The organism is Pseudomonas sp. RC10-4-2 (genome assembly GCF_050433085.1).
Classification (GTDB): domain Bacteria; phylum Pseudomonadota; class Gammaproteobacteria; order Pseudomonadales; family Pseudomonadaceae; genus Pseudomonas; species Pseudomonas aeruginosa.
This window is the reverse complement of the sequence record NZ_JBNPXX010000004.1, coordinates 168,440-224,735: the sequence shown is the minus strand read 5'-3', so window position 1 is coordinate 224,735 and position 56,296 is coordinate 168,440. Positions and strand designations below refer to the sequence as shown.

Genomic DNA, 56,296 nt, shown 5'->3' with positions numbered 1-56,296 from the left:
CCGAGCGGCATTCGCCGAGGCGGCGGGCGATCAGGTTGGGGTCGAGCTGGTTGGCGATGCGCAGGGCCAGGTCGATGCGCTCCTCCACCAGGTTGACCACCTGGCTGTTGACCTGCAGGTCGATGGCGGTGCCCGGGTAGCGCTCGACGAAGGCGGCGGCGGCACGGGTCAGCCAGGCCTGGGCGAAGGACAGGCTGCTGGTGATGCGCAGAGTGCCGCGCGGGCTGTCGCGGCGGGTCTGGCCGGTGGCCTGCATGGCGTCGGCCACGGCGAGCATCTCGCGGCACTGTGGCAACAGCTCCGCGCCGGCGTCGGTCAGGCTCAGGCGGCGGGTGCTGCGGTGCAGCAGGCGTGCGCCGACCCACTCCTCCAACTCGGCGAGGTAGCGCGAGACCATCGCCCGGGACATGTCCAGACGCTCGGCGGCGGCGGTCTGGCTGCCGCTGTCGATGACTTCGACGAAGACGCGAGTGGCGGTCAGGCGGTCCATGATTCGCTCGATCCATGCAACAAAGCTGTGATTATTGCGGGGCTTTTTGCGCGCTTTCAAGCAACTAACATGGCAAGCCTCTGATCCCACTGCCTGGAGAACCGCTCATGTCGCGCCATGGATTGCTTCGTTCCCTGTTCGCCGCCGCCGCCCTGCTGGGGGCCGCCGGCGTCTTCGCCGCCAGCGCCGAACCGCTGCGGCTGGAGGTCTACAACCCCGGCGAGAAGGCGATCTTCGCCGTGTCCTCGGAACTGCTGGTGGGCCAGCGCGAGGCGATGCTGATCGACGCGCAGTTCTCCCGCGCCGACGCCGAGCAACTGGTCAAGCGTATCCAGGCCAGCGGCAAGACCCTCAGCACTATCTACATCAGCCACGGCGACCCGGACTTCTACTTCGGCCTCGACGTGCTGAAGGCCGCCTTCCCCGAGGCGAAGATCCTCGCGACGGCGCAGACCGTCGCACACATCCAGGCGACCAAGGACGCCAAGCTGGCCTACTGGGGGCCGATCCTCAAGGACAACGCGCCGACGTCGCTGGTGGTGCCGGAGCCGCTGAAGGGCGACCAGTTGAAGCTGGAAGGCCATGCCCTGAAGGTGGTCGACCTGAAGGGGCCGAGCCCGGACCGCACGGTGCTGTGGATTCCGTCGCTGAAGACGGTGGTTGGTGGCGTGCTGGTGGAATCCGGTTCGCACGTCTGGACCGCCGATACCCAGACCCAGGCCTCGCGCCAGGCCTGGGTGGCGATGCTCGACCGGATCGAGGCGCTGCAACCGCGGCGCGTGGTGCCCGGCCATTTCACCGGCGAGGAGCCGAAGGGCCTGGACGGCGTGCGCTTCACCCGTGACTACCTGAAGGCCCTGGAAGCCGAACTGCCCAAGGCCAGGGATTCCGCCGCGCTGGTCGAGGCGATGAAGCGCCGCTACCCGAACCTGCCGGGCGAGGAAGGCCTGGAGCTGAGCGCCAAGGTGCTCAAGGGCGAGATGCAGTGGCCCTGAGCCGCGCCCGCCGATAGCCGCTGATCGAGGCGTCCCCTGCGGGGCGTCTCGTGGAGACCGAGATGAACGACCTCACCCTGCATTACCTCTACGATCCGCTCTGCGGCTGGTGCTACGGCGCCTCGCCGCTGCTCGCCGCCGCCTGCGAGGTGACGGGTCTGGACGTACGCCTGCATGGCGGCGGCATGATGACCGATGCCAACCGCCAGCCGGTCGGCGCCGGTCTGCGCCACTACGTGATGCCCCATGACCTGCGGATCGCCCAACTGACCGGCCAGCCGTTCGGCAAGGACTACTTCGACGGCCTGCTGCGCGACACCAGCGCGGTATTCGACTCGGCCCCGCCGACCGCCGCCGTGCTTGCCGCCGAAGCGCTCGACGGCCTCGGCGCGGCGATGCTGGCGCGGATCCAGCGTGCCCACTACGTCGAGGGCCGGCGTATCGCCGAGCGTCCGGTGCTGCTCGAGCTGGGTGCCGAACTGGGGCTTGGCGAGGGCTTCGCCGAGGCGTTCGACGCCTGCTCCGGCGAGCCGCTGCGCGCGCACTTCGCCGACAGTCGGCGGCTGATGAACCGTCTCGGCGCCGCTGGCTTCCCGACCTTCGCCCTGGAGCGCGACGGCCGCCTGCAGGTGCTCGACACCGGGCGCTACCTCGGCCAGCCGGACGACTGGCGGGCTTTCCTCGAAACGCAGCTGCGCCTTGCCGGCGGCAGCGGTGCCGTGGGCGGGGCCGCGGCGCCGCTCTGCCGCATCGACGGTTGCGCCTGAATCCCGCCGCCGCGCAGGCGGACTGAACTTGTCCGGCTGCGTCGTCCTCCCATGTAGACATGCCCGCTCGCCGACGCGAGCGGATATCCATCCACAGCTCCGGAGGAGTCGACATGAAGAAGACGGCATCGGCGGTCTGGCAAGGCGGCCTGAAAGACGGCAAGGGCACCCTTTCCACCGAAAGCGGCGCGCTCAAAGACAACCCCTATGGCTTCAATACCCGCTTCGAGGGCGCACCGGGAACCAACCCGGAAGAGCTGATCGGCGCGGCCCACGCCGGCTGCTTCAGCATGGCCCTGTCGATGATGCTCGGTGAGGCCGGCCTGACCGCCGAACGTATCGAGACCCGCGCCGAGGTCACCCTCGACAAGCAGTCCGACGGTTTCGCCATCACTGCCGTGCACCTGGTGCTCAGGGCGCGCGTGCCGGGGGCGGACGCGCAGACCTTCGAGCAGATCGCCAACAAGGCCAAGGCCGGTTGCCCGGTATCCAAGGTGCTCAACGCGAAGATCAGCCTGGACGCCAGCCTCGACGGCTGAGCGGAACGCTTCCCCAGCCCGGCGAACTGGCCCTGGCCTGCCGCAGTCGAATGCGGCAGGATGCGCTGCGCAGCACTCGGCTGCCAGGCATCGACGAGGAGTGACGGGTCATGAAAACCATCGGGCTGGGGATTGCCGCCTTGCTGTTCAGCGCCACGGCGCTGGCCGCGCCGAAGCCGTGCGAGGAACTCAAGGCGGAGATCGAGACCAAGATCCAGTCGGCCGGGGTGACCTCCTACACCCTGGAGATCGTGCGCAACGACGAAGTCAGCGACCCGAACATGGTGGTCGGCAGTTGCGAGAACGGCACCAAGAAGATCATCTACCAGAAGAACGACGGCTGAGCCGCTGCGTTTCAGTACGGCGGGCAGCGGCTGGTCTGGAAGTTCGAACGGGCGACCACCTCGCCACGCTCGTCGCTCAGTAGCGCCAGCGCCCTGCGCAATTGCGGGCGCACCTCCAGGCGATAGCGCCGGCCCGCCTCGAAGCCGTCATAGACCACCTGCTGGTAGCAGTTGATCTGCACCGGCTCGCCGAAGCCGCCGCCCCCGCCGCCGGAACCGCCATAGAGTTCGTACTGGAAGCGCACCTCCAGCACATGGCGTCCCGGAGTGACCTGGAAGTAGCGCCCGTCGCTCAACCGCTCGCCGTCCAGGCGCTCGGCCAGCAGGGTGTTGGCCGGCGCGCTGCGCAGCTCGACCCAGGCCATCTGCGGGTCCGGCTGCGGCAGCGGTCCGGCGCAGCCGGCGAGGAGCAGCAGCGCGAGCGGGACGAGACGGGTGAGTGGACGCATGGGGCGGGCTCCGGAGGGCGTTCAGCTCCTAGCATAGCGCCCTCGCCTTGCGCCGTTCAGACCTTCGCGCAGCGTCCCTCGCGGCCGCGCGCCAGTTCCCTGTTGTCCTGGTCGTAGAGCTTCGCCCAGGGACGGAAGCCGATGTGCCCGGCCTCCAGGCGGTAGCGCTGGCCGGCGCTGAAGTCCTTGAACTTGAGGTTGAGCTGGCAATCGCGCCAGAGCGGGCTGTCCACGGGGCCGATGTTGGTCGGGTCGACGGTGAACTGGTAGCGCACCGTGAGTTCGCGGGTGCCGGGATCGACCTCGAAGTAGCGCGTGCGGTCCCAGCTCTTGTCGTCGACTTCCACGGCGGCGAGATCGGCGTCGGGCTGGGTATCGAGGTCGACCCAGGCGCGGTTCGGGTCGGGGGTGGGCATCATCAGTGAGCAGCCGCTCAGGACGAGCAGGCCACCGGCAAGCAGCAGCGTACGCATAGAAGACTCCGAAGCTCCTTTAACCCGGCCGCCATCCGTTGCGCCTTGGAAAAACGCCTTGCGTTCCTCCGCCTCGCCGGATCGCGGACCGGTGCTGGTAGGGCGGCGGGCGGTCCGCGTGCTGTGCTATGTTCCGCCCATGCCACGCCGCCTTCGCCATCCGCTTGCTGACCTTCGACTGCCCCGTTGGGTTCCCTGCCTGGCGCTGTTGGCGCTGAGCGGTTGCTCGACCGTCTCCTACTACGGGCAACTGGCCAGCGGCCAGTTCGCCCTGCTGCGCGCCCGCGAGCCGGCCGCCGCGGTGATCGCCGACCCGCAGCGCGACGCGCGCTTGCGCGAACGCCTGGCGAAGGCGGAAAAGGCCCGGCAATTCGCCAGCGAACGCCTCGGCCTGCCGGACAACCGCAGCTATCGCCTGTACGCCGATATCGGCCGGCCCTACGTGGTATGGAACGTGTTCGCCACCCCGGAGCTGTCGCTGCAGCCGGTCACCCATTGCTTCCCCATCGCCGGCTGCGTGGCCTACCGCGGCTACTACAGCGAGGCCGCCGCGCGCGCCGAGGCGGCGCGCCAGCGGGCGCTCGGCGACGACGTCTACGTCGGCGGGGTGCAGGCCTACTCGACCCTCGGCTGGTTCGACGATCCGATCCTCAGCAGCATGCTGCGCTGGGACGACGAACGGCTGGCGACCTTGATCTTCCACGAACTGGCGCACCAGAAGTTCTACCTGCGCGACGACACCGCCTTCAACGAATCCTTCGCCACCTTCGTCGAACAGGAAGGTACCCGCCAGTGGCGCGAATATCGTGGACTGCCGCCGGCGGACGGCCGCGAGGAGAAGCGCCGCGAGCAGTTCACCGCGCTGGTCCTGGCCAGTCGTGCGCGCCTCGAAGCACTTTATGCCGGGCCGTTGGACGATGCCGCCAAGCGTGCCGGCAAGGCTGCCGAATTCCAGCGCCTGCGCCGCGAGTACGCGGCGCTGAGCCAGCGCGAATGGGGTGGCGAGTCGCCGTTCAAGGCCTGGATCGACGCGCCGTTCAACAATGCCAAGCTGCTTCCCTTCGGCCTCTACGACCAATGGGTGGCGGCGTTCGCCGTGCTGTTCCGCCAGGTCGGCGGCAACTGGCCGGCGTTCTATGCGCGGGTCCGTGCCCTTGGCCAGCTCCCCCTGGCGGAGCGCCAGGCGTCGTTGCAGCGGCTGGCCGCCGCAGCGCCCTGACGCCTGCTCAGGCGGCGAGCTGGTCGGCGTAGCACCAGCGCGTGGCCAGCCGGCCGATCGGCCAGAGCAGCGCCAACAGGCCGACGCCGAGCAGCGCCACCAGCAGCGTATAGCCGATGCCAGCGGGCGCCAGGCCGAGGATCATCAGCAGCGCCAGCCCCCCGCCGACCGCCAGCAGCGCGACGCTCCAGAGCAGCATGGCGACCACCGCGAGCAGCAGCGCGCGGCCGGCGGCGAAGCGTTGCAGGCGCGCCGGCAGGCGCGTGCAGACGGCGCCGAAGAGCAGCGCCGCGGGCAGCGCCACGCCGCTCAGGTACAGGCCGTATAGCCAAGGCTCGTCGTAGCGCAGCAGGGCGTAGGGAAGGAACTGCATCAGCTTGAAACACAGCGTGGCGAAACACAGCGCGGCGCCCAGGGCGACCTGCCAGGCAGCGACGCGGGCTTCTTCCCCTTCGGCCAGGCGCGGCGAGTTCACCCGGCTGCCGAGCAGCACCAGCCCCAACGGCAGCAGGCTGCCCAGGAGCAGGTAGACCCAGCTCATCGCTTCGTTGAACGCCATCAGCCAGACGCCGTAGCTGGATTGCGCCGTCACCCACTGGTAGAACGGCAGCGTCAGCGGTGCCAGGCCGATCCCGGCGAGCATGCCGCAGACCAGGTTGAGCAGACCGTAGCCGATCAGCAGCAGCGCCAGCGGGCGGAACTCGATGAGCTGCCGCTTCTCGCGGTAGGCATGCAGCACCAGCAGGTTGGCCGCCGCGTAGAACACCAGGCCGGTGAACCAGTGCGGCGCCATCAGTTGCAGGTGCTCGGAGAAACGCTGGCGGATCTCGCCGATGTCGTTGTACCACTGGATGCCCAGGCTTACGGCGAAGGACAGGCAGGTGACCAGCGCCAGCACCGCGATGAACGCATAGGGCTGGGTGGTGGCGGGCACCTCTCTGGCCGGCGGCTGCACCGGGGCGGTGGGGGTGGCGAAGGGATTGTCGGTCATGTCAGGCGTCCTTGTCTGAAACGGAGCATGGGTCAGTGGGATTCCAACACCTGCCGCAGGGCGGCGAGGTCGGCGCAGTAATGGGTCGGCTGGTGCGCGCGCAGTTCGTCTTCGCTGCCGAAGCCGTAGCCGACGCCGATGCAGGCGACACCGTTGCGGCTGGCGCCGAGCAGGTCGTGCATGCGGTCGCCGATCATCAGGCAATGCTCCGCTGCCAGGCCTTCGCTGTCGAGCAGATGGCGGATCAGTTCGTCCTTGTGCGTGCGCGTGCCGTCCAGCTCGCTGCCGTAGATCGCCTTGAAGTGACGGTCGAAGGCGAAGTGGCGGGCGATCTCGCGGGCGAACACGCCGGGCTTGCTGGTCGCGACGTAGAGCGTGTGGCCGCGTCCGACCAGGGCTTCGAGCAGCTCGGGAATGCCGTCGAACACGCGGTTCTCGTAGAGACCGGTGACCCTGAAGCGCTCGCGGTAGTGGTTCACCGCCTCCCAGGCGCGCGCTTCGTCGAAGCCGTAGGTCTGCATGAAGCACTGCAACAGCGGGGGGCCGATGAAGTGTTCCAGGCGCGCCAGGTCCGGCTCGTCGATGCCCAGGCGGGCGAGGGCGAACTGCACCGAGCGGGTGATGCCCTCGCGTGGGTCGGTGAGGGTGCCGTCGAGATCGAAGAGGATGTTCGGGTAGCGCAGCGTGGCGTCACGCATGGTAGTCCTCGGCGATGTGCAGGTCCTTGAGCTTCACGTAGTTGCCGGCGGTGTAGGTGAAGAAGCCGCGCTCCCTGTCGCTCAGCGGACGGGCCTTCTTCGCCGGGCTGCCGACGTAGAGGAAGCCGCTCTCCAGCACCTTGCCCGGCGGCACCAGGCTGCCGGCGCCGAGGATCACTTGGTCCTCGATCACCGCGCCGTCCATGACGATCGAGCCCATCCCCACCAGCACCCGGTTGCCGATGCTGCAACCGTGCAGCAGGACCTTGTGCCCGACGGTCACTTCGTCGCCGATGCTCAGCGGAAAACCGTCCGGGTTGAAGGGGCCGGCGTGGGTGATGTGCAGCACGCTGCCGTCCTGGATGCTGCTGCGCTGGCCGATGCGGATGCGGTGCATGTCGCCGCGGATCACCACCAGCGGCCAGACCGAGCTGTCGGCGCCGATCTCGATGTCGCCGACGAGCACGGCCGAGGGATCGACGAAGACCCGCTCGCCGAGCAGTGGCGTTTTGCCCTGGTAGGAACGAATGGTCACGATAGTTTTCCTCAGGCTGCGGATGCCGCCGATTGTATTTAAGATGGTCGGGTATTTCCTTAGCCAAGGTTGCCAACGTGAGCGCGAATCCCCTTCTGCAGGCCTACGACCTGCCGCCTTTCTCCTCCATTCGCCCGGAACACGTGAAGCCGGCCATCGAGCGGATCCTCGCCGATAACCGCGCCGCCATCGCCCGCCTGCTGGAAACCCAGCGCGAGCAGCCGACCTGGAAGGGCCTGGTGCTGGCGATGGACGAACTCAACGACCGTCTGGGCGCCGCCTGGAGTCCGGTCAGCCACCTCAACGCGGTGTGCAACAGCGCCGAGCTGCGCGAGGCCTACGAGGCCTGCCTGCCGGAGCTGTCGGCCTACTCCACCGAGCTGGGGCAGAACCGCGCCCTGTTCGAGGCCTACGAGGCGCTGGCGAAGAGCCCCGAGGCGGCCGGCTTCGACGTGGCCCAGAAAACCATCCTCGAACACGCCCTGCGCGACTTCCGCCTGTCCGGCATCGACTTGCCGGCGGACAAGCAGAAGCGCTATGCCGAGGTGCAGTCGCGCCTGTCCGAGCTGGGTAGCCGTTTCTCCAACCAGCTGCTCGACGCCACCCAGGCCTGGACCAAGCATGTCACCGACGAAGCCGCGCTGGCCGGCCTGACCGATTCGGCCAAGGCCCAGATGAAGCAGGCCGCCGAGGCCAAGGGCCTGGACGGCTGGCTGATCAGCCTGGAGTTCCCCAGCTACTACGCGGTGATGACCTATGCCGATGACCGCGCCCTGCGCGAAGAGGTATACGCCGCCTATTGCACCCGCGCCTCCGACCAGGGCCCGAACGCCGGGCAGAACGACAACGGTCCGGTGATGGAAGAGATCCTCGACCTGCGCCAGGAGCTGGCCGGCCTGCTCGGCTTCGCCAACTACGCCGAGCTGTCGCTGGCGACCAAGATGGCCGAGTCCAGCGACCAGGTGCTCAGCTTCCTCCGCGACCTGGCGGTGCGCAGCAAGCCGTTCGCCGCCCGCGACCTGGAGCAGCTGCGCGCCTATGCCGCCGAGCAGGGCTGCGCCGAATTGCAGAGCTGGGACGCCGGCTACTACGCCGAGAAACTCCGCGAGGCGCGCTACAGCGTGTCCCAGGAGGCGCTGCGTGCCTACTTCCCGGTGGACAAGGTGCTTTCCGGCCTGTTCGCCATCGTCGAGCGCCTCTACGGCATCCAGATCCGCGAACTGCACGATTTCGAACGCTGGCACGCCGACGTACGCCTGTTCGAGATCCTCGAGAACGGCGAGCACGTCGGCCGCTTCTACTTCGACCTCTATGCCCGCGCCAACAAGCGCGGCGGTGCCTGGATGGACGGCGCCCGCGACCGCCGGCGCGACGCCCAGGGCCGGCTGATCGACCCGGTGGCCTACCTGGTGTGCAACTTCACCCCGGCGGTGAACGGCAAGCCGGCGCTGCTGACCCACGACGAGGTCACTACCCTGTTCCACGAGTTCGGCCATGGCCTGCACCACCTGCTGACCCGCGTCGAGCATGCCGCCGCCTCGGGGATCAACGGGGTGGCCTGGGACGCCGTCGAGCTGCCCAGCCAGTTCATGGAGAACTGGTGCTGGGAACCGGAAGGCCTGGCGCTGATCTCCGCCCACTACGAGACCGGCGAGGCGCTGCCGCAGGACCTGCTGGAGAAGATGCTGGCGGCGAAGAACTTCCAGTCCGGGATGATGATGGTCCGCCAGCTGGAGTTCTCCCTCTTCGACTTCGAGCTGCACGCCACCCACGGCGACGGCCGCAGCGTGCTGCAGGTGCTCGAGGGCATCCGCGACGAAGTGGCGGTGATGCGTCCGCCGGCGTACAATCGCTTCGCCAACAGCTTCGCGCACATCTTCGCCGGCGGCTACGCGGCCGGTTACTACAGCTACAAGTGGGCCGAGGTGCTGTCCGCCGATGCCTTCTCGCGTTTCGAGGAAGAAGGCGTGTTCAACCCCGATACCGGGCGTGCCTTCCGCGAGGCGATCCTGGCCCGCGGCGGCTCCCGCGAGCCGATGCTGTTGTTCGTCGATTTCCGCGGTCGCGAGCCCTCCATCGACGCCCTGCTGCGTCACTCCGGGCTGGTCGGGGAGGCCGCATGAGCCCGGCGATCACCAGGAAGCGCTTCATCGCCGGGGCGGTCTGCCCGGCGTGCAGCGAACAGGACAAGATCCAGATGTGGGAAGAGGACGGCGTGCCGCACCGCGAATGCGTGGCCTGCGGCTACGCCGACACGCTCAACGCCCAGGGCCAGTCGATCCCAAAGGAGCTGGGTACGCGGGTCAACCAGAACGCGCCGAAGCCGGCCAACCCGAAGGTGCAGTCGGTGCAGTTCTTCCCCAATCCCAAGCTGAAGAAGAAGCCCGACGCCTGACCGCTCGCCGCCGACCGGCGGCGATGGCTGTGGGCCGGGGCCCGGTGCGATACTGTATCCATATACAGTATTTCGCCGGGTTCCCCTCATGAGCGCTCCCCTGCCCCCGCGCGGTCGCGGTACCGCCAGCAACCCCCTCAACCGCTTCGCCCCGACCCACAGCGAGGCCTTCGACGATGGCTGGGAGCAGGACGTGCCGCCGATCCAGCTCACCGAGGTGCGCGAGGAGATCGCCCGCACGGTGATCTCCCGCAACCAGTCGCCGGACCTCCCTTTCGATCGTTCGATCAATCCCTACCGTGGTTGCGAGCATGGCTGCATCTACTGCTATGCGCGGCCCAGCCATGCCTATTGGGACCTCTCGCCGGGGATCGATTTCGAGACCCGGCTGATCGCCAAGAGCAACGTCGCCAGCGCGCTGGAGCAGGAACTGAGCAAGCCCGGCTATCGCTGCGCGCCGATCAACCTGGGCGCCAATACCGACCCCTACCAGCCGCTGGAGCGCGAACGCCGCCTGACCCGCCAGGTGCTGGAGGTGCTGCTGCGCTTCCGTCACCCGCTGACCATCGTCACCAAGGGCTCGCTGATCCTTCGCGACCTCGACCTGCTGCGCGAACTGGCGGAGCAGAACCTGGTGGCGGTGATGATCAGCCTGACCACCCTCGACGACGAGCTCAAGCGCATTCTCGAACCGCGCGCGGCGGCGCCCTCGGCGCGACTGCGGGCGATCCGCACGCTCAGCGGCAACGGCATCCCGGTGGGCGTGCTCTGCTCGCCGATGATCCCGATGGTCAACGACATGGAGCTGGAGCGCCTGCTCCAGGCGGCGCGGGACGCCGGCGCGCGCAGCGCCGCGTACATGCTCCTGCGCCTGCCGCGCGAAGTCGCCCCGCTGTTCGAGGAATGGCTGGCGGCGCACTACCCGCAACGCGCCGAGCATGTGATGAGCCTGGTCCGCCAATGCCGTGGCGGCGAGGTCTACGACAGCCGCTTCGGCCACCGCTTTCGTGGCCAGGGACCGTTCGCCGACCTGCTGGCGCAGCGTTTCGCGGTGGCGATGAAGCGCCTCGGGCTGGACCGCCGCGAGGGCTTCGGGCTGGATTGCAGCCGGTTCGCCGTGCCGGGGGCGCAGATGGCGTTGTTCTAGCGTTTTCCCCGCGGTGCAGCATTTCGTATAGGGCGGAGTAGCGGCGGAGCGTGCCGGTGGCGATATCCGCCCTGCGGGAAGAATCGCTGCCGCCGGGAAGCCGGAAACGTCGGAAGCAGCCGTCCCGGCGAACGCTCGACCTTCAGGCCGGTCGGGTCAGCGCGCCAGCCCCCTCAACGAAACGGCGACCCGAAGGTCGCCGTCGCGTTCGTGCCGGTAACGAGGCCGATCAGGCCTTGGCGCAGCTCGGCGGCGCCCAGTCGCCCATGTCCGGGCTGTTGCAGACTTCCCGGATCATGCCCTGGCCCTGGGAGGCCACCTTGTTGCCTTCGCTTTGCGCGTCCTGGGCCTTGCGGATGGTCTGCTCGGTGGCGACCGCTTCCTTCGGCACCTTGGGATTGCTGCCGGTCTTGGGCTTGCTGCCGCCTTTCGTAGTGCTGGCGCGGTTCTCGGCCTCGGCGACCTTGGTCACCTCGGCGCGCGGTACGCCGACCTGCTGCAGGTCTTTCTCGTAGGCCTGGGTGTAGTTGCTGATGTTCTCGCCGGCACGGCCGTTGGCGGCGACCAGCAAGGCGTTGGTCTCCTGCAGGCCGCTGACGATCTCGGCCAGGCGCTTGCGCCCTTCGGCTTCGTTGATCGACTTGTTCTTGCGACCGTCGAGCAGAGCCTTGAACTGGCTCTGGTAGCAGCTTTGCGCCGACTTGGCGTAGGCCACGCTACGGTTGATCTCGACGGTGCTGCGGTCGACGTCGGTACCGTAGGAGCCGATGCGCGCGCGGTCATCGCTGATCTGCTTCTGCTTCTCCATGTAGTAGCCCGCCGCGCCGCCGGCCAGGGCGCCGCCTGCGGCAGCGAGGGCGGCATTGCGGCCGCGGTTCTCGTCGCTGGCCAGGCCGCCGGCCAGGCCGCCCAGGAGGCCGCCGGTAATGGCGCCGGTGATGGCCGAATTGCGCACTGCGTTATCGGTGCTGCGCAGGTGCGACACCGGCTCGTAGCAGGACGGGTAGTATTCCGCGCGGGTAGTCTGGGCGACCGAGCCGACGCCGCTGCTGGCGCAGCCGCTGAGCAGCACGCCGCTGGCGGTCAACAGGCAGAGCGCGTAGCGCGCCGAGGTGATCAAACGGTTTTCGCTGGGTTGGCTCATTGCATCTCACTCCTGGTTTGATGAACCGCCCGGCTGCCGAGAGGGGCCGGACGGAACTCCTTCAACGCCCGCTGGACGCGAGCAATTCCTTCAATACCGCCTCCGGCTCGGCCCGGTGCTGCTGGCGATAATCTCCGACGTGTTTGACGAACAGGGTCGCGCGCTTGACCAGGCTCTTGCCCAGAACCGGGTTGCGATTGAGTTCTTCCTGGATGCGCTGGAACTGCGCCTGGATCACCGCGTCGGTGTAACGGGTGCCGGTGGCGAGGTTGTCGATGTAGATGGCCAATGCGCCATCGAGGGCGCTGCGCCCGTTGGCGATGGCGCCGGCATAGAGCTGGGCGGTCGCCTGATCCCTGGCTGCCACGGCTTTCTCCCTGTCCTTCTTGAGGTTGGTCAGGCGTATGTTGTAGTTGTTGATCGTCTCGGCGACCAGTGCCGCCGACTGTATCAGGTTTCCGGCGGCCTCTTCGCGCTGCCGGGCGATCAACGAAACGTTACGCTTGAGTTCCTCGTTTATCTGGGCCAACTGCGCCTGCATCTGCGGGTCGCGGGTGGCGGCAATGATTCCGTCCAATTGCTTGGTGGGATCTTGAGCGTCATCGATGGCATCGGTCAATGCCGCTAGTCGGCCTTCCTTCTGCCATTGGGCGAACAGCTCGGGATAGCGCGAGCGCGGCGCGGACAGCGCGCCGATGGCGACACGGAAACCGGTGGTCTCGTTGCGCTGTTCGCTGCCGTCGGCGGCGAACAGCGGGTATTCGCGGCGCATCCCGGTGAATAGAGTCATCTCGCCTTCGAGATAGTTCCCGCCCTTCACCACGAAACCGCCATATGTGCCCTGCCGGCGACCGGCGTGGACCAGTTGGAAGGACTCCTGGACCATCTCCGCGGCATTGCCGATCACGTCGAACAGGCCCAGCGGGTTCGGCCGCTTCATCCCTACCGGCAACAGTCGCGCGGCCTGCCCGGTGCCGCCGGCGACCTGGTTGTACACCGCCCAGTCGCCCAGCGGGCCTTCCTGGTCGCTGCCCTCGACCTTGCGCGGGAACAGCCGGCCTTCCAGTTCCTGGCGGCTGACCGCCTGGCCGCCGCGCGCGGCGAACTCCCACTCGACCTCGGTGGGCAGGCGGACGAAGCCGATGCCGCCGTCCTCGGGATTCTTGCCGCGGCCGCTGACCGGCAGCAGTTCCGGGTGGTTCTTCAGCAGCCAGGCGCTGTACACCGCGCCGAAGCGTTCGGCGTCGAAGCGCGAGAGGTTGACCTTGGGCAGCCGCGCGGCCATCCCGTCCGGCACGTCGCAGGCCGGCGCCTCGCCCTGGCCGGAGAGCGCGGCCGCCTGGCTCATCACCGCGGCGTACTGGCGGGCGGTCACCTCGTACTTGCCGATGAAGTACAGCATCGGCTTCAGCGGGGTGCCGGCGGCAGGCTTCGGCAGGCTGGCGGAGAGCTTCTGCTGCCAGGCCGGTGCCAGGTCGGCGAGGCTGAACTGGCCGTTCACGTAGTCGCGCCGGTAGCCGGAGATGAACGACTGCTGGTAGCCCGCCTCGCCTTCGTTGAAGGCGTAGCCGAGGTTGACCTCGCGATCGTCGAGGGCGCCTTCGGCGAGTACGTAGACATGCCGGAAGACCATCTCGCCGCCACACGGCAGCGGCAGGGCGACGTCGTCGGCCAGCGGCTTGGGATTGTCCGGCGAGTCGCCTTCGGCCCAGGCCGGCGCGGCAAATGCCAGGCAGGCGCCGAGGGCGAGCGGAAGAATGGCTTTCTCAAACATCGCGTAATCCCTCTGCGGCTTCGATCCGCGCCGCGCGCCAGCCGCCGCTGGCGGCGGCCAGGACGCTGCACAGCAGCGTGGCGAGCAGCGCCGTCAGGTAGTGGCTGGGCAGCAGGCGGCAGACGAACTCGCCGCTCTGGTTGTCGAACAGGTGGTTCAGCGCGCCGGCCGTGGCGGCGTACAGCAGCCCGGCGAGGAACAGGCCGAAGACGGCGCTGAACAGCGCCAGGAGCATGACGAAGCCGACCAGCGCGGCGGTCGGGAAGCCCAGCAGACGTAGCACCGCCAGGGCGCGGCGCTTGCGTTCGACGGCGGCCAGGCTGCTGGCGGCGATGGCGGCGAAGGCACCGCCGATGGCCAGCGCGGCGACGATCCAGAACACCAGGCCGAGGTTGCGGCTGAGGCTGCGCACCTGGGCGATGGCCTCGGCCTGGGTGGCGACTTCCACGCCACTCGCGACGAAGTGCCGGCGCAGCCCTTCCACCGCATCGAGGTCTCGGGCGTACAGGCGGAAGCCCGGGTAGATGCGTGCGCGCGGGGTCTCGCCGGCCTTCCCCGGCCAGCCGTAGGCGGCCACCGCGCGACCGTCGCGATAGTCCTCGGCGGCTTCCAGCAGGGCCAGCGGGGCGAACAGCGCGTCGCGGGCGAAACGCTCCTGCGGCAGCACCGCGAGCACTTCCAGCTCCAGGCGCTGGCTCTGTGCCTGGCCATCCATGCGCCGGCCGATGCGCGCGACGATGCGCTCGCCAGGCTGGGCGCCGAGTTTTTCCGCGGCGCCGTGGCTGAGCACCACGCGGGTCGGCCGGTCGGGTTGCGGCAGGCCGGCCAGCAGCGGGTCGCCGGCGGCGCTGGGAATCATCTCGACGCTCAGGGCGGTCTCGCCGCCGCCGCTGAGGTCGGCGGTGGCGGCGATCTGCCGGGTGCGCGGCACGGCGAAGGCGACGTCCGCGCGTGCGGCCAGGGCGGCGATGTCCTCGGCACGGTAGCGGGCGCCGCCGACCGGAATGATCTCGCGCACCGAAGGCGCGCGCTCCAGCCGCTCGGTGAGGGTGCTGACCAGGCCGTACTTGAGGCCGAACAGCACCAGCAGCGGGGTGATCACCGCCGCCAGGGCGAAGATCGCGCAGAGCGACAGGCGCGCCTCGCCGCGGTAGTCGGCCCAGGCCAGCGAGAGCAGCAGGCCGGCGCGCATCAGCCAACTTCCTCGAGGCAGGCGCCGACGCTGTCGTCGGCCTCGCGTTGCCAGCGGATGGCCAGGACTTCCAGGCCGGCGGCGCGAGCCAGGCGTTCGTCGTGGGTGGCGACCACGGTGCAGGCACCGCGCTCGCGGGCCTGCTCCACCAGCAGGCGCATCACCCGTTCGGCGTTCAGCGGGTCGAGCGCCGCGGTCGGCTCGTCGGCCAGCAACAGGCGTGGCGCATGCGCCAGGGCGCGGGCGATGGCGACCCGCTGGCGCTGGCCGACCGACAGCGCCGCCGGTTTCTTGTCCAGCTGGTCGCCGATTTCCAGCCGCTCGGCCAGCGCCTGCACGCGCTCGGCGGACGGGGCGCCGAGCAACGCGCAGGGCAGGCCGATGTTGCGCCGCACATCGAGGAACTCGAGCAACCCGCCGCTTTGCAGCACGTAGCCGCAGTGCTGCCGGCGCAGCGCCGCCAAGCGGTCCTGGCGGCCGTCGCGCCAGAGCGCGGCGATGTCCTGCGGGCGTTCCCCGGCGAGGAATTCGAAGCGCCCGCCCGGGTCCGGCGCCAGGGCCAGCGCCAGCAGGTCGAGCAGGGTGCTCTTGCCGCAGCCGCTGGGGCCGACGATGGCCAGCTGGCGACCCGCGCGCAATTCCAGCGCCGGCACCCGCAGGTGGTAGCGCTGGCGACCGGCGCCGTGGCTGCGGGCGACCTCGTGCAGGCGCAGGATCATGGCAGCGTCGACAGCGGCACGCGGTACAGCGCGTCGCCGGCGTCGGCGTCGCCGAACCGGACCCAGTTGGCGACGTCGTTGTGGAAGGTTTCGTAGAGGTGGATCTTCGACTCCAGTTCGTCGATGAAGTCCTGCTGTTCGGCGACGCTCAGCGACAGCCAGAGGTCCTGGGTCATGTTCAGCGACTTGCTGCGGTACGGCAGGCCTTCCAGGTATTCGCCGAGCACGCCGCTCTGCGCCAGGTTGCTGCCCTTCACCAGTTGCGCCGGGTCGCGGCTCATGTAGGCGCTGGCGCTGGCGATTTCCTGGAAGAAGTCCTTGGGCGAGGTCTGGGTGCGCTTGGCCGCGTCGACGATCAGTTTCAGCGACTGTTGCAGTTCGTTGAGTTGCAGCTTGCTCAGCAGCACGCAGACCTGGAACGCCGGCAGCGCCGGGTTGGTCAGGTCACGGTCGGCGGTCCAGGCGGTGACGACCTGCGGCGCGCGCACCGGGTCGCGGCGACCGAGGAATTCCATCTGCATGGCGTAGCCGATGGCCGCCGACTTGCTCGCCACGCTTGGCGCGGCGTCGAAGCGCGGCGCCTGCGGCTTGCGGTTGCCGGCGTCGTGGACCAGGTCGGCGAACACCGTGCCGATCTCCTTCACCGTGTTGCCGAAGGCGTTCACCTCGCCGCCGGCCACCGGGATGTAGAGGTCGGCGATCTTCGGGTTGGCGTCGGCGGTGAGGCTGCGGTACTGCTGCTCGGCGTAGCCGTGGTTGTTCTTCCCGGCCGGGGTGCGCAGGTGCAGGGCATAGATCTTCACGCCCTTGCGCAGCGCCGCCTGGCGGACCTCGGCCTCGTTCATCTGGGTGCGCCCGAGCGGGTCGTTCTTGCGCAGCGCGCCGGCGTCGGTGACCAGCAGCACCACGCGCCCGGCGTAGGGCGACCAGTCCATTTCGTCGACCGCCTTCATGATCCCGGCGAAGGCGTCTTCGTTGAACGAGTGGCTGGAGACGTCGGTGGCGCGCACCTGGCTACTCAACTCGGCGAAGCGCTGCGCGTCGTTGCCCGGTTGCAGCGGCACCAGGGTCTTGCTGACGTATTCCAGGCCGGGGGTCTTGTCGGTGTTGTTGCGGAAACCGACCAGGCCGAAGCTGACCTTGTCCAGGTCGCCGCGCTCGCCGATCTGCCGCTGCAGGCCGTCGATCACCTCGCGCACGCGGTCGATGTAGGGCTGCATCGACACCGAGGTGTCCACCACCAGGACGATGCCGGTGCGGAAGGTGTCGCTCGCCGCGCCGCTGGCGCCGCCCTGCCCGGCCTGGCCCGGCGCCTGGGGTGCCGCGGCGCTGCCGCCGGGGTCGATCGAGGCGACCTCCAGCAACTGCGCCGGCTGGCCGTCGGCGTCGAAGCTTTCCTTCGAGTCGAAGATCGGCAGCAGGTAGAACTGGTCCTGGGGGATCGCCCGGTCGTTGGGCTCGACCGCGACCACCTGCGGATCGCCCTTGTGATCCACCGCCTGGGTCAGGGTGTCGCGCGCTGCGCGGGTATCGCCGAGCAGGCGCTCGACCTGCTCGGCGCTGTTGAGGAACATCACCGGCGCGCGGCCGGAGCGTTCGGTGAACTTCAGCACCAGGCTCTGCTTCCAGTCGCTCACCGCGCTGGCCGGCAGCCAGCCGTCGCCCTCGCCGTTGCTGGAGGCGCCGACGCGCAGCCAGGGGCTGCCGCCGACCTGCTTGCGGGCGTATACGTAGAGCACCGAGAAGGCCGGCACCGCGCCGGCCCGGGGCGGGCCACCGGCCTCGGCGGAGATGGCCGCGCCGGGCTTGGTCAGGACGCGCTGGAACAGCGTCTTCTTGCCCGGCATCAGCAGCGGACGGTCGCCGCCGTCCTGTTCGGCATCGGCCACCGGGGTCTGCTGCTGCGGCTTGTCCGTCGGCGTCTGTCCCAGCGGCGCTGGATCGACAGGGCTCGGTGCGTCGTCCGAGCCCAGCAGCCACCAGGCGCCGCCGCCGATCGCCAGGAGCACGGCGGCCGCGGCGGCGGCGATCAACGGCGTGCGGCTGCCGCCGGCACGTGGCTTCGCCGGCGGCAACGGAGGCGGCGGGGGCGATGGCGGTTTCGCCGCTTGCGACGGCGGAGGCGGAGGCGGCGTGGCGCCGCCGGCGCTGGGCGTGACCGGCGGCAACTGGATCGACACCGGTTGCAGGCCGCCGAGGTCGGCGGGCGGCAGGGGCGCGGGTTCGGCCGGCGGCGGGTTGCTCGCTCGCGGCGAGTCCTGCGGCGTCGCCAGCGGACGGATCTGGGTGGCTTCCAGGGCGCTCGGCGCCAGGCGGTCGAGGGCGGCGATCAGCGCGCCGGCAGTGGGGAAGCGCTCGGCCGGGTCCTTGGCCAGCAACTGGCGCAGGATGTCCTGGTAGCGGCCCTGCTCGATCGGCAGTTCCGGCAGCGGCTCGGTGAGGTGGGCCAGGGCGGTGGAGAGCGAGTCCTTGCCGTTGTAGGGCAGCTTGCCGGTGAGGATCTCGTAGAGCACCACGCCCAGCGCGTAGAGGTCGGCGCGGCCGTCGATCTCCTGCCCGCGGGCCTGCTCCGGGCTCATGTAGCTGGGGGTGCCGACGGCGAAGCCGACCTGGGTGAACTGGGTATTGTCCTCGATCGACTTGGCGATGCCGAAGTCCGAGAGCACCGCGGTGCCGTCGGCGCGGAACAGGATGTTGGCCGGCTTCACGTCGCGATGCACCAGGCCCTGGGAGTGCGCGTAGCCGAGCGCGGCGGCCACCTGCCGTACGTAGGCCAGGCCCTGCTCGGGATCGAGGCCCTGCTGGATGCGCTCCTTGAGCGTGCCGTTGGGCAGGTATTCCATGGCCATGTAGTAGCAACTGCCGACGTTGCCGATGTCGTGGATGGTCACCGTGTTCGGGTGCGACAGCCGCGCCAGGGTCCGACCTTCGCGCAGGAAGCGTTCGGCGAAGCTCGGGTCGGCGGCCAGCGCCGCGGCCATCACCTTCAGCGCCACCTTGCGCTGCAGCGAGCGCTGGGTGGCCAGGTAGACCGTGGCCATGGCGCCTTCGCCCAGCTCGCGTTCGATGTCGAATCCCGGAAGTTCTATGTCCATGTCCGTCTCAGAAGGCCCTGACCACCAGGGCCGTGATGTTGTCCGGGGCGCCGCGGGTCAGGCCCAGGTGGACCAGGCTGCGGACCACCGCATAGGGATCGCTGTGGCTGAGCACGTCGCGCAGTTCGCTGTCGTCGGCGGTCTTGTTGAGGCCGTCGCTGCAGAGCAGGAAGCTGTCGCCGGGCAGCACGTGCAGCGCGGCTTCCGACAGTTCCAGTTGCTCGTGCACGCCGACCGCGCGGGTGACCACGTTGGCGCGCGGATGGTGGCGCGCCTCTTCCTCGCTGATCAATGCGTTGTCGAGCAGCTCCTGGACGTAGCTGTGGTCCCGCGAGATGGCTTCCAGCACGCCGCCGCGCAGGCGGTACAGGCGGCTGTCGCCGGCCCACAGGCAGCTCGCCTGGTTGCCGCGCGCGGCGAGCAGTACCAGGGTGCTGCCCATCACGCTGACGCCACGCAGGCCGGCCTCCTGGCGAACCCGCTCGTTGACCTGGGCGAGGCCGGTGCGCAACGCGCCGACGTAGGCCGGTAGCGAGGAGGCCGCCGGGATGCGCCGCAGGGTATCGACGATCAGGCTGCTGACGAAGTCGCCGGCGGCGTGGCCGCCCATGCCGTCGGCGACCACCCAGAGTCCCGACTCGGGGGCGTCGAGACTGGCGTCTTCGTTGACCTTGCGGACCATGCCGACGTGGCTGTAGCTGGCCGACCTGTAGTAGCTGACTGAGTTGGGCACCATCAGTTGTCCTTAACCGGGTATGCCGGGAAAGAGCGGGATCACCTCGCCCTCTCCGGTGAGGAATCGTCCGAACGCCGGCGCCGGCGGCAGGCCCTGGTAGCGCATCAGGCCGGCGGAGATCCGTGCCGAGCCGCGTCCCCACCAGTGGCTGGCGCCGTCGCAGGCATGCTGGGCCAGCGCGGCGAGGCGCTGCGCCGGGGTCACCGCTTCGCTGCGCAGCAGGTTGCCGCTGATCAGCGATTGTTCGATGCGTGGTCCGCAGGGAGGGGCCGGGAGCTGCGCCACCGCCTGCTCGAAGGCCTCGACCTCGGCCTCCGGTTCGAGGGTGGAGAGCAGCAGGCTCTCGACCTGCTCGAACCAGCCGTCGTCGCCGCCGACCAGCCCGCCGAGGTCGGCGTTCGCCGGCAGCAGGCAGGCGACGGTCAGCGGGAAATAGCGACCGACCCGGTCGATGCTCGGCATCACCACCCCGGCCACCGCTTCGCCGCCGAGCAGGCCGGGGGCGATGGCGAAGCGCCACAGCGGGCTGGTCAGGTAGGCGTCGAGCCAGGCCGCGCCGAGTTCGTCTTGGCTGGCGCGCATGCCGCTGGCCAGCCAGGCGTCCCAGGGTTCGACGAAGGTGTTCGGCAGGCCGCGGCTGACGAAATCGCCGCGGCCTGCCAGCTTGCCGTAGAAACCGACGCTGTTCAAAGGCGCTCCGGGAGGCTGAAGCCGGACACGACCCGGCTCTTGAAGGGGTTGAAGGCGCTGCTGGCGCGCAGCTCGCAGGCGATGCTGGAGCCGTCGATGCGCAGCCGCAGGGTGAAGCGGTCCGGCGAGTTGCCGCGTTCCAGGTCCGACTGGTCGAGCAGGCGGAACCAGGCCCAGGGGCCTTCCAGGGTCAGGCCGGAACGGCCGCTGCTGGGCGGCGGCGTCACCGTCAGGCGGACCACGCCGAGGCCGTTGGCGCTCGGCCACTGCATCGCCACCGGGCGGCTGGGGCCGTGGTCGTAGGTCAGCTGCTGGCCGTCGAGGTCGAGGATGAACTGGCTGATCGCCGCGTCCATGGTCACCGGCTTGAGCTCGAAGCGCACCGTCGGTTGCATGCCGCCGGAGCGGAAGAAGGCGTCGCGGATCGCCGCTGCGCGCTGGAAGGTGTGCAGCACGCCGGGGTTGATGCCGAGCTTCTGCGCCGCGCCGGGCTGCCAGCGCCAGGTGCTGGCGGAGGTGTCGACGTAGGGTTGCAGGTACTGGCGGAAGTAGCTGTCCATCACCCCGCCGGCACCGAAGAAGTGGCCGAAGTCCTCCAGGGTGGCGTCGCGCGAACTGCCGGCGGCGATCGGGTAGCGCCCGGCCAGGGACTGCCGGTAGACGCTGACCACGTCGCTGATCCAGGCCGCGTTGAGCTGGTTGCGCACGCTGCCCATCATGCTGCTGGTGGTGGAGTTGACCACGTTCTTCACCAGGCCCTGGACCACCGGCGGCTGGCGCTCGGCACTGAGGGCCACGCGCGAGGCGGCGGCGGCCACCTGGTTCTTGGCGTCGCCGAGCAGCGAGTCGCCGCTGGCTCCGGCCATGGCGCTGACCTGTACGTAGAGCGCGTTCATGTCCTCCAGCAGGCTGTCGATCGGCGCCGGCTCGTTGCCGCCCTCGCCCTTGCTGACCAGGCTGTTGAGTTCGGCGAAGTGGGCGCTGATCGGGTCGCTGTCGACCTGCCGCGGCTGTTCGCGGGCGCCCTCTTCCTCCTGGCCGACCAGCGAGCCGAGGCGCTGCTTGAGCTTGTCCACGGTGCCGTCGGCGGCCTTCTTCACTTGCGCGGCGACCAGCCGGTCGCCCTTCTGCAGGTCGGTCTCGCGGGCCACTGCCTCGAGCAGCTTGCGGAACGGCGAGGTCGGCCCGGAGAGAATGCGCAGCACGTCGGCGGCCTGGGTGACATTGGTGATCGGCACCACGGTGAGGTCGGCGAGCAGGTCGTCCCACTGCCGCAGGTAGTCCTGGAAATACAGGCGACGCACGTCGAGGGCCAGGTTGGCGGCGTCGCCGGCATCGTTCAGGTCGCGCCCGAGCACCCACTGTTCCTCGGCGATGGTGCCGGCCTGGCTGAGGCTGGCGGTGAGGAACACCTCGCGATAGCCGCGGTAGGTGAAGAAGCCGCTGAGCGGGTCGGTGAGCGGCTTGCCGCTCTTGCGCGCGAACACCAGCGGCGCGTCGCGGCCGGCGGCGTCGCTGATGCGGAAGTCGGGCACGTCCTTGGGCAGCCTCTGCCGCTTGACCCGGTCGTAGACCCGCTGCGCCACCGGCAGTTGCTGCAACTGGCGGCGCAGGTCCTCGACCAGGTCCTGGTCCAGGCGCGCCGACGGCGGCCGTCGTTCGAGCAACGCGTCGAGGTGCGCGTGCAGCGCCTGGCGCTGTTCCGGCGAGAGGTCGCGCGGCAGGTTGCGTTCCCAGTCGAGGCTGATCCAGGCCTTGATGAAGTCGGCGTCGTAATGGTCCGGGCTGCCGAGCATCAGGTAGGCCTTCAGGCCCTCGTAGAGGAAATCGCTGCTGCCGCCGGAGCGCAACTGTTCCTCGATGCGGGTCACCAGGCGCGGGGCGAACACCGCGATCAGCAGCTTGCGGTAGACGCTGGCGGACTCCTCGCCGAGCATGTCGCCCTGGTACAGCCCGTAGCCTTCGGCCCAGCTCGGCGCGTCGCCGGCGAGATTCTGCACCGCGTTGAGCTGTGGCAGTACGGCCAGGACGTCGCGCTGGGCCGGGCTCAGCGACTCGATGCCGCGCGCCAGCGGGTCGACGCGCTGGTCGACCGCGGCGATGTAGCTCTGGTTGGCGCGGTAGCTGGCGATCCATACCGCCGTCACCGCCAGCACCACCAGCGCGGTGGCGCTCAGCGCGCCGATGGTCAGCCACTTGCGGCGGCGCTCGACCTTCGGGTTGGTGCCGACCAGGCCGCGTTCGCCGAACGCCACTTCGCGGAACAGCCGCTCGATGAAGTAGCTGCGCCCGGTTCCGGTCTGCCGCGCCAGGTGCTGGCGGTCGAGGTTCATCGACTGCGCCATGCTGCCGATCAGACGGTCGATCGGACTGCCTTCCTGGGTTCCGCTGGTGAAGTACAGGCCGCGCAACAGCGGGCGTTCCTCGTAGGGGTTGGGCTTGAACACGCCGTTGAGGAACTCGCCGAGGCATTCGCGCAGGGCGGCGAATTGCTGCGGGAAGCCGTAGACCAGGTCGCGCCGCGCCGGGTCGCGCTCCTGCTGCAGGCGTTCCACCAGGCGCGCGGTGAGACGCTGTTCGAGCAGGGCGAATTCGCTGTCGAACACCGCCAGCGGGCCTTCCGCGCTCTTGCCGTCGTCGAGGGCGAAGGTCATCCCCCAGACCTGCGCGCGTTCCTCGCGGTTCAGGCTGTCGAAGAACTCCATGAAGCCCGGCACCAGGTCGAACTTGGTCAGCATCACGTAGATCGGGAAGCGCACCCCGAGCTGCTGGTACAGCTCCTGGATGCGTGCGCGGATCGCCTGGGCATGGGCGGCGCGCTCGGCGTCGCTGCCCAGCAGCAGGTCGGAAAGGCTGATGGCGATGAACGCGCCATCGATGGGGCGGCGCTTGCGCTGGGTCTTGAGCAGGTCGAGGAAGCCCAGCCAGGCGGCCTTGTCCACCTGGGCGTGGCTGTCCTGGGTGGTATAGCGGCCGGCGGTGTCCAGCAGCACCGCTTCGTCGGTGAACCACCAGTCGCAGTTGCGCGTGCCGCCGACCCCGCGGATCGCCCCGGCGCCCATCTGTGCGGCGAGCGGGAAGTCCAGGCCGGAATTCATCAGCGCGGTGGTCTTGCCCGAACCGGGCGGGCCGATGATCACGTACCAGGGCAACTCGTACAGGTTGCGCCGCTCGCTGCCGCCCAGCTTGGCCCGCTTGAGCAGGGCCAGGGCCTCGTCCATGCGTTGCTTGAGGGTCGCCAGCTCTTCGGCGGTGGCGACGCTGGCGGCGTCCGGCGCGCTGACCTCGGCGAGACTCTGCATGACCTTCGCCGCGTTGCGCTGGGCCTGCACGATGCGCAGCACGCGGAAGCCGATCCAGACCAGGAACAGCAGGACGATCAGCACCCAGCGGCTGGTCGCCGAGGCCAACGGTTCGTAGTTGCCCAGGCGCAGCAGCGGGCCGAGGAACCAGATGATCAGGCTCAGGGCGAGCAGGCCGAGCACCGGCACCACCCAGCGCGCGAAGAAGTTGAGGAAGCCTTTCATTGCGCGCCCTCCGCGAATACGGTGATTTCCACCCGGCGGTTGCGTGCGCGGCCTTCGGCGCTGGCATTGGTCGCCACCGGCTCGGTGTCGCTGCGCCCTTCGGCGGTGAAGCGGCCGGCGTCGCCGGTGGTCGCGCCGAGCAGGTCGGCGACCTCCTGGGCGCGGGCCTGGGACAGTTTCCAGTTGGACGGGTAGCGCAGCGTGGCGATCGGCCGGTTGTCGCTATGGCCGGTGACCAGCACCTGGCCCTTGACCTTGCGCAGGGCGTCGGCGATGCGCAGCAGCAGCGGCTGGAACTCGTCGCGCACGCTGGCGCTGGCGCTGGCGAACAGCTCGTCGCCGCGGATGGTCACCACCGAGCGGTCGACGGCGTCCTCCACCGCCACTCGCTGGGCCTTGATGTCGTCGGCGAGGAAGCGCGCCAGGCGTGGCCGCTCGATCACCCGCGGCTGCACCGCCGGGCGGTCGATGGCCTGCACCGGGATCTCGCCGATGGCGTGGATGCGCTTGAACACCGGCTCGGCGTCGGCGGCCAGCTTCATCCGCAGGCCGAACAGCAAGGCCAGCAGCAAGGCCAGGCCGATGGCGATACCGACCCACGGCGGCAGGTATTGCGAAAGGCGGTCGCGCATCACGCTGAGGCCGCGCCAGTGCGGCGACAGTTCGTGCTCGTACTCGCCGCGGGTGCTGCGGATCACCGCCGCGGTGCGCTCGCGCAGCGCCTCCAGTTGGCTGCGGCCGTCGTGCATGACCCGGTAGCGGCCTTCGAAGCCGAGGCTGGTGCACAGGTACAGCAGCTCCAGCAGGTGCAGGCGCTGGTGCGGGTTCTGCAGGCAGTGTTCGAGCAACTGGAAGACCTTCTCGCCACCCCAGGCCTCGTTGTGCAGGGTGATCAGCAGGCTCTGCTTGCCCCAGTCGCTGGTGCTGCCCCACGGCGTGCTGAGCACCGCTTCGTCGAGGGCGGTGCAGAGCACGTAGCGCGCCAGCATCACCTCGTCCGGCGCCACGCCGGCCTGGCGTGCCTTCTCCTCGAACTGGCGCAGGTAGCCGAGCAGTTGCGCGCGCAGGCTGGCCGGCGCCGGATGGGCGATGGTGTTGCGCAGGCGGGTGAGCATCGCCAGCAGTGGGCCGGCGGCCTGCTCCAGCGGGTTGAGGCCGTCGCCGCGGCCGCTCAGCGGCGCCAGGCTGGCCATCGGCGGCGGCGTGTAGGGATCGCCGCCGCGGGGGCCGCCGGCCGGTTCCGGGGCGCGGCCGCCGGGACGCGGCATGATCATGGTGCGGTCGTCGGGCGGGCTTCCGTTGCCGCCGCCGGCCGGGGTGCCGAAGGGATCGTCGATGGGAGGCATCGTTGCTTATCCTCGAATGGCCCAGAAGGCCAGGTTCAGCCCGGGGAACTGGCCGGCGATGTGGAAGGCGAAGCCGCCGGAGTGCGTCAGCTGCTTCCAATGCGCGCTGCCGCGGTCCAGTTCGAAATAGGTGGAGCCGGCGTGGTAGGGGATCTGCCGCGGCGCCACCGGCATCGGCAGCAGGCCGATACCCGGCAGTTGCAGGTTGACCAGGTCGCGGATGTGCTCCACCGAGCCGACCTTGGCCTGCTGCGGGAAGTGCCCGCGCAGGCTCTCGCCGGGGACGTCGGCGCGCACCACCAGGACGAAGCTGGCGTTGTCGATCAGGCTGCGGTCGCTGAGCATCGCGACGTGCACGCCGTAGGCCTTCTCGACGATCGGGATGGCGATCGCCTTGGCGTCGATCACCGTCGCCAGCGCCTGGCGCAGGGCGAGCATCACCGGGGCGAAGCTGGCGGCCAGGTCGTCGTGGTTGTACACCGGGTACTCCTCGGGACGCCGCTGGCTGGCGGTGAAGGTGCAGAACTCGCCGGCCAGGGCCACCAGTTCGCGGTACAGCTCCTGCGGGTGCAGCGGGCGCACGCGGGACAGGTGACCGGTGAGGGCCTCGGCGCGGTTGACCAGTTGCAGCAGCAGGAAGTCGGCGATTTCCGAGGCGCCCCCGGCGCTGGAGGCCACCACCCGCCCGGCGAGGGCTTCGCCGCGCTGGTGGAGCAGGCCCAGCAGCTCCTTGGCGAAGGACGCCAGGGGCGGCGCGGCGGCAATGTCGAGTACCGGCGGCAGGTAGTCCTCGTCCAGGCTCAGGGCCTGGTCCGCGCGCTTCTCGCGGACCCGCGCGACGCCCACCGCGGCGTATTCGCCGAGGCCGTCGCGCTCGGTCAGCAGGCGGAACGCCTGGCTGCCCAGGGCCACTGGCGCGCGGCTCTCGAAGGCGGCATTGTCGTCGCGCACTTCCTGCACCTGGCTGACGTAGCGGGCGCCGCCGAGGGCCTCGCCCTCCTCTACCGTGTCGCGGGTGCCGACCCGCTTCAGCGGCAGGCCGAGGTAGACGATGCCATCACGCAGGCTTTCCTCGACATTCAGCGGCGCCGGCGCCGGATCGTCGGCGGGGATGTTGAACGGCGTACCATCCGGCAGCACGCCGCGGGCGCTGACGATGGCCAGCTTGCCCTGGGTCAGCAGGGCATCGTCCAGCTTCAGCTCGGAAAAGCCCCAGCCGCCCGCCAGGAGCGAGCGGCAGCGGCCATCCACCAGGGTTTCCAGGTAGCGGTCGTGCTGCTGGAAATGCTGTGGCCGCAGGAACATGCCTTCGGACCACACCACGCGGTTATTCCAGGACATAGGGACTCCGAAGGTTCAGGGCGCGGGACGCGCGACGATGCCGATGGCCTGCGCGCCGAGCGTGATGTCGAGATGGCTGGTGCGTTGCCCCGGCACGTCGAGGACCTGGCGCCAGGTGGCGCGGTCGAGGTCGCGGTAGGCGGCGACGAAACCGAGCTGGCGGGTCTGCTCGTCGAGCGTGCGTTCGATGCGCCGTTCCTCGCCCGGACGCAGGAGGAACTCGTCCTGCTCCACCAGGTCGCCACCGAGGGTCGACTGGGCGTTGTCGGTGAGGGCGAAGTAGTCGGCGCGGCCGAACGCGGTGTCTTTCTTCAGCTCGTACAGCCGCAGGCGCAGCGGCGCCGCCTGGCCGGCGGCGGACGGGTTGAGGTTCGGTGCGGCGTGGAGCCAGATCACCACCCGGGTCGGCGGGGTTTCCGGCGGGCTGGACGAACAGGCGGCGAGCAGCAGCCCGAACAGCGCGACGATCAGTTTCTGCATGGTGTCGTCCTCATTGACGTTGTTTCTCCTGGTGTTCGTTGGCGTCAGGAACGCCGTAGTCGAGCGCTGTGTTCCTCGTAGGCGCGGCTGAATTCGCGGCCGAAAAGCTCCTGGAAGTCGTCCTCCGCCTCGCGCAGGATCTTCGCGTACAGCTCGGTGAAACTGTCCCAGTTCTGTGCCTGGCGGGCCCCCGGCAGCAGGCCGGAAAGCCCGGCCGGCTTGCCGAAGCGGGCTTCCAGCGCGGCCGGTTCGAAGCGCGCCAGCAGGTGGCGGATGGCGGCCTGCACGCCGGCCATCACCGCCAGCTGGTGCGCCTTGAGGTCTTCGAAGCTGTCGGCCACCGCGCGATCCGGCGCCATGAACGCCTGGTTGTCGCGGCGCAGCAGGAGCAGCATGGCCTCGTCGACGTTCGGCGCGAACTTCAGCGGGTTGTTCTGCACCGGCTGGATCATGGTCTGCGCCATGCGGAACTCGCCCTTCAGGCTGGCCCGCGCGCGCAGCACGTCCACCAGTCCTTCCACCAGGCCGCGATAGCTGCGGCCGATGGCTTCCATCTGCGCTTCGGCGCCGGCCGGGTCGACCTTCAACTGGGTCATGCCGGCGCCGCGCAGGAACGCTTGCAGCAGGTCGCCGCCGGCCGACGCGGCGGCGCTTGCCGGCGGCGTCGGCGCCGCCACGCTCGCTGGCTGTGGCTGTGGCTGTGGCTGTGGCTGTGGCTGTGGCTGTGGCTGTGGCTGTGGCTGTGGCTGTGGCTGTGGGGTGATCCCTGGGTCGGCGAAGGGCATCGCCAGCGGCGTCGGTTCGGCCGTCGGCAGCGGCTGGGCGACGGGCGTGGCGCTTGGCGCGGGCGTGTTGCCGAGCAGTTCGGCGAACGGGTCCCAGTCGGCCGGAATCAGCGGTGCGCCGCCAGCGGGCGGTGGCGCCGGGGTGGTCGCGGGGGGCGGCGGGATCACCGGTTCCGGCGGGCGGAAGTCGTGCTGTTCGGCCGGTACATGGTCCGGACGCGGCGCCGCGCCGGGCGGCGGCGGGGTGAGGAAGTCGAACAGGTCGGGCTTGGTGTCCAGCGGCGAGCCGCCCTGGAAATGCGCCGTCACCGCGGGGTGCGGGGTGGGCGCCGGTTCGGCGAAGGCAGGCGCCGATCCGGCGGCCTGCCGGCTCATCAGGGCGTCGAAGCTGGTGAACGGATCGGTCTGCGGATTGCCGCTGCCGGGCAGGGCGATGTCATGGCCGAGCTGGACGAGGATGTCGTATTCGCCGAGGCGGACGGTCTCGCCGTCCTGCAGCGGCTCGCTGTTGCCGCGGCGCAGGCGGTGCCCGGCATTGACCAGCAGCACGCCGTTGGTGCTGGTGTCGGTGAGGTAGTACACCCCGTCGCGGTTGAGGATGGTGCAGTGGCGGCTGGAGACCAGGCGCTCCGGGTCCGGCAGGACCCAGTCGTTGTCCGGGCCCCGACCGATGGTCAGCTGTCCCTGGTCCAGTACCTTTTCCGAACACTGACCGGGGGTCAGCTTGTGGTAGCTGGTGATGGTCAATCGCAGCGGCATTGCTACTCCTTGCATTGCCAGCGCCCGGCTCTTCCAGGCGCTCACCCCCGTGCCCGAGGGATTTCGGTTCGCATCCAGGCTGGCCCGACGGCTTTCCGGCGTTTCGTCGCCTCGGGAAGACACATCGGGTGGTACCGGATTATAAAAGACTAATCCTACGTCTTTTAAAGATTTGTCCGATCTGCGGTGTCATGCAACTAGTGGCGTTGTGCCTTCCTTGACAAGCCTTGCGGCATGCCACAAGAATTTTGCCAACCTTTCGAGTCATCCGATATTCATCAATGGCTCCTACAAGATCCGACGGAGTGGATCTTACAAGCGAAGGTGAGGGCCGCGCAGCGGCTTCGATGATAGGGAGATCGTCACCGTGCTGGATGTACCCGTTTTGCTGGCTGCCGTATCCCCGGACTCGCCCTGTGGCGACGATCTGGAGTACGACGCCGCGTTCCTCGAACTCGAACGCATCGCCCAGGGCCAACCCGAGCGCCAGATGGGCGATGCCGTGCTGCCCGCCGAACCGCCGGAGTGGCCGCGCGTACGCGCGCTGGCCAGTGAACTGTTCGGCCGTAGCAAGGACCTGCGGGTAGCCAACCTGCTGCTGCAGAGCAACGTCGCCCTCGACGGCCTGGACGGGCTCGCCGACGGCCTGCTGCTGGTCCGCGAGCTGCTCGGCCAGTACTGGGACGGCGTCTATCCGCTGCTCGACGCCGATGACGACAACGACCCCACCTTCCGTATCAACGCCCTCACCGGCCTGGTCGCCGAACCGCTGCTGCAACTGGTCTGGGCGATCCCGCTGGTGCGCTCGCGGGCGTTCGGCCCGGTCAACCTGCGCGCCGCGCTGAACGCCGCCGGGCTGCAACGCTTCGCCAGCGAGACCCTGAGTCCCGAGCAGATCGCCGGCGCCTTCGCCGATGCCGACGCCGATGCGCTGGCCGCCACCCGGCGCGCCCTGGAAGGCGCCCAGGAACATGCCCTGGCCATCGAGAGCGGCGTCGCCGAACGGGTCGGCTCGGCCCAGGGACTCGACCTCGGTCCCCTTCGTCAACTGCTGCGCCAGGCCCTCCAGGTGTTCGACCTGTACGGCCCGCAGGGCGCCGGCGAGCCCTTGGCGCCGGGCGCCGAAGCGGCCGCCGACGAGCAGGGGGGCGCCGCGCCTGTCGCAGCCGTCGCCGCGCCGGCACCGCGAGCCAGCGGCGAGATCGCCAACCGCGAAGACGTCCTGCGCCAGCTCGACCGCCTGCTCGAGTATTACGTTCGCCACGAGCCGTCGAGCCCGGTGCCGGTGCTGCTCAAGCGCGCCAAGACACTGGTGACGGCCGACTTCGCCGAAATCGTGAGGAATCTCATCCCCGATGGGATTTCCCAGTTCGAAACCCTGCGAGGCCCGGAAAGCGAGTAACGTCTAGCGGCCGTCCGGGCCAACGCTGCAAGCCGCCGGGGCGATTCCGACGGCGCTAACAACCGCCGTCGCGCGAGGGAGAAACAAGATGGGAAGCACTACCAGCAGTCAGAAGTTCATCGCCAGGAACCGGGCGCCACGCGTGCAGATCGAGTACGACGTGGAGTTGTACGGTGCCGAGAAGAAGGTCCAGCTGCCCTTCGTCATGGGCGTCATGGCCGACCTCGCCGGCAAGCCCGCCGAACCCCAGGCGGCGGTCGCCGACCGCAAGTTCCTGGAGATCGACGTGGACAACTTCGATGCCCGGCTGAAGGCGATGAAGCCGCGGGTGGCCTTCAACGTACCGAACGTGCTGACCGGCGAAGGCAACCTGAGCCTGGACATCACCTTCGAGAGCATGGACGACTTCAGCCCCGCCGCGGTGGCGCGCAAGGTCGATTCGCTGAACAAGCTGCTCGAGGCGCGTACCCAGCTGGCCAACCTGCTGACCTACATGGACGGCAAGACCGGCGCCGAGGAAATGATCATGAAGGCGATCAAGGACCCGGCCCTGCTTCAGGCCCTGGCCAGCGCGCCGAAGCCCAAAGACGACGAGCCGCAGGCGTAAGAGGATTCCAGCATGGCCGAATTGAGCACCGAGAACCTGGCCCAGGGCCAGACCACCACCGAGCAGACCAGTGAGTTCGCCAGCCTGCTGCTGCAGGAGTTCAAGCCCAAGACCGAGCGCGCCCGCGAAGCGGTGGAGACCGCCGTGCGGACCCTCGCCGAGCATGCCCTGGAGCAGACCAGCCTGATCTCCAACGACGCGATCAAGTCGATCGAGTCGATCATCGCGGCGATCGACGCCAAGCTCACCGCGCAGGTCAACCTGATCATGCACCACGCCGACTTCCAGCAACTGGAAAGCGCCTGGCGCGGCCTGCACTACCTGGTCAACAACACCGAGACCGACGAGCAACTGAAGATCCGCGTGCTGAACATCTCCAAGCCGGAGCTGCACAAGACCCTGAAGAAATTCAAGGGCACCACCTGGGACCAGAGCCCGATCTTCAAGAAGCTCTACGAAGAGGAATACGGCCAGTTCGGCGGCGAGCCCTATGGCTGCCTGGTCGGCGACTACTACTTCGACCAGTCGCCGCCGGACGTCGAGCTGCTCGGCGAGATGGCGAAGATCTCCGCCGCCATGCACGCGCCGTTCATTTCCGCCGCCTCGCCGACGGTGATGGGCATGGGTTCCTGGCAGGAACTGTCCAACCCGCGCGACCTGACCAAGATCTTCACCACCCCGGAATACGCCGGCTGGCGTTCGCTGCGCGAGTCCGAGGACTCCCGCTACATCGGCCTGACCATGCCGCGCTTCCTGGCGCGCCTGCCCTACGGGGCGAAGACCGATCCGGTGGAAGAGTTCGCCTTCGAGGAAGAAACCGACGGCGCCGACAGCAGCAAGTACGCCTGGGCCAACTCGGCCTACGCGATGGCGGTCAACATCAACCGCTCCTTCAAGCTCTACGGCTGGTGCTCGCGGATCCGCGGCGTCGAGTCCGGCGGCGAGGTGCAGGGCCTGCCGGCGCACACCTTCCCCACCGACGACGGCGGCGTGGACATGAAGTGCCCGACCGAGATCGCCATTTCCGACCGCCGCGAGGCGGAGCTGGCGAAGAACGGCTTCATGCCGCTGCTGCACAAGAAGAACACCGACTTCGCCGCCTTCATCGGCGCGCAGTCGCTGCAGAAACCCGCCGAGTACGACGATCCGGACGCCACCGCCAACGCCAACCTGGCGGCGCGCCTGCCCTACCTGTTCGCCACCTGCCGCTTCGCCCATTACCTGAAGTGCATCGTTCGCGACAAGATCGGTTCCTTCAAGGAGAAGGACGAGATGCAGCGCTGGCTGCAGGACTGGATCCTCAACTACGTCGACGGCGACCCGGCCCACTCCACCGAGACCACCAAGGCCCAGCACCCGCTGGCGGCGGCCGAAGTGGTGGTGGAGGAAGTCGAAGGCAATCCGGGTTACTACAACTCGAAGTTCTTCCTTCGCCCGCACTACCAGCTCGAGGGACTGACGGTATCGCTACGCCTGGTATCCAAGCTGCCTTCGGCCAAAGAGGCCTGAGGCATTCAACGACAGCGCCTGCCATGGTGGCGGGCGCTTGCATAGCGTAGTGGCGCGAGCCACACGGGAGGAAAGATGGCTGTTGATATGTTCATCAAGATCGGCGACGTCAAGGGTGAGTCCAAGGACAAGACTCACGCCGAGGAAATCGACGTGCTGGCATGGAGCTGGGGCATGTCCCAGTCCGGGTCGATGCACATGGGCGGTGGCGGCGGCGCCGGCAAGGTCAACGTGCAGGACCTGTCGTTCACCAAGTACATCGACAAGTCCACGCCCAACCTGATGATGGCCTGCTCCAGCGGCAAGCACTATCCGCAGGCGAAGCTGACCATCCGCAAGGCCGGCGGCGAGAACCAGGTCGAGTACCTGATCATCACCCTGAAGGAAGTCCTGGTGTCCTCGGTGAGCACCGGCGGCAGCGGTGGCGAGGATCGCCTGACCGAGAACGTGACCCTGAACTTCGCCCAGGTCCAGGTCGACTACCAGCCGCAGAAGGCGGATGGCGCGAAGGACGGCGGTCCGGTCAAGTACGGCTGGAACATCCGCCAGAACGTGCAGGCCTGATGAGCCGGCTGCCGGTCATGGCGTGGCCAGGCCATGCCGTGGCCGGTGCGAGCGCCCGCCATGCCGGGTGCCGAAGGCGCGCGCGGCGCGCCGCGGACCTCGTCCGCCCGACCTCCTGCCGGAGGTACTGAATTCCACCGGGTCGTCCGTCGCGTCCGCCGGGCGCCATGGCCGACCCTTCATTCGCATCCGGGCGCCTGGGCTCCCGGCTACAGGGAAGTATCGCGATGATCGCCGAAGAACTGTTGCGCGCCGGGCGCCTGGACGATGCCTTGAAAGCCTTGCAGGAACAGGTGCGCAGCCAGCCGTCGAACGCTACCCTGCGGATCTTCCTGTTCCAGCTGCTGGCCGTGATGGGCCAGTGGGCGCGGGCGCAGAACCAGCTCAAGGTGGTCGGCGAACTGGATGCCTCGGCGCTGCCGATGGTACAGACCTACTCCACCGCCATCGACTGCGAGGCGCTGCGCCGCGAGGTGTTCGCCGGGCGCCTGACGCCGGTGATCCTCGGCCAGCCGGCGGAATGGATCGCGCCGCTGTTGCAGGCCCTGAGCCTGGACGCCGAAGGCCATGGCGAGGCCGCCCAGGCCCTGCGCGAACAGGCCTTCGACGCCGCGCCGGCGGTGCCCGGGCGGATCGGCGAAGCGCCGTTCGCCTGGCTGGCGGATGCCGACACGCGCCTCGGCCCGGTGCTCGAGGTAATCGTCAACGGTCGCTATGCCTGGTTGCCGATGAGCAACCTGCGCAGCCTCAAGGTCGAGGCGCCGAGCGACCTGCGCGATCTGGTCTGGCTGCCGGCCGAACTGACCCTGGCCAACGGTGGCGCCACCGTCGCGCTGCTGCCGGCGCGCTACGCGGAAACCGTCGAGCACGGCGACGACGCCGCGCGCCTGGGGCGCAAGACCGAATGGCTGGACAGCGGCCTGCCGGTCGGCCAGCGGCTGTTCGTCACCGATGCCGGCGAGACCGCGCTGTTCGACCTGCGTGAACTGGACTTCGAGCCGACGGACGCCTGACATGGCCGAACTGACCCTCCAGGAGCGCCTGCAGCCGTCGCTGCTCGACCGCCTCACCGACGACGAGCCGGGCAACCTCAAGGAAGCCGCGGAGCGCCGGGTGCTGACCCTGAACCAGCTGAAGGCCTCGGTGCTGCGCGACCTGGCGTGGCTGTTCAACACCACTTCGCTGTTCGACCACGGCCCCGCCGCACGGATGCCGGCCGGCAACTCGGTGCTCAACTACGGGCTGCCGGCGCTGGCCGGGCACACCGCGTCGAGCGTCGACGTGCATGCCATCGAGGCGCTGCTCACCGAGACCATCGCCACCTTCGAGCCGCGCATCATCCGTTCTTCGTTGCGGGTGCGCGCGCAACTGCTGCCCGGCGAGATGGACCACAACGCCCTGAGCTTCGAGATCGAGGGCGACCTCTGGGCCGAACCGGCGCCGCTGCGCCTGCTGCTGACCACCAACCTGGACCTGGAGACCGGCCACGTGCGCGTCGCCCAGGGCGAGCGGAGGCGTACATGAACCCGCGCCTGCTCGAGTACTACAACCAGGAATTGCAACACATCCGCGAAAGCGCCGCGGAGTTCGCCGAGGAATTCCCGAAGATCGCCGGGCGCCTGTCGCTGTCCGGCTTCGAGTGCGCCGACCCCTACGTCGAGCGCCTGCTGGAAGGCTTCGCCTATCTCACCGCGCGGGTCCAGCTGAAGCTCGACGCGGAGTACCCGACCTTCACCCACAACCTGTTGGAAATCGCCTACCCGCACTACCTGGCGCCGACCCCGTCGATGACCGTGGTGCAGTTGCGCCCGGACCCCAACGAAGGCGCCCTGAGCAGCGGCTTCAGCGTCGAGCGCGGGGCCTCCCTGCGCGGCCAGCTCGGCCCCGATGACCAGACCGCCTGCGAATACCGCACCGCCCACCCGGTGACCCTGTGGCCGCTGGAAGTGGCCCAGGCCGACTACTTCGGCAATCCCGCCGCGGTGCTCGGCCGCCTCGCCGCCAGCGAGCCGCGGGCCAAGGCCGGCCTGCGCATCCGCCTGCGCAGCGGCGCCGGCATCCCGTTCGACAGCCTGTCGCTGGACGCCCTGCCGCTCTACCTGCACGGCGCCGACGAACAACCCTACCGCCTCTACGAACAATTGCTCGGCAACGCCTGCGCGGTGTTCGTCCGCGCCCCGGACAATGCCTGGGTCGAACGCCTGCCGACGAGCAGCCTGCGTGCGCGCGGCTTCGACGACGAGGACGCGCTGCTGCCGGTGGTGCCGCGGGCGTTCCAGGGCTACCGCCTGCTGCAGGAATACTTCGCCCTGCCGGCGCGCTTCCTGTTCGTCGAGTTCTCCGGCCTGAACCGCGCCCTGCGTCGATGCCACGGCGAGGAGCTGGAACTGGTCGTGCTGTTCGGCAAGCACGACCAGCGCCTGGAGGGCACGGTGGACGCGGAGCAACTGGTGCCGTTCTGCACCCCGGCGATCAACCTGTTCCCGCGCCGCTGCGACCGCATCCACCTGTCCGACCGGGTCAACGAGCATCACGTGATCGTCGACCGCACCCGTCCGCTGGATTTCGAGGTGCATTCGCTGCAACAGGTGAGCGGCCACGGCAGCGGTCCGGAGCAACCCTTCCAACCGTTCTACGCGGTGCGCGACCCGGCGCGCTACGGCCGCGAGCAGGCCTACTTCAGCGTGCGCCGCGAACCGCGCGTGCTGTCCAGCAAGCAGCGGCGCAAGGGCCCGCGCTCGACCTACGTCGGCAGCGAGACCTTCGTCGCCCTGGTCGACGCCAACCAGGCGCCCTATCGCCACGACCTGCGCCAGCTCGGCATCGCCGCGCTGTGCACCAACCGCGACCTGCCGCTGTTCATGCCGATCGGCGCGCACAAGAGCGACTTCACCCTGGAGGACAGCGCGCCGGTCATGCAGGTGCGCTGCCTCGCCGGACCGAGCCGGCCGCGCGCCAGCCGTGCCCACGATGCCAGCGCCTGGCGGCTGATCAGCCAGCTGTCGCTGAACTACCTGTCGCTGGCCGAGCGCGGCCAGGGCGCCGCCGCCCTGCGCGAGCTGCTGCGGCTCTACGGCGACAGCGGCGATCCGGCGCTGCAATTGCAGATCGAGGGCCTGCGCGAGGTCAGCAGCAAGCCTTGCACGCGGCGCCTGCCGATGCCCGGGCCGATCGTCTTCGGCCGTGGCCTGGAGATCACCCTGGACTTCGACGAGAACGCGTTCCGCGGCACCGGGGTGTTCCTTCTCGGCGCTGTGTTCGAGCGCTTCCTGGCACGCTACGTGTCGATCAACAGCTTTACCGAGACGGTGCTGCGCACCGGCGAACGGGGCGAGGTGATGAGATGGCAGGCGAAGCCGGGCAGCCGTCCGAACCTCTGAACCTGCTCGCCGGGATGGCGGCGGCGCCCTGGGACTATGACTTCTTCCAGGCGCTGCGGCGCATCGAGTGCGAGTCGCCGCAACTGCCGCGACTCGGTCATTCGGTGCGGCTGGCGGACGACCCGCTGCGTCTCGGGCAGAAGCCCGACTGCACCTTCGCGCCCTCGACCCTGGCCTCGGTGAGCCAGGCCGGCACCGCTGCGGTGCCGCGCCTGGACCAGTTCTTCTTCGGCCTCACCGGCCCCAACGGGCCGCTGCCGCTGCACCTCACCGAATACGCCCGGGAACGCCAGCGCAACGTCAACGACGCGACCTTCAAGCGCTTCATGGACGTCTTCCACCACCGCCTGCTGACCCTGTTCTACCGGGCCTGGGCCGAGGCGCGGCCGGAGATCAGCCACGACCGGATCGACGACGACTACTGGTCGGCGCGCCTCGCCGCGCTCTCCGGGCGCGGCATGCCGAGCCTGCGGGGGCGCGAGCCGCTGGCGGATACCGCACGCTACTACTACACCGGCCACCTCGCCGCGCAGACCCGCTACCCGGACGGCCTGCGGGTGATCCTCGCGGAGTATTTCGAGGTCCCGGTGGCGGTCGAGGAATACGTCGGCCAATGGCTGGAGCTGCCCGAGCGCAGCCGCCTCGGCGTCGACTCGACGAGCCTGGGCATGGACGTCTGCCTGGGCACCCACGTCTGGGACCGCCAGCACAAGTTCCGCCTGCGCCTGGGGCCGCTGGACCTCGATCAATACCAGCGCTTCCTGCCCGACGGCGACCACTTCGTCGAGCTGGCCGCCTGGGTCGCCGAATACCTGGGCGAGGAGCTGGACTGGGACGTCAACCTGGTCCTGCAACGCCACGAAGTACCCCCGCTGGGCCTGCAGGGCGGCGGGCGGCTCGGTTTCAACACCTGGCTGGGCGATCCCGGCCAGGACGCCAGGGATCTACTGCTGGCCCGCCAGTACGCCACTGCGCGGCCGCACGAGCACAAGGAGAAGGAACATGAGTGAGATCAGTCGCGTTGCGCTGTTCGGCAAGCTGAACAGCCTGGCCTACAAGGCCATCGAGGCCGCCACGGTATTCTGCAAGCTGCGCGGCAATCCCTATGTCGAGCTGGTGCACTGGTTCCACCAGATCCTCCAGTTGCCGGACTCGGACCTGCACCAGATCGTCCGCCAGTCCGGGATCGACCCGGCGCGCCTGGCCAAGGACCTGACCGAGGCCCTCGACCGCCTGCCGCGCGGCTCGACCTCGATCACCGACCTGTCCTCCCATGTCGAGGAAGCGGTGGAGCGCGGCTGGGTCTACGGCAGCCTGATGTTCGGCGAGAGCCAGGTGCGCACCGGCTACCTGGTGATCGGCATCCTCAAGACGCCGAGCCTGCGCCATGCCCTCACCGGGCTGTCGGCGGAATTCGCCAAGCTCAAGGTCGAGGCGCTCACCGAGCGCTTCGACGAGTACGTCGGCGCCTCGCCGGAGAACGGCCTGTCGGCCAGCGACGGCTTCAACGCCGGCGCCGCCCCGGGCGAGGCCAGCGGCGCCCTGGCGCCGAGCGCGATGGGCAAGCAGGAGGCGCTCAAGCGCTTTACCGTGGACCTCACCGAGCAGGCCCGTAGCGGCAAGCTCGACCCCATCGTCGGGCGTGACGAGGAGATCCGCCAGTTGGTGGACATCCTCATGCGCCGCCGGCAGAACAACCCGATCCTCACCGGCGAGGCCGGCGTCGGCAAGACCGCGGTGGTGGAAGGCTTCGCCCTGCGCATCGTCGCCGGCGACGTCCCGCCGGCGCTGAAGGACGTCGAACTGCGCGCCCTCGACGTCGGCCTGCTGCAGGCCGGGGCGAGCATGAAGGGCGAGTTCGAGCAGCGCCTGCGCCAGGTGATCGAAGACGTGCAGAGTTCCGAGAAGCCGATCATCCTGTTCATCGACGAAGCCCACACCCTGGTCGGCGCCGGTGGCGCGGCCGGCACCGGCGACGCCGCCAACCTGCTCAAGCCGGCCCTGGCGCGCGGCACCTTGCGCACCGTGGCGGCGACCACCTGGGCCGAGTACAAGAAGCACATCGAGAAGGACCCGGCGCTGACCCGGCGTTTCCAGGTGGTGCAGGTGGACGAGCCGTCCGAGCACAAGGCCATCCTGATGATGCGCGGCGTCGCGTCGACCATGGAGAAGCACCACCAGGTGCAGATCCTCGACGAGGCGCTGGAGGCGGCGGTCCGGCTGTCGCACCGCTACATCCCGGCGCGCCAGCTGCCGGACAAGTCGGTGAGCCTGCTGGATACCGCCTGCGCGCGCACCGCCATCAGCCTGCACGCGGTGCCGGCCGAGGTCGACGATAGCCGCCGGCGCATCGAGGCGCTGGAAACCGAGCTGGCGATCATCCGCCGCGAGAGCGCCATCGGCGTCGCCACCGCCGAACGCCAGCGCAACGCCGAGACCCTGCTGGCCGAGGAGCGCGAGCGCCTGTCCGCCCTGGAGCAGCGCTGGGCCGAGGAAAAACGCCTGGTCGACGAACTGCTGGAGACCCGCGCCCGTCTGCGTGCCGCCGCCGAAGCGGTGGACGCCGGCGGCGTGCCGCTGGGCGAAGGCGAGGCGCGTCTCGACGAGGAACAGCGCCAGGCGCTGCATGCGCGGCTGGCGGAGCTGCAGGCGCAACTGAGCGCGTTGCAGGGCGAAGAGCCGCTGATCCTGCCGACCGTGGACTACCAGGCGGTGGCCTCGGTGGTCGCCGACTGGACCGGCATCCCGGTCGGCCGCATGGCGCGCAACGAGATCGAGACCGTGCTCAACCTCGACCAGCACCTGAAGAAGCGCATCATCGGCCAGGACCACGCGCTGGAGATGATCGCCAAGCGCATCCAGACTTCCCGCGCCGGCCTCGACAACCCGAGCAAGCCGATCGGCGTGTTCATGCTCGCCGGCACCTCCGGGGTGGGCAAGACCGAGACCGCGCTGGCCTTGGCCGAGGCCATGTACGGCGGCGAGCAGAATGTCATCACCATCAACATGAGCGAGTTCCAGGAAGCCCACACCGTCTCCACCCTCAAGGGCGCCCCGCCCGGCTACATCGGCTACGGCGAGGGTGGCGTGCTGACCGAGGCGGTGCGTCGCAAGCCCTACAGCGTGGTGCTGCTGGATGAAGTGGAGAAGGCCCACCCGGATGTCCACGAGATCTTCTTCCAGGTCTTCGACAAGGGCGTGATGGAGGACGGCGAAGGCCGGGTGATCGACTTCAAGAACACCCTGATCCTGCTCACCACCAACGCCGGCACCGAGATGATCGCCAGCCTCTGCGCCGATCCGGAACTGATGCCCGAGCCGGAAGCCATCGCCAAGTCGCTGCGCGAACCGCTGCTGAAGATCTTCCCGCCGGCGCTGCTCGGCCGCCTGGTGACCATCCCCTACTACCCGCTCAGCGACGACATGCTCAAGGCCATTTCGCGCCTGCAACTGGGGCGGATCAAGAAGCGCGTGGAGGCGACCCACAAGGTGCCGTTCGAGTTCGACGAGGGCGTCGTCGACCTGATCGTCTCGCGCTGCACCGAGACCGAGAGCGGCGGCCGGATGATCGACGCGATCCTCACCAACACGCTGTTGCCGGACATGAGCCGCGAGTTCCTCACCCGCATGCTCGAAGGCAAGCCGTTGGCCGGGGTACGTATCAGTAGCCGCGACAACCAGTTCCACTACGACTTCGCCGAGGCCGAGTGACAACCGGCGACACGCAGAGCAGTAGAAGGAACCGTCGATGGGATTGATGCAACTGACCCGCCTGGTCCAGGTGGATTGCCCGCTGGGGCCGGACGTGCTGCTATTGCAGCGCATGGAGGGACGCGAGGAACTGGGACGGCTGTTCGCCTACGAGCTGCACCTGGTATCGGAAAATCCCAACCTGCCGCTGGAGCAGTTGCTCGGCAAGCCGATGAGCCTGTCGCTGGAGCTGCCCGGCGGCAGCCGGCGCTTCTTTCACGGCATCGTCGCGCGCTGTAGCCAGGTGGCCGGGCACGGCCAGTTCGCCGGCTACCAGGCCACCCTACGGCCCTGGCCGTGGCTGCTGACGCGCACCTCGGACTGCCGCATCTTCCAGAACCAGAGCGTGCCGGAGATCATCAAGCAGGTGTTCCGCGACCTCGGCTTTTCCGATTTCGAGGATGCCCTCACGCGCCCCTACCGCGAGTGGGAATACTGCGTGCAGTACCGCGAGACCAGCTTCGACTTCATCAGCCGGCTGATGGAACAGGAGGGCATCTACTACTGGTTCCGCCATGAGCAGAAGCGCCACATCCTGGTGCTCTCCGACGCCTACGGCGCGCATCGCAGCCCGGGTGGCTACGCCAGCGTGCCGTACTACCCGCCGACCCTCGGCCATCGCGAGCGCGACCACTTCTTCGACTGGCAGATGGCACGCGAGGTCCAGCCCGGTTCGCTGACCCTCAACGACTACGACTTCCAGCGCCCCGGCGCGCGCCTGGAGGTGCGTTCGAACATCGCCCGGCCGCACGCGGCGGCCGACTACCCGCTGTACGACTATCCCGGCGAATACGTGCAGAGCCAGGACGGCGAGCAGTACGCGCGCAACCGCATCGAGGCGATCCAGGCGCAGCACGAGCGCGTGCGCCTGCGCGGCGTGGTGCGCGGGATCGGCGCCGGGCACCTGTTCCGCCTGAGCGGCTATCCGCGCGATGACCAGAACCGCGAGTACCTGGTGGTCGGCGCCGAATACCGGGTGGTCCAGGAACTCTACGAAACCGGCAGCGGCGGCGCCGGCTCGCAGTTCGAGAGCGAGCTGGACTGCATCGACGCCAGCCAGTCGTTCCGTCTCCTGCCGCAGACTCCGGTACCGGTGGTGCGGGGTCCGCAGACCGCGGTGGTGGTCGGACCCAAGGGCGAGGAGATCTGGACCGACCAGTACGGCCGGGTCAAGGTGCACTTCCACTGGGATCGCCACGACCAGTCGAACGAGAACAGCTCCTGCTGGATTCGCGTGTCCCAGGCCTGGGCCGGGAAGAACTGGGGTTCGATGCAGATCCCGCGGATCGGCCAGGAAGTGATCGTCAGCTTCCTCGAAGGCGATCCGGACCGGCCGATCATCACCGGGCGGGTCTACAACGCCGAGCAGACGGTGCCCTACGAGCTGCCGGCGAACGCCACCCAGAGCGGGATGAAGAGCCGTTCGAGCAAGGGCGGCACGCCGGCCAACTTCAACGAGATCCGCATGGAGGACAAGAAGGGCGCCGAGCAGTTATACATCCACGCCGAGCGCAACCAGGACAACCTGGTCGAGAACGATGCCTCGCTGTCGGTCGGCCACGACCGCAACAAGAGCATCGGCCACGACGAGCTGGCGCGCATCGGCAACAACCGCACTCGCGCGGTGAAGCTCAACGACACCCTGTTGGTGGGCGGGGCGAAGAGCGACAGCGTCACCGGCACCTACCTGATCGAGGCCGGCGCGCAGATCCGCCTGGTCTGCGGCAAGAGCGTGGTGGAGTTCAACGCCGACGGCACCATCAATATCTCCGGCAGCGCCTTCAACCTCTACGCCAGCGGCAACGGCAACATCGACACCGGCGGCCGCCTCGACCTCAATTCCGGCGGCGCCAGCGAGGTCGACGCCAAGGGCAAGGGCGTGCAGGGCACCATCGACGGCCAGGTACAGGCGATGTTTCCGCCGCCGGCGAAGGGCTGAGGCGGCGGCATCCTGGCTGCCCGCCCTTGGGCAGGACGCCGCGGGAGCCTTGACGATTCGCGCATGTCCTCGCCAGGCAGAAGCGGCGGTCGCTCAAGACCGATGGTGTTGCGCTCAGGGTAGGTCGACCTTCAGGCCGCGGCCAGTGCGTATGCCGACGTAGAATGCGTCCTTGAGGGCCCTGGCGAGTTCCGGGTCGGTCTCCTCGAACTCTTTCCCGGCGATGCCGCCGAAGCTCAGCCGGTGCAACGCGGAACGGTCCAGGCTGCGGTCGAGCAGCACGGCTTTCAGGTACAGCAACTGCTTTTCCACGGAGAGCAGCATCCCGCATTGCGGATGCCGGGCCAGCCGCTCGGCGACCAGCGCCAGGGCGCGTTCGACATAGTTCACGGGGGACATGGCTGCGCCGCTTCAGCCCTTGGGAAAGCCCGTCTCGTACTCCTCGCGGGTGATTTCCCGGCCGAAACGCAGCGCATCGTTGAACAGGCGGTTGTCGTGCTCAACCGGCTCGGGGGATTCGGCTTCGCCGTAGAAGCGCACGTGGATCGTGCCCTGCCGATGGTCCCAGCGGTAGGTGACGTCTTCGAAGTCGTAGTCGATGTAGATATCGCGCCTGGCGAACGCTTCGCCCTTTTCAATTGCCATTGCCTTTCCTCACTGCGTCGTAGTACGCCCGGCTCTTCTCGGCGATGGCCTGGGCCTCCGGGGACTTCGGATCCAGTACCCGCCAGTCCTCATAGTACTTGTGGCCCTGCCCTCCGGGTACGCCGGCCTTGGCCGCCACCGCGTCGTAGGTGTCGTTGCCGAGGAGGATGCGAGCCATGTCCTCCGACTCCTTGGCGTAGATCATCTCCGGCGAGTTGACCTGGATCTCGCCGGGTATCCCGGCCTTGGTGTTCATCGTCGAGTTCACCCCGCTGTAGCCGAGCGGGTCGGCGTTGCCGTCGATCACCTTGACCTTGGCGCCGCGGTTGGCCAGCTCGGCGGCAACGGTGTTCACCTTGTCGCCTTCGACGATGATGGTGTTGCGGGCCAGATCCTTGATCTTGGTCGGATCGCCCTTGTAGTCGTTGTTGATCTTCTGCATGGCGCGTTCGCGCGACTTGATCGGTGCCTTGGCGACCCTGCCGCCGTGCTTCGCCGCCAGTCCGTCGGCCACCGCGTCGATCTCGGCCTTGGCTGCCGGCGCCTTGCCATAGACCTTCTCGAAGCCTTTCGGCACCTGGGTCTTCGGCGCGCCCTTGGGTGCGTTGCCGAGCCGTGCCATCTTCGGTCCGAAGCCCAGCAGCGCCATGCCGGCCACGCCCTGGAACAGGTCGCGGTAGCCGGGACCGAGGCGGTCGCCGAGGTCGCCGAGCAGGGCCATGCCGCCCATCATCAGGCCGCCGATGGCGACCACTCCAACCAGCGCCGCGACCCCGGCCATCGCCGCCAGCAGCAGGCCGCCGGCAAGGGCCGCCAGGCCCAGCGCCTCGAGGCCGGTGTGCAGCCATTCCTCCAGGTCGAGGACGAAGGCCACCCGCTCGGTGGGGCCGCCGATGAAGGTGTCCTGGCTGCCGGTCTTGATGTGCGCGCCGCAGACCATCTTGCTCTGCAGGCGCGCCGCCGGCTTGCCGTTGATGTACACGGTGGCGCTGCCTTCGGCGATCAGCACCGGGAACGGCCACAGCGGATGGTTCAGCGGCAGGCCGCTGCAGGTGGCGGAGACGTCGTCGCCGGCGCGCATCGCGTTGCGACTGTTCACGTAGACGTTGAAGCTGCCGCGTATGAGTACCCCGGTGGTCGGCTCGGGTAGCTCGAAGATGGTGGTCAGGCCCTTGACGATCTGGAACATCGACAGCCCGCCGGCGGCGATCGAGCCGGCCAGGATCACCGCGGCCAGGCCGCCGGTGGCGGCGGTGGCGGCGACCACGGCGGCGCCGATCAGGGCTCCGGCCACGGCTCCGGCGACCATCGCGGCGACACCGAAACCGTGGGCTATCTCATCGCCCAGTCGGGCGGCGGCTTGCGCATCCATGCGTCGGTACTCGGGTCAGCTAGGGGTCGGGCGCGGGACCAGGGTCTGCATCGCCTGCTTCCAGGCCGGCTCGTGGTGCGGCAGGTCAGCCGGGGTGGTGGTCAGGGTGGTGATCAGCACCGCCGGGCGGCGCTCGATGAATACCTGGCGCAGCATCAGGTCGCGGCCCTCGCGCTGCCACTGGTAGTCGAGGAGCACGGCGGCGTGGCCGTGGATGTTGATGTCCCAGCGCTTGTGCAGCTTGAAGCCGGGCAATTGCTTCTCGGCGTTTTCCAGTTGGCGGGCGACATAGTCGGCGAACGGCGCGTCGCCCTGGCTGGCGTCGCGGCTGATGACGAAACTGGCTTCGCGGGCGGGGCCGCTGGCGGGGAGCTTGAAGATGTTGATGCTCTGGTCCTGCCAGGCATCGGGAATCTCGAGATCGGCTTCGTGGAGGCGATAGAGCGTCACTGTGTTAACCCCTTCCCTAGGATTCTGAGTGAGTCATTGCTGGACAAAAGCTTTACGGAATGTTGCTCGCGAATCAAGGCTTTCCTGGCCCGAAGCGGCCTTTCGTGATGGCCTTCTGCCTGTTCGCCGTCGGTCGGGGCGCTCGTCGGAATCTGTGTCACGCATCTCCCCTTTCCACCGCATCCGCGCCTATGCTGCTTGGGTGGTGCCGCTCCAACGGCGCCAGTGATGGACGTGGATCAAGGATGATTTCATGGCACTTGCGCAACAGACCCGCCTGGTCCGGGTCGACAGTCCGCTCGGCGCGGAGGTCCTGCAATTGCAGCGAATGGAGGGTCGCGAAGAACTCGGCCGGCCGTTCGCCTACGAGCTGGAGCTGATCTCGGAGGACTCCGACCTGCAATTCGACGGGCTGCTGGGCAAGCCGACCAGCCTGGCGCTGGAGTTGCACGACGGCAGCCGACGGTTCTTCCACGGTATCGTCGCCGCCTGCAGCCAGGGCTCCGGCAACGGCCAGTTCGCCAGCTACCAGGTCACCCTGCGCCCCTGGCTGTGGCTGCTGACGCGCACCTCCGACTGCCGCATCTTCCAGAACCAGAAGGTCCCGGACATCATCAAGCAGGTGTTCCGCGACCTCGGCTTCTCCGACTTCGAGGACGCCCTGAGCCGCTCCTACCGCGAGTGGGAATACTGCGTGCAGTACCGCGAGACCAGTTTCGACTTCGTCAGCCGGCTGATGGAGCAGGAAGGCATCTACTACTGGTTCCGCCACGAGCGGAATCGGCACATCCTGGTGCTCTCCGACGCCTATGGCGCGCACCAGAGCCCGCCGAACTACGCCAGCGTGCCCTACTACCCGCCGACCCTGGAGCAGCGCGAGCGCGACCATTTCTACGACTGGCACATGGCGCGCGAGGTGCAGTCCGGCTCGCTGAGCCTCAACGACTACGACTTCCAGCGTCCCGGCGCGCGCCTGGAGGTGCGTTCGAACATCGCCCGCTCGCACGCGGCGGCCGACTACCCGCTGTACGACTACCCCGGCGAATACGTGCAGAGCCAGGACGGCGAGCAGTACGCGCGGACCCGTATCGAAGCCTTGCAGGCGCGCTACGAACGGGTGCGCCTGCGCGGCCGCGCCCGCGGCCTCGGTTCGGGCCACCTGTTCAAGCTCAGCGGCTACCCGCGCGAGGACCAGAACCGCGAGTACCTGGTGGTCGGCGCCGAGTACCGGGTGGTCCAGGAACTCTACGAGACCGGCGGCGGCGGGGTGGGCGCGCAGTTCGAAAGCGAGCTGGACTGCATCGATGCCGGCCAGGCCTACCGCCCCTTGCCGACCACTCCGCTGCCGATCGTCCGTGGCCCGCAGACTGCGGTGGTGGTCGGGCCCAAGGGCGAGGAGATCTGGACCGACCAATACGGCCGGGTCAAGGTGCATTTCCACTGGGATCGCCACGACCAGTCGAACGAGAACAGCTCCTGCTGGATGCGCGTCTCGCAGGCCTGGGCGGGGAAGAACTGGGGCTCGATCCAGATCCCGCGGATCGGCCAGGAAGTGATCGTCAGCTTCCTCGAAGGCGACCCGGACCGTCCGATCATCACCGGGCGGGTCTACAACGCCGAGCAGACGGTGCCCTACGAGCTGCCGGCGAACGCTACCCAGAGCGGCACCAAGAGCCGTTCGAGCAAGGGCGGCACGCCGGCCAACTTCAACGAGATCCGCATGGAGGACAAGAAGGGCGCCGAGCAGTTGTTCATCCATGCCGAGAAGAACCAGGACATCGAGGTCGAGAACGACGAGAGCCACTGGGTCGGCCACGACCGGACCAAGACCATCGACCACGACGAGACGGTGCATGTGAAGCACGATCGCACCGAGACCGTGGACAACAACGAGACCATAACCATCGGCGTCGACCGCACCGAGAAGGTCGGCAACAACGAGAAGATCAGTATCGGCGCGAACCGCACCGAGGACGTCGGCAGCAACGAGACCATCAGCATCGGCGTTGACCGCACCGAGAAGGTCGGCAGCAACGAGAAGATCAGCATCGGTGCCAATCGCACCGAGGACGTCGGCAACGACGAGACCATCAGCATCGGCGCGAACCGTAGCGAGTCGGTGGGCAACAACGAGACGATCAGCATCGGCGCCGACCGCAGCGAGTCGGTGGGCGCCAACGAGACCATCGACATAGGCGGCAACCAGAGCACCAGCATCGGCAAGAACGAGTCGCGCAGCGTCGGCCAGGGCCGCGATACCTCGGTGGGCAAGGACGATAGCCTGGACGTGGGCAAGAGCTTCACGCTCAACGCCGGCGACTCGATCACCCTGGTCACCGGTGCCGCCAGCATCCGCATGAAGAAGGACGGCAGCATCGTCATCAGCGGCAAGAACATCACCATCGACGGATCCGGGGCGATCAACGTCAAGGCCGACAAGAACGTGGTGGTGAAGGGACGCAAGATCCTCCAGAACTGAAGCGGCGCAGAGCCAGGGAGTCAGCGCATGAGTGTCGAGATCCATCTACCTGGGGCCACGACGGCCCTTCCCGCGCGCCTGGACGGCGTGGTCATCGGCGTCCTCCTCGACGTGCCGGACGCCGCCGCTCCGGTGGTCGCCTATCCCGGTTGCCCGAGCGAGCACGGCCTGGCGGCGGCCACCACCACCCAGCTCAGTCGCGCCGATATCGGCGCCCAGGTGGCTTTGCTGTTCGTCGCCGGCGACCCGCGCCAGCCACTGGTGATCGGGCGTATCCAGCGCCTGCCGCAGGAAGCGTCCGCCCGGCTGGACGGCGAACGCCTGGAGTTCAGCGCCGAACGCGAGATCGTCCTGCGCTGCGGCAAGGCCAGCATCACCCTGACCCGCGCCGGCAAGGTGATCATCCGTGGCGCCTATCTTTCCAGCCGCTCCACCGGGGTCAACCGGATCAAGGGCGGTTCGGTGCAGATCAACTGAGCGCGGCGGGCCCGACATGGAACTGTTGAACGCCACCCCGCTGGCCGCCGCCTACAACCAGGGGCTCGACGCCGAAGGCCGGGAGTCGCTGGTGGTGATCGCCAAGGGCAGTTTCGACCTGCCGCTGGACGGTCGCGAGGCGCGCCTGCTGGACGAGCAGCAGACGCTGCTGATGGTCGATGAATTCTATGGCGAGCCGGGGCTTTCCGCGCCGCGCCGGGAGTGCGAGTTCGTTCCCTTCAAGCCGTTCTGCGATGTGCTGGTGCTGGGCAGCGCCCGGGCGCCCGGCGGGCGGCCGGTACAGCAGTTGACCGCGGGCATCCGCGTCGGCCGGGTGAGCAAGGCGCTGACGGTGCATGGGCCGCGCCAGTGGGAACCGGGATTGCTCGGTGCCGGCGCGGGCGTCGCGCAGCCGTTCCAGCGCCAGGATATTTCCTACGCCAGTGCCTTCGGCGGCAGCCATGCCTCGCCGGACAACCCCGGTTTCATGGATTGCTACATGGCCAATCCGGCCGGATGTGGCTGGTTTCCGCGCAGCGCCGACACCGCCGAGATCGTCGGCACGCCGATGCCGGCCACGGAAAAGCTCGGCGAGCCGGTGGACAGCCCCCACGGCCGCTTCACGCCGATGGCGCTCGGCCCGCTCGGTCGCCACTGGCAGGCCCGGGTCGGCTTCGCCGGCCGCTACGACGACGCCTGGCTGGCCGAGCGCTTCCCGTTCCTGCCCGCCGACTTCGACGAGCGTTACTTCCAGTCCGCGCCGGCCGACCAGTGGACCGACCATCTGCGCGGCGGCGAGGAGGTCCTGCTGCTCAACCTCACCGGCGAGGAGCGCGCGGCCTTCCGCGTGCCGCGCAGGGAGGTGCCGGTGACCTTCTTCCTGAAAAAGGGTGGCCACGAAACCGCGCAGGCGCGGATCGATACCCTGCTGGTGGACTGCGACGCCCGTCGCGTGGAAGTCACCTGGCGTATCCGCCGGCCGTTGAAGCGCAACCTGTTCGAGATCGCCCAGGTGCTGGTCGGCAGCAAGTCCGCCGCCTGGTGGCGCGCCCGCGAGCTGGGCAAGGACTACTACCCCTCGCTTGCCGCACTGGTACGCAGCCGCCAGGCCGAGGAGGACGAGGCATGAGCCAGGCCCTGAGCATCGTCGCCTCCGGCATGGTCAGTGCGGTCGGCCTCAGCGCGCCGGCCAGCTGCGCGGCGATCCGCTGCGCCCTGGACAACTTCCAGGAAACCCGTTTCATCGACCAGGGCGGCGAATGGTTGGTCGGCGCTCCGGTGATGCTGCCCGAGCCGTCCTCCGGCTACGCGCAATTGGTGGGGATGGCTGCCATGGCCATCGCCGAATGTGTGGCCGGGTTGCCCGCCGAGGACATTCGCGAAATGCCGTTGCTGCTTGGCGTTGCCGAAGTCGACCGGCCCGGACGACTGGCGGGGTTGGAGCAGCCTTTGCTACAGGCCATCGAAGAGCGCCTGGGTTACCGCTTCCATGAACGTTCCTGCGTCATCCCGCGCGGTCGGGTGAGCGCCGCGGTGGCGCTCCTCAACGCGCGCAAGCTCATCGAACAGGGGTGTTCGAAGGTGCTGATCGCCGGAGTCGATTCCTACCTGACCGCGGCGACGCTGGCGGCCTACCAGGAACGCGACCGGCTGCTGGGCAGCCACTGCCAGGATGGCTTCATCCCCGGCGAAGGCGCGGCGGCGGTACTGGTGACGGCCGCGTGCGCCAGCGAGGAACCGCAATTGCTGTGCCTGGGGCTGGGGTTCGGGGTGGAGAAGGCTACCGTCGAAAGCGAGGGCCTGCCGCTGCGGGCGGACGGCCTCACCCAGGCGGTGAAAGCGGCGTTCGCGGACTGCGGGTTCGGTTACGAACTTGTCGACTATCGCCTGGCAGACCTCCCCGGCGAGCAGTATTACTTCAAGGAGGCCGCGCTGGCCTTGAGTCGAACCCTGCGGGTGCGCAAGGAGCGCGTCGAACTCTGGAGCCCTGCGGATTGCATCGGCGAGTGCGGAGCGATGACAGGCCCCGCGCTGCTGTGCATCGCCCTTGCCGCCTCACGCAAGGGGTATGCACACGGCCCGCAGGTACTCTGTCATTCGGGCAACGATGCTGGCGAACGGGCCGCGGTGGTGCTTGGCTACCAGCGAGTGAGGGCGAACTAGATGGCCAACGAGGTCTATGCCAACGGCCGCGAGCTCTCCTGCAAGTCGGCCTCGGGGAAATCGATAGCGTCGTTCCCCGACGTCTGCTTCACGCCGCCTCAGGCACCGCCGACGCCGTTGGGCGTGCCGGTCCCCTACCCTAATACCGGCATGTCGAAGGACACCACCCGAGGTAGCCGGACCGTAAGGATCACCCGCAAGGAAGTGATGCTCAAGAACAAGAGCCACTTCAAGAAGAGCTACGGCGACGAGGCTGGGCGTGCGCCGAAGAAAGGCATCATCACCAGTACCAATACCGGCAAGGTCTATTTCACTTCATGGTCGATGGACGTGAAGATCGAAGGCCTGAACGTCGTCCGCCATCTCGACCTGACCACCCACAACCACAACCCCTCTCCCGGCAATACCGCGACCTGGCCGCACACCTCGAAGATGAAGGCGGCCTTCAAGCCGGGCGGCAAGTGTGCCGGCATGGAGCACCTGCGCCTGCAGCCCTACAGCAAGGCGTGCCCTAGCACGGCGGGCGGGGGCGCACAGACCGGCCACCACCTGATTCCTGGTCGCTGTATGCGCGGCAAGGCCGGCTACAGCCACTCCAAGGCCCCGGTGATCTGTGTGTCGCGCGGCAACCAGCACCAGGGCTCGCACAAGCGTTGTCACGCGAAGTTCGATCCGGTCGAACTGGACCACTTCGACAAAGGCAAGCCGTTCAAGTACGAAACCGCGCGCAACACCGCGGCTGCTTCGGCAGGGGGAGCGTTGAGCCCGCCGCGCGAGCTGACGAAAAAAGAAAAGGAGTGCGTCGCCTTCCAGCTCGACCAGTACTACAAGGCCAAGCCCAAGAAGGGGCCGGGCTGCACCACCGCCACGAACCTCCGCGCCTCGGGCGCGGCGGGAAAAGTCATACCACCCGCGCGTTCCGCGCCGGCACCTGCGGGACGTCCATAGGAACTGAACCATGGCAAAGAGCGAGACCGCCCTCTATTTCACCAACGTCATTGCGATCGGGCCTCAAGAGGCGCTGCTCGCCGGGCACCTCTACCTGGAGGGCGCGGAACCCAGCGTGACCCGGGTGATGATGATCGACCAGGACGACTGGTTCCACGTCTACGATATCCCCGAAGTCGTCTACAGCGCCCTGCAGAGGAGTCCGCGGCGCGGGCAGCAGAAAGGTGACTACTGCTTCCTGGGACGCGCCGGCCTGTTGCGTGAACACCCGTCCGGGCAGTCCAGCACGGATGCCACGCTGGACATCGACAACGTCTACCTGATGGATCTCTGCGAGGTGGACGGTGAGCTCTATGCCTGCGGCACCCAGAACCAGGTGCTGCGGCAGAACAAGGGCGTTTGGCAGCGTATCGACCAGGGGCTTTATGTCCCCCTGGGGGACGAGGTTACCGCTTGCCTGAACGGTATAGACGGGTTTTCGCGCGACGATGTGTATGCCGTCGGCGATGCCGGCGCCATCTGGCATTGGGACGGCAAGGGCTGGCAGGCATCGGCGGCGCCCACCAACCTGCCGCTCTACTGCGTGCACTGCGCCGCCGATGGCACTGTCTACATAGGCGGTTCCGGCGGCATCCTGCTACGCGGCAGCGCACAGGTCGGCTGGACCGATATCGGCGACCGCGACCTGTGCTCGGAGGTACTGGAGAATATGGTGGAGTTCGCCGGCAAGCTCTATGTGACCGCGACCGACCAGTTGCTCGAGTACGACGGTACGCGCCTGAGTGAGACCAAGGTGCCAGTGCAGGGTAAGAAGGCTTACTACGCCATCGATGCCAAACCCGAGGTGATGTGGGTGGTGGGCGATGAATGCGTGCTCAGCTACGACGGCGGCACCTGGCAGCGTCATGTCTGCCCGGAGAACTGATCGACGATGAATGTCGCCGCTGTCATCGACCAGCACGTCGAGGAGGCCGGCTTTCTGGCGGGGCTGCGCGACCATGCCGTGCGTGCTCCCCACTACGACCTGGCGCACCTGCTGGATCTCGACAATCGGATTGAGGCGCATCTGGATGCGTTGCAGATAGGTGGACTGAGGAGCCTGGACCTGGTGCTGAAGGCGCTGGACACAAACGCCGAGGGAGAGGTTTTCGTCGCTGCGATACTGGTGTTTCGTGGCACGAACGGTACAGCCCTGGCCCAGTTGTGCGAGCACCTACGGCGTTTTCCCGAGGGCGCGCGATTCTTCGCCGCAGCCCTCGGCTGGCTCGACTGGGACCAGGCGCGGCCCTGGGTGGAGCGCCTGCTGGCCTCGCCCGAGCCGCTGTTCCGCACCATTGGCTTGGCCGCCTGCGGCATGCACCGGCATGACCCGGGGCCGGCGCTGCTGTCCGCCCTTGGCCACGCCGACCCGGCGGTGCTGGCGCGCGCCGCGCGCACAGCCGGCGAGCTGCGTCGGCGCGACCTGATGGCGAATATCCGCGCCTACCGCGCCCACGACGACCCGAGCCTGCGCTTCTGGGCCAACTGGGCCACCGCGCAGATGGGCGACGAGGAGGCGTTAGGGCCATTGCGTGCGTTCGCCGGGCAGCCCGGCCCGTTCCAGCTGCCGGCGACCAGGGTGCTGCTCGCCTGGCAGCCGCGCGACACCAGCATGGCCTGGATTCGCCAACTGATGCAGGCGGCGGACACGCGGCGGATCGGCATCCAGGCCACCGGCCTGTTCGGCGATCCGGTGGCGGTGCCCTGGCTGATCCAGCAGATGCGCGACGAGAGTCTGGCGCGGGTCGCCGGCGAGGCCTTCAGCCTGATCACCGGCGCCGACCTGGCGCTGCTCGACCTGGAGCTGGAGGCCTTGCCCGACTACGACCCTGGCCCCAACGACGATCCCGACGACGAAGACGTCGCCCTCGACGACGATGAGAACCTCACCTGGCCGGACGCGGCGCGGGTTACCGCCTGGTGGCGGGACCACGGCGCACGCTTCGTCGCCGGGCGCGCCTACCTGCTCGGCGAACCTCTGGGCGAGGCGCGCTGCCGCCAGGTCCTGCGTGACGGCCAGCAACGCCAGCGAATGGCTGCGGCGTGCCTGCTGGCGCGCTTCGTGCCGAACCTGCCGCTGTTCCCCACCGGTGCGCCGGTGCGCCGCCAACTGGACCTGTTCTGATAGCTGGCTGGCGCCGGGCGGCCAGGTCATGGCCGCTGGCGCGGTGCGCCGGATTTTCCCATTCGACGAATTTCCCTGCACGTAGCCAACCGGTTGACTGAAACCTTTCACCACTTATGCGGGACGAATGGAAATGCCACTCGTTTGCCATGATAGCCTGTCGACATCCTCTGGAAATATCGTGAAAAAAGCTGACAACGTGCGAGATAGAGGGATTTTTTAATTTATGGTTAAGCTTCGGGCATTAGCGTTGAGCACCAGAAGTGACCGGTCGGTCACGTAGGTCGCTCTGCGTTTGTTGTGCCTTTTTCCTATGGGGAAAGCGTCGGCAGACGTGGGAAAATTCAATCGATCCATTCATCGAGGTTCCGAACCATGCCAGACCGTATGCGGGGCGTTAAGTCCGATTCTCCAGAGCAGGAAAGCGCTGACGACGCATTGAAAAGGATTGTCGATGGATTCCAGCATTTCCGCCGGGAGGTCTTTCCCGAGCAGCAGGCGCTGTTCAAGAAGCTCGCCAACAGCCAACGGCCGCGGGCGATGTTCATCACCTGCGCGGATTCGCGCATCGTTCCCGAGCTGATCACCCAGAGTTCCCCCGGCGACCTGTTCGTCACCCGCAATGTCGGCAACGTGGTGCCGCCCTACGGGCAGATGAACGGCGGCGTCTCCACCGCCATCGAATACGCCGTGCTGGCGCTGGGCGTGCACCACATCATCGTCTGCGGCCACTCCGACTGCGGGGCGATGCGCGCCGTGCTCGACCCGCAGACCCTGGAACGCATGCCGACGGTCAAGGCCTGGCTGCGGCACGCCGAGGTGGCGCGCACGGTGGTGGCGGACAACTGCGACTGCGGCGCCAGCCACGACACCCTCGGGGTGCTTACCGAAGAGAACGTGGTGGCCCAGCTCGATCACCTGCGCACCCACCCCTCGGTGGCCTCGCGCCTGGCCAGTGGGCAACTGTTCATCCACGGCTGGGTGTACGACATCGAGAGTGCGCAGATCCGCGCCTACGACGCCAAACAGGGTCGCTTCCTGCCCCTCGACGGCGAGCATCCGGTGCCGATGGCCACGCCCGCGCCGCGCTACCTGAACTCGTGATAGCGGCGGCCGTGCGGGCCGCCGGATAACAACAGCGTTTTCGCGTCACCTTTCGCCGTTCCTGCCATGGACGACCTCTGGGAAGCCCCGTTCCGGGGCTGAACGGGTCGCTATTACAAGAAAAAACACACTGCGCACACACAACCGGCGCCGGGCCTGGTCCTGGCGTCGCTCCCTCGTCGTGGAAAAAATTCGCAGGAGAACTGTGCCATGCATGTTTCAAAGGTGTTTCCGTCCCTCCGGGACACGTTGCCGCGGGACCTGATGGCCTCCGTGGTGGTGTTCCTCGTCGCCCTGCCGCTGTGCATGGGCATCGCCATCGCCTCCGGGATGCCGCCGGCCAAGGGCCTGCTCACCGGCATCGTCGGTGGCCTGGTGGTCGGCTTCCTGGCCGGCTCGCCGCTACAGGTCAGCGGCCCGGCGGCCGGCCTCGCGGTGCTGGTCTTCGAACTGGTGCGTACCTACGGGGTGGCCATGCTCGGGCCGATCCTGCTGCTCGCCGGCGCCATCCAGCTGCTCGCCGGGCGGCTGCGCCTGGGCTGCTGGTTCCGGGTCACCTCGCCGGCGGTGGTATACGGGATGCTCGCCGGCATCGGCATCCTCATCGTCCTTTCGCAATTGCACGTGATGCTCGACCTGGCGCCCAAGGCGTCCGGCCTCGACAACCTGCTGGCATTCCCCCAGGCGGCGTTCGCCGCGCTCGGTTCGCTGGGCATGGACAGCGGCCTCGACGCGGCGCTGCTCGGGCTGGGCACCATCGCGGTGATGTGGGGCTGGGACAAGCTGCGTCCGCAACGCCTGCGCTTCCTACCCGGCGCGCTGCTCGGCGTGAGCCTGGCGACCCTGGCCAGCCTCTGGCTGGCGCTGGACGTGCGGCGGGTCGAGGTACCGGCCAACCTCGGCGAGGCCATCGACTGGCTACGCCCGGCCGACCTGCTGGCCCTGGCCGATCCCTCCCTGCTGCTGGCGGCGGTGGTGGTGGCCTTCATCGCCAGTGCGGAGACCCTGCTCTCGGCGGCGGCGGTGGATCGCCTGCACGACGGCCCGCGCTCGGACATGGATCGCGAGTTGTCCGCCCAGGGGGTCGGCAACATGCTCTGCGGCCTGCTCGGCGCGCTGCCGATGACCGGGGTGATCGTACGCAGCTCGGCCAACGTCAATGCCGGTGCGCGAACCCGCGCCTCGGCGATCTTCCACGGCCTCTGGTTGCTCGCCTTCGTCCTTCTGCTCGGCAGCCTGCTGCGGCAGATTCCGGTGGCGAGCCTGGCCGGGGTGCTGGTCTATACCGGGGTCAAGCTGGTCGATTTCAAGGCCCTCGGCAACCTCTCTCGCTACGGCCGGATGCCGATGCTGGTGTACGCGGCCACCGCCCTGGCCATCGTCTTCACCGACCTGCTGACCGGCGTGCTGGTGGGCTTCGCCCTGACCCTGCTGAAGCTGGTGCTGAAGGCGGCGCGGCTGAAGATCGCCCTGCGCTACACCGGCGACCACGAAGCGGAGCTGCGCCTGAGCGGCGCCGCGACTTTCCTCAAGGTGCCGGCGCTGTCGCGGGTGCTCGACGAGGTCAAGCCGGGGACCACCCTGCACGTACCGATGGATAACCTCAGCTATGTCGACCATGCCTGCATGGAGCTGCTCGAGGACTGGGGGCGGATGGCACCGGTGCAGGGCTCGCGCCTGGTGATCGAACCGCGCGCCTTGAAGCGTCGCCTGGAAGGGCGCCTGCGCGGCAACGTCGGGTTGGGCGGCGCGCGCAATGGCGGGGCGGTCAGCCCAGGCTGAGTTCCACCCCGAGCTGCTTCGACAGGCACGGCCACTGCTGCCAGGCGGCGACCACCCGCGGGTTCTTCAGGTTCTCGCGGTAGGCGCGGGCCGAGTCGGCGTCGAAGGTGGTGGCGTCGAGCATGTTCTCCACTGCATGGTGGACGGCTTCGTCCAGCCGGTTGGCGAAGGGCTCGCCGATCAACTGGTGGGCCACCAGGTTGGCCACGGTGGTGTCCAGCGGGATCAGCGCCTGGCCGAAGTGGGCGATGTAGCGGTCGTTCACTTCTTCCACCAGGCGGTGCGCCAGGTAGGCCTCGTCGAGCAGGGCGTCGAGGCCGTCGTGGCCGGCGAGCAACGCCGGCGGGGTGAGGAAGAACTGCTCGGCGACCTTCAGCACCGGCTTGATCCGTTCCTCGATGCCGGCTTCGCGGGCCACGCTGTTGGCGGCGTCGAGCAGGTCCGGTACCTGTTCGACGTAGGCGTGGACGAAGCGGGTGAGTATGTCTTCCGTGTTCTCGCCTTGCGGCTGGATGGTGCGATGCAGGCGGGGCAGGCGGCTGGCTATCAGATCAGCCAGGTGACCGTGGCGGGCTTCGCTGAGGTGCGCCTGCTGGATGAGTTCACGGAGGGCGGCGGTGTTCATGGGTTCTCCCATACAACGGGGATGGTGAAGAAGAGGAGAAACATAGCCGGCGGCGCGCGCCGGCTAAGACGCGATTGTCATAATCGCTTCGTGGTTATGCGAGGATGATATATCAGGCGGCCACCATTCGCCTGCAAAGCCACGCCGCTCGCGGCTTTTAGAGAAGAATCGGCACTTTCCAGCGACGTTTTTACGCTGCGTTGTTATGTCGCAGCCGCTGTCTATACTCCCACTCGAATGCTGAACCTGATGAACCCGGCCTGCCTTGCTGTGTGCCGAGGTGCGACGGTCAAAGTTCGTTGTCTT

50 protein-coding genes (1 of these 50 only partly in view) are annotated in these 56,296 nt (G+C 68.4%); 27 read left to right on the top strand and 23 right to left on the bottom strand.

Annotated features, from left to right (window positions below; genetic code table 11):
• Positions 1-490 carry the 5' portion of an oxidative stress response transcriptional regulator OsaR gene (gene osaR / locus FHW81_RS19865; protein ID WP_003083596.1) on the bottom strand. It extends 431 nt beyond the left edge of the window, so 490 of the gene's 921 nt are visible here — the first part of the coding sequence; its start codon is at positions 488-490; the stop codon falls past the left edge of the window.
• A 107-nt stretch (positions 491-597) separates the two neighbouring features.
• Between osaR and FHW81_RS19860 the strand changes: the two genes are divergently transcribed.
• The 4 genes from FHW81_RS19860 (at position 598) to FHW81_RS19845 (ending at position 3,135) form a co-directional block, all read left to right on the top strand.
• Complete coding sequence (locus FHW81_RS19860) at positions 598-1,485, top strand: MBL fold metallo-hydrolase (protein WP_003083599.1); 888 nt, start codon at positions 598-600, stop codon at positions 1,483-1,485.
• 62 nt (positions 1,486-1,547) lie between these two features.
• Positions 1,548-2,252 (top strand): disulfide reductase DsbM, encoded by a 705-nt coding sequence (gene dsbM / locus FHW81_RS19855; RefSeq protein ID WP_003114663.1) that lies wholly within the window; start codon positions 1,548-1,550, stop codon positions 2,250-2,252.
• 83 nt (positions 2,253-2,335) lie between these two features.
• On the top strand, positions 2,336-2,791 hold the full coding sequence (locus FHW81_RS19850) for an OsmC family protein (RefSeq protein ID WP_003118563.1): 456 nt from the start codon (positions 2,336-2,338) through the stop codon (positions 2,789-2,791).
• A gap of 110 nt (positions 2,792-2,901) precedes the next feature.
• On the top strand, positions 2,902-3,135 hold the full coding sequence (locus FHW81_RS19845; RefSeq protein WP_003122274.1) for a DUF1161 domain-containing protein: 234 nt from the start codon (positions 2,902-2,904) through the stop codon (positions 3,133-3,135).
• An 11-nt stretch (positions 3,136-3,146) separates the two neighbouring features.
• On the opposite strand, the gene FHW81_RS19840 is transcribed toward FHW81_RS19845, so the two are convergent.
• On the bottom strand, positions 3,147-3,584 hold the full coding sequence (locus FHW81_RS19840; RefSeq protein ID WP_003083612.1) for a hypothetical protein: 438 nt from the start codon (positions 3,582-3,584) through the stop codon (positions 3,147-3,149).
• Positions 3,585-3,640: 56 nt separating this feature from the next.
• Positions 3,641-4,057: a hypothetical protein gene (locus FHW81_RS19835; protein ID WP_003122273.1), complete on the bottom strand. Its 417-nt coding sequence runs from the start codon at positions 4,055-4,057 to the stop codon at positions 3,641-3,643.
• Between the two features lie 91 nt (positions 4,058-4,148).
• Between FHW81_RS19835 and FHW81_RS19830 the strand changes: the two genes are divergently transcribed.
• A complete protein-coding gene (locus FHW81_RS19830; protein ID WP_106120673.1) occupies positions 4,149-5,276 on the top strand; it encodes an aminopeptidase in 1,128 nt (375 codons plus the stop codon).
• Between the two features lie 7 nt (positions 5,277-5,283).
• Here the strand turns inward: FHW81_RS19830 and FHW81_RS19825 are convergent, their stop codons facing one another.
• Genes FHW81_RS19825 through FHW81_RS19815 form a run of 3 tightly spaced genes read right to left on the bottom strand, consistent with a single transcriptional unit; the run spans position 5,284 to position 7,500 of the window.
• Positions 5,284-6,267: a hypothetical protein gene (locus FHW81_RS19825; protein WP_003118565.1), complete on the bottom strand. Its 984-nt coding sequence runs from the start codon at positions 6,265-6,267 to the stop codon at positions 5,284-5,286.
• A gap of 32 nt (positions 6,268-6,299) precedes the next feature.
• On the bottom strand, positions 6,300-6,965 hold the full coding sequence (locus FHW81_RS19820; RefSeq protein ID WP_003106611.1) for an HAD family hydrolase: 666 nt from the start codon (positions 6,963-6,965) through the stop codon (positions 6,300-6,302).
• The gene (locus tag FHW81_RS19815; protein ID WP_003142343.1) at positions 6,958-7,500 is read right to left on the bottom strand and encodes a gamma carbonic anhydrase family protein; all 543 of its coding nucleotides are present in this window, start codon (positions 7,498-7,500) and stop codon (positions 6,958-6,960) included. The genes FHW81_RS19820 and FHW81_RS19815 overlap by 8 nt, the downstream gene beginning before the upstream one ends.
• Before the next feature lie 77 nt (positions 7,501-7,577).
• Between FHW81_RS19815 and prlC the strand changes: the two genes are divergently transcribed.
• The 3 genes from prlC to FHW81_RS19800 all read left to right on the top strand — a co-directional run bounded on the left by prlC (position 7,578) and on the right by FHW81_RS19800 (position 11,042).
• On the top strand, positions 7,578-9,623 hold the full coding sequence (prlC, locus tag FHW81_RS19810; RefSeq protein ID WP_016852309.1) for an oligopeptidase A: 2,046 nt from the start codon (positions 7,578-7,580) through the stop codon (positions 9,621-9,623).
• Positions 9,620-9,895 (top strand): YheV family putative zinc ribbon protein, encoded by a 276-nt coding sequence (locus tag FHW81_RS19805; protein ID WP_003083624.1) that lies wholly within the window; start codon positions 9,620-9,622, stop codon positions 9,893-9,895. Before prlC ends, FHW81_RS19805 begins: the two co-directional genes overlap by 4 nt.
• Positions 9,896-9,983: 88 nt before the next feature.
• Positions 9,984-11,042 (top strand): PA0069 family radical SAM protein, encoded by a 1,059-nt coding sequence (locus FHW81_RS19800; RefSeq protein ID WP_003118567.1) that lies wholly within the window; start codon positions 9,984-9,986, stop codon positions 11,040-11,042.
• A gap of 229 nt (positions 11,043-11,271) precedes the next feature.
• Here the strand turns inward: FHW81_RS19800 and tagQ are convergent, their stop codons facing one another.
• The 12 genes from tagQ to tagH form a co-directional block, all read right to left on the bottom strand.
• Positions 11,272-12,186 carry a type VI secretion system-associated lipoprotein TagQ gene (gene tagQ / locus FHW81_RS19795; RefSeq protein ID WP_003106614.1) on the bottom strand — a complete coding sequence of 305 codons (915 nt, stop codon included), beginning with the start codon at positions 12,184-12,186 and terminating at the stop codon, positions 11,272-11,274.
• Positions 12,187-12,247: 61 nt separating this feature from the next.
• Entirely contained in the window at positions 12,248-13,960 is a 1,713-nt protein-coding gene (tagR, locus tag FHW81_RS19790; protein ID WP_003106615.1) for a type VI secretion system-associated regulator TagR, read from the bottom strand.
• The gene (gene tagS, locus FHW81_RS19785; protein WP_003083634.1) at positions 13,953-15,152 is read right to left on the bottom strand and encodes a type IV secretion associated ABC transporter permease TagS; all 1,200 of its coding nucleotides are present in this window, start codon (positions 15,150-15,152) and stop codon (positions 13,953-13,955) included. Before tagS ends, tagR begins: the two co-directional genes overlap by 8 nt.
• The gene (tagT, locus tag FHW81_RS19780) at positions 15,152-15,871 is read right to left on the bottom strand and encodes a type IV secretion associated ABC transporter ATP-binding protein TagT (RefSeq protein WP_106120523.1); all 720 of its coding nucleotides are present in this window, start codon (positions 15,869-15,871) and stop codon (positions 15,152-15,154) included. The genes tagS and tagT overlap by 1 nt, the downstream gene beginning before the upstream one ends.
• Positions 15,868-18,966 (bottom strand): serine/threonine protein kinase PpkA, encoded by a 3,099-nt coding sequence (gene ppkA / locus FHW81_RS19775; RefSeq protein ID WP_106120522.1) that lies wholly within the window; start codon positions 18,964-18,966, stop codon positions 15,868-15,870. Before ppkA ends, tagT begins: the two co-directional genes overlap by 4 nt.
• 7 nt (positions 18,967-18,973) lie before the next feature.
• A complete protein-coding gene (gene pppA, locus FHW81_RS19770; protein ID WP_003083639.1) occupies positions 18,974-19,702 on the bottom strand; it encodes a serine/threonine phosphatase PppA in 729 nt (242 codons plus the stop codon).
• Positions 19,703-19,711: 9 nt separating this feature from the next.
• Positions 19,712-20,392 carry a type VI secretion system-associated protein TagF gene (tagF, locus tag FHW81_RS19765; RefSeq protein WP_003083642.1) on the bottom strand — a complete coding sequence of 227 codons (681 nt, stop codon included), beginning with the start codon at positions 20,390-20,392 and terminating at the stop codon, positions 19,712-19,714.
• Positions 20,389-23,919 (bottom strand): type VI secretion system membrane subunit TssM, encoded by a 3,531-nt coding sequence (gene tssM, locus FHW81_RS19760; RefSeq protein ID WP_031671334.1) that lies wholly within the window; start codon positions 23,917-23,919, stop codon positions 20,389-20,391. The genes tagF and tssM overlap by 4 nt, the downstream gene beginning before the upstream one ends.
• Complete coding sequence (locus FHW81_RS19755; protein ID WP_003115051.1) at positions 23,916-25,265, bottom strand: DotU family type VI secretion system protein; 1,350 nt, start codon at positions 25,263-25,265, stop codon at positions 23,916-23,918. The genes tssM and FHW81_RS19755 overlap by 4 nt, the downstream gene beginning before the upstream one ends.
• A gap of 6 nt (positions 25,266-25,271) precedes the next feature.
• Positions 25,272-26,606, bottom strand: a complete 1,335-nt coding sequence (gene tssK, locus FHW81_RS19750) for a type VI secretion system baseplate subunit TssK (protein WP_003115052.1) — start codon at positions 26,604-26,606, stop codon at positions 25,272-25,274.
• A 15-nt stretch (positions 26,607-26,621) separates the two neighbouring features.
• Complete coding sequence (gene tssJ / locus FHW81_RS19745; protein WP_003083660.1) at positions 26,622-27,086, bottom strand: type VI secretion system lipoprotein TssJ; 465 nt, start codon at positions 27,084-27,086, stop codon at positions 26,622-26,624.
• A 44-nt stretch (positions 27,087-27,130) separates the two neighbouring features.
• Entirely contained in the window at positions 27,131-28,630 is a 1,500-nt protein-coding gene (gene tagH, locus FHW81_RS19740; RefSeq protein WP_058132878.1) for a type VI secretion system-associated FHA domain protein TagH, read from the bottom strand.
• Positions 28,631-28,997: 367 nt separating this feature from the next.
• Between tagH and tssA the strand changes: the two genes are divergently transcribed.
• From tssA to vgrG1a, 10 genes are all read left to right on the top strand, one after another.
• A complete protein-coding gene (gene tssA / locus FHW81_RS19735) occupies positions 28,998-30,032 on the top strand; it encodes a type VI secretion system protein TssA (protein WP_003104975.1) in 1,035 nt (344 codons plus the stop codon).
• Between the two features lie 88 nt (positions 30,033-30,120).
• Positions 30,121-30,639, top strand: a complete 519-nt coding sequence (tssB, locus tag FHW81_RS19730) for a type VI secretion system contractile sheath small subunit (RefSeq protein ID WP_003083666.1) — start codon at positions 30,121-30,123, stop codon at positions 30,637-30,639.
• Between the two features lie 12 nt (positions 30,640-30,651).
• A complete protein-coding gene (gene tssC / locus FHW81_RS19725) occupies positions 30,652-32,148 on the top strand; it encodes a type VI secretion system contractile sheath large subunit (protein ID WP_003104973.1) in 1,497 nt (498 codons plus the stop codon).
• A gap of 75 nt (positions 32,149-32,223) precedes the next feature.
• Entirely contained in the window at positions 32,224-32,712 is a 489-nt protein-coding gene (gene hcp, locus FHW81_RS19720) for a type VI secretion system receptor/chaperone Hcp (protein ID WP_003083670.1), read from the top strand.
• A gap of 167 nt (positions 32,713-32,879) precedes the next feature.
• Positions 32,880-33,725 carry a type VI secretion system accessory protein TagJ gene (gene tagJ / locus FHW81_RS19715; protein WP_003119488.1) on the top strand — a complete coding sequence of 282 codons (846 nt, stop codon included), beginning with the start codon at positions 32,880-32,882 and terminating at the stop codon, positions 33,723-33,725.
• Position 33,726: 1 nt separating this feature from the next.
• Entirely contained in the window at positions 33,727-34,236 is a 510-nt protein-coding gene (tssE, locus tag FHW81_RS19710; protein WP_003104971.1) for a type VI secretion system baseplate subunit TssE, read from the top strand.
• Positions 34,233-36,092, top strand: a complete 1,860-nt coding sequence (tssF, locus tag FHW81_RS19705) for a type VI secretion system baseplate subunit TssF (protein ID WP_003083676.1) — start codon at positions 34,233-34,235, stop codon at positions 36,090-36,092. The genes tssE and tssF overlap by 4 nt, the downstream gene beginning before the upstream one ends.
• A complete protein-coding gene (gene tssG, locus FHW81_RS19700; protein ID WP_003104969.1) occupies positions 36,056-37,102 on the top strand; it encodes a type VI secretion system baseplate subunit TssG in 1,047 nt (348 codons plus the stop codon). Before tssF ends, tssG begins: the two co-directional genes overlap by 37 nt.
• A complete protein-coding gene (gene tssH, locus FHW81_RS19695) occupies positions 37,095-39,803 on the top strand; it encodes a type VI secretion system ATPase TssH (RefSeq protein ID WP_014602339.1) in 2,709 nt (902 codons plus the stop codon). Before tssG ends, tssH begins: the two co-directional genes overlap by 8 nt.
• 46 nt (positions 39,804-39,849) lie before the next feature.
• Entirely contained in the window at positions 39,850-41,781 is a 1,932-nt protein-coding gene (gene vgrG1a, locus FHW81_RS19690; protein ID WP_003142374.1) for a type VI secretion system spike protein VgrG1a, read from the top strand.
• Between the two features lie 114 nt (positions 41,782-41,895).
• Here vgrG1a and FHW81_RS19685 read toward each other — a convergent pair whose 3' ends face one another.
• The 4 genes from FHW81_RS19685 to eagT6 are packed head-to-tail and all read right to left on the bottom strand — an operon-like array spanning position 41,896 to position 44,248.
• A complete protein-coding gene (locus FHW81_RS19685; RefSeq protein ID WP_003111794.1) occupies positions 41,896-42,180 on the bottom strand; it encodes an immunity protein Tsi6 family protein in 285 nt (94 codons plus the stop codon).
• A 12-nt stretch (positions 42,181-42,192) separates the two neighbouring features.
• A complete protein-coding gene (gene tis1, locus FHW81_RS19680; RefSeq protein WP_003083689.1) occupies positions 42,193-42,426 on the bottom strand; it encodes a T6SS immunity factor Tis1 in 234 nt (77 codons plus the stop codon).
• Positions 42,416-43,798 (bottom strand): T6SS effector (p)ppApp synthetase Tas1, encoded by a 1,383-nt coding sequence (gene tas1, locus FHW81_RS19675; protein WP_015502132.1) that lies wholly within the window; start codon positions 43,796-43,798, stop codon positions 42,416-42,418. The genes tis1 and tas1 overlap by 11 nt, the downstream gene beginning before the upstream one ends.
• Positions 43,799-43,813: 15 nt before the next feature.
• The gene (eagT6, locus tag FHW81_RS19670; protein ID WP_003083692.1) at positions 43,814-44,248 is read right to left on the bottom strand and encodes a type VI secretion system effector EagT6; all 435 of its coding nucleotides are present in this window, start codon (positions 44,246-44,248) and stop codon (positions 43,814-43,816) included.
• Between the two features lie 253 nt (positions 44,249-44,501).
• On the opposite strand from eagT6, the gene vgrG1b reads away from it, so the two are divergent.
• The 9 genes from vgrG1b to FHW81_RS19625 all read left to right on the top strand — a co-directional run bounded on the left by vgrG1b (position 44,502) and on the right by FHW81_RS19625 (position 55,365).
• Positions 44,502-46,727 (top strand): type VI secretion system spike protein VgrG1b, encoded by a 2,226-nt coding sequence (gene vgrG1b / locus FHW81_RS19665; protein ID WP_023081673.1) that lies wholly within the window; start codon positions 44,502-44,504, stop codon positions 46,725-46,727.
• A 27-nt stretch (positions 46,728-46,754) separates the two neighbouring features.
• Entirely contained in the window at positions 46,755-47,204 is a 450-nt protein-coding gene (locus tag FHW81_RS19660; RefSeq protein ID WP_003083695.1) for a DUF6484 domain-containing protein, read from the top strand.
• A 16-nt stretch (positions 47,205-47,220) separates the two neighbouring features.
• On the top strand, positions 47,221-48,333 hold the full coding sequence (locus FHW81_RS19655; RefSeq protein ID WP_023081672.1) for a DUF2169 family type VI secretion system accessory protein: 1,113 nt from the start codon (positions 47,221-47,223) through the stop codon (positions 48,331-48,333).
• A complete protein-coding gene (locus FHW81_RS19650) occupies positions 48,330-49,367 on the top strand; it encodes a 3-oxoacyl-ACP synthase (RefSeq protein WP_003110648.1) in 1,038 nt (345 codons plus the stop codon). The genes FHW81_RS19655 and FHW81_RS19650 overlap by 4 nt, the downstream gene beginning before the upstream one ends.
• Entirely contained in the window at positions 49,368-50,315 is a 948-nt protein-coding gene (locus tag FHW81_RS19645; RefSeq protein ID WP_003123791.1) for a DUF4150 domain-containing protein, read from the top strand.
• A gap of 10 nt (positions 50,316-50,325) precedes the next feature.
• Positions 50,326-51,240 carry a WD40/YVTN/BNR-like repeat-containing protein gene (locus FHW81_RS19640; RefSeq protein ID WP_003110650.1) on the top strand — a complete coding sequence of 305 codons (915 nt, stop codon included), beginning with the start codon at positions 50,326-50,328 and terminating at the stop codon, positions 51,238-51,240.
• Between the two features lie 6 nt (positions 51,241-51,246).
• Positions 51,247-52,479, top strand: coding sequence for a TIGR02270 family protein (locus tag FHW81_RS19635; protein WP_034069026.1), 1,233 nt, complete (start codon positions 51,247-51,249; stop codon positions 52,477-52,479).
• A gap of 375 nt (positions 52,480-52,854) precedes the next feature.
• Positions 52,855-53,583: a carbonic anhydrase gene (locus FHW81_RS19630; protein WP_003083701.1), complete on the top strand. Its 729-nt coding sequence runs from the start codon at positions 52,855-52,857 to the stop codon at positions 53,581-53,583.
• A 210-nt stretch (positions 53,584-53,793) separates the two neighbouring features.
• A complete protein-coding gene (locus FHW81_RS19625; RefSeq protein WP_034035870.1) occupies positions 53,794-55,365 on the top strand; it encodes a SulP family inorganic anion transporter in 1,572 nt (523 codons plus the stop codon).
• Here the strand turns inward: FHW81_RS19625 and FHW81_RS19620 are convergent.
• The gene (locus tag FHW81_RS19620; protein WP_003083705.1) at positions 55,352-55,990 is read right to left on the bottom strand and encodes a hypothetical protein; all 639 of its coding nucleotides are present in this window, start codon (positions 55,988-55,990) and stop codon (positions 55,352-55,354) included. The two genes, FHW81_RS19625 and FHW81_RS19620, sit on opposite strands and share 14 nt — an antisense overlap.
• Positions 55,991-56,296 lie beyond the last annotated feature (306 nt).

Excerpts from the sequence above, each read along its gene's own strand:
- FHW81_RS19860 (WP_003083599.1), top strand. The coding sequence starts at position 598 with ATGTCGCGCCATGGATTGCTTCGTTCCCTGTTCGCCGCCGCCGCCCTG.
- dsbM (WP_003114663.1), top strand. The coding sequence starts at position 1,548 with ATGAACGACCTCACCCTGCATTACCTCTACGATCCGCTCTGCGGCTGG.
- FHW81_RS19845 (WP_003122274.1), top strand. The coding sequence starts at position 2,902 with ATGAAAACCATCGGGCTGGGGATTGCCGCCTTGCTGTTCAGCGCCACG.
- FHW81_RS19840 (WP_003083612.1), bottom strand. The coding sequence starts at position 3,584 with ATGCGTCCACTCACCCGTCTCGTCCCGCTCGCGCTGCTGCTCCTCGCC.
- FHW81_RS19835 (WP_003122273.1), bottom strand. The coding sequence starts at position 4,057 with ATGCGTACGCTGCTGCTTGCCGGTGGCCTGCTCGTCCTGAGCGGCTGC.
- FHW81_RS19825 (WP_003118565.1), bottom strand. The coding sequence starts at position 6,267 with ATGACCGACAATCCCTTCGCCACCCCCACCGCCCCGGTGCAGCCGCCG.
- FHW81_RS19820 (WP_003106611.1), bottom strand. The coding sequence starts at position 6,965 with ATGCGTGACGCCACGCTGCGCTACCCGAACATCCTCTTCGATCTCGAC.
- FHW81_RS19805 (WP_003083624.1), top strand. The coding sequence starts at position 9,620 with ATGAGCCCGGCGATCACCAGGAAGCGCTTCATCGCCGGGGCGGTCTGC.
- FHW81_RS19800 (WP_003118567.1), top strand. The coding sequence starts at position 9,984 with ATGAGCGCTCCCCTGCCCCCGCGCGGTCGCGGTACCGCCAGCAACCCC.
- tagQ (WP_003106614.1), bottom strand. The coding sequence starts at position 12,186 with ATGAGCCAACCCAGCGAAAACCGTTTGATCACCTCGGCGCGCTACGCG.
- tagR (WP_003106615.1), bottom strand. The coding sequence starts at position 13,960 with ATGTTTGAGAAAGCCATTCTTCCGCTCGCCCTCGGCGCCTGCCTGGCA.
- tagS (WP_003083634.1), bottom strand. The coding sequence starts at position 15,152 with ATGCGCGCCGGCCTGCTGCTCTCGCTGGCCTGGGCCGACTACCGCGGC.
- tagT (WP_106120523.1), bottom strand. The coding sequence starts at position 15,871 with ATGATCCTGCGCCTGCACGAGGTCGCCCGCAGCCACGGCGCCGGTCGC.
- ppkA (WP_106120522.1), bottom strand. The coding sequence starts at position 18,966 with ATGGACATAGAACTTCCGGGATTCGACATCGAACGCGAGCTGGGCGAA.
- pppA (WP_003083639.1), bottom strand. The coding sequence starts at position 19,702 with ATGGTGCCCAACTCAGTCAGCTACTACAGGTCGGCCAGCTACAGCCAC.
- tssM (WP_031671334.1), bottom strand. The coding sequence starts at position 23,919 with ATGAAAGGCTTCCTCAACTTCTTCGCGCGCTGGGTGGTGCCGGTGCTC.
- FHW81_RS19755 (WP_003115051.1), bottom strand. The coding sequence starts at position 25,265 with ATGCCTCCCATCGACGATCCCTTCGGCACCCCGGCCGGCGGCGGCAAC.
- tssK (WP_003115052.1), bottom strand. The coding sequence starts at position 26,606 with ATGTCCTGGAATAACCGCGTGGTGTGGTCCGAAGGCATGTTCCTGCGG.
- tssJ (WP_003083660.1), bottom strand. The coding sequence starts at position 27,086 with ATGCAGAAACTGATCGTCGCGCTGTTCGGGCTGCTGCTCGCCGCCTGT.
- tagH (WP_058132878.1), bottom strand. The coding sequence starts at position 28,630 with ATGCCGCTGCGATTGACCATCACCAGCTACCACAAGCTGACCCCCGGT.
- tssB (WP_003083666.1), top strand. The coding sequence starts at position 30,121 with ATGGGAAGCACTACCAGCAGTCAGAAGTTCATCGCCAGGAACCGGGCG.
- tssC (WP_003104973.1), top strand. The coding sequence starts at position 30,652 with ATGGCCGAATTGAGCACCGAGAACCTGGCCCAGGGCCAGACCACCACC.
- hcp (WP_003083670.1), top strand. The coding sequence starts at position 32,224 with ATGGCTGTTGATATGTTCATCAAGATCGGCGACGTCAAGGGTGAGTCC.
- tagJ (WP_003119488.1), top strand. The coding sequence starts at position 32,880 with ATGGCCGACCCTTCATTCGCATCCGGGCGCCTGGGCTCCCGGCTACAG.
- tssE (WP_003104971.1), top strand. The coding sequence starts at position 33,727 with ATGGCCGAACTGACCCTCCAGGAGCGCCTGCAGCCGTCGCTGCTCGAC.
- tssF (WP_003083676.1), top strand. The coding sequence starts at position 34,233 with ATGAACCCGCGCCTGCTCGAGTACTACAACCAGGAATTGCAACACATC.
- tssG (WP_003104969.1), top strand. The coding sequence starts at position 36,056 with ATGGCAGGCGAAGCCGGGCAGCCGTCCGAACCTCTGAACCTGCTCGCC.
- tssH (WP_014602339.1), top strand. The coding sequence starts at position 37,095 with ATGAGTGAGATCAGTCGCGTTGCGCTGTTCGGCAAGCTGAACAGCCTG.
- vgrG1a (WP_003142374.1), top strand. The coding sequence starts at position 39,850 with ATGCAACTGACCCGCCTGGTCCAGGTGGATTGCCCGCTGGGGCCGGAC.
- FHW81_RS19685 (WP_003111794.1), bottom strand. The coding sequence starts at position 42,180 with ATGTCCCCCGTGAACTATGTCGAACGCGCCCTGGCGCTGGTCGCCGAG.
- tis1 (WP_003083689.1), bottom strand. The coding sequence starts at position 42,426 with ATGGCAATTGAAAAGGGCGAAGCGTTCGCCAGGCGCGATATCTACATC.
- tas1 (WP_015502132.1), bottom strand. The coding sequence starts at position 43,798 with ATGGATGCGCAAGCCGCCGCCCGACTGGGCGATGAGATAGCCCACGGT.
- vgrG1b (WP_023081673.1), top strand. The coding sequence starts at position 44,502 with ATGGCACTTGCGCAACAGACCCGCCTGGTCCGGGTCGACAGTCCGCTC.
- FHW81_RS19660 (WP_003083695.1), top strand. The coding sequence starts at position 46,755 with ATGAGTGTCGAGATCCATCTACCTGGGGCCACGACGGCCCTTCCCGCG.
- FHW81_RS19655 (WP_023081672.1), top strand. The coding sequence starts at position 47,221 with ATGGAACTGTTGAACGCCACCCCGCTGGCCGCCGCCTACAACCAGGGG.
- FHW81_RS19650 (WP_003110648.1), top strand. The coding sequence starts at position 48,330 with ATGAGCCAGGCCCTGAGCATCGTCGCCTCCGGCATGGTCAGTGCGGTC.
- FHW81_RS19645 (WP_003123791.1), top strand. The coding sequence starts at position 49,368 with ATGGCCAACGAGGTCTATGCCAACGGCCGCGAGCTCTCCTGCAAGTCG.
- FHW81_RS19640 (WP_003110650.1), top strand. The coding sequence starts at position 50,326 with ATGGCAAAGAGCGAGACCGCCCTCTATTTCACCAACGTCATTGCGATC.
- FHW81_RS19635 (WP_034069026.1), top strand. The coding sequence starts at position 51,247 with ATGAATGTCGCCGCTGTCATCGACCAGCACGTCGAGGAGGCCGGCTTT.
- FHW81_RS19630 (WP_003083701.1), top strand. The coding sequence starts at position 52,855 with ATGCCAGACCGTATGCGGGGCGTTAAGTCCGATTCTCCAGAGCAGGAA.
- FHW81_RS19625 (WP_034035870.1), top strand. The coding sequence starts at position 53,794 with ATGCATGTTTCAAAGGTGTTTCCGTCCCTCCGGGACACGTTGCCGCGG.
- FHW81_RS19620 (WP_003083705.1), bottom strand. The coding sequence starts at position 55,990 with ATGAACACCGCCGCCCTCCGTGAACTCATCCAGCAGGCGCACCTCAGC.